This window comes from Halobacillus sp. AWM4_238 (assembly GCF_056158265.1).
Genome location: NZ_JBSWSY010000002.1, coordinates 525,057 through 582,727, shown reverse-complemented (window position 1 = coordinate 582,727; position 57,671 = coordinate 525,057). Strand labels below are relative to the sequence as shown.

Genomic DNA, 57,671 nt, shown 5'->3' with positions numbered 1-57,671 from the left:
TTTTGTTCTCTTTCAATAAAACCATCCTTCCCCAGTTACTTATAAAAAGCCTTGTTATCATCAAGACGCATTTAGGAAGGTATTAGTTTCTTAATATTGATAAAATATGTATTAGTGGCTGACACAAATTAAGAATATCCTTCAATAAAAGGTGCACCATTAGGTTCAGGATTTGCCCCCGTTAACGTAAGACTTGATATCAAGATATTCTTGAAACGTTATATAACTCTAATTACCCTATTTGCACTGATCGATATTACTTTTAAGTACAACTGGACCTAACTTTTTGGTTTTGGTATTTGAGAGTCTCACTTGTACCTCTACGTTTTTCATATCCGCTGTAATTAAATCAAATCTTCCTGCCCATGTTGGACTAATTTCTTCAGGAGTGGGAAATAGTCTAAACCTCCAACTTATTTCGTCGGGAATATAGGCAAATCCTTCGTAGCTATCAAAATCCCCATAATTTAAGGGTTCTGGAAGATACACAGCAAGAATGCTGATATTAGTGCGAGCAAAACTTGGCGGGAATAGCTGGACTTTATATAATAATGCCGTTCCCTTTGCATTTATTAAATTTTGATCAACAGGTTCTAAAACCATACTGCAGGGCATAGAAACTGCATTTACTTGACTTGGAGAAATAACAAGTAAAAAAATAATCATTGGAACCAAAATAAATCGTTTCATAAAACACCTCAACCAATTTGTTTTGGCTAGTATCCCCTATTTTAAAGTCATTAATTATTTTGTTTACCCACTTTAACTGTTTATTTCATAAATAAAGAAAGAGCGATCACTCATATTAAGTAATCGCCCCCGTTAGTTGAAATCTTGCAATTGAGATAATATCGTCTAAGTGATTCTATCTTTTGTGCATCATTGAGCAGACGGAGAACCGTCCGCTGTTATTGCGAATTAATAAAAGAAAGAAGTTTTGACAAAGGTATGAGAAGCTTCAGTAATTAATAGAGTTGTTTGAAGTCCCCGAACTCCAGCCCCTCTGCTTTTGGTAAAGGCGGAAATTCTTTTGGCTCCACTCCAGGAGGAATAGGTTCCACACTTCTAGTTTGTTTAAATAGTTTAGAGAAGTTTTCACGCGTCATTACCTTGATGTCTTCGTTAAAGAACAAATAAACTGTTCTTTCATCTCTTGATAAGTAAACTTCAATATTTTTAAATCCTCTGAACTTCATTGTACCAATTTTGTTGTGCTTTTTAGGATGAGTGTCCATATCTTGTGACGAGTTTATCCCTTTAACAATCTCTAACACCCTGTCTTGATTTGTAACTTTAATCGGCTGTTTAGAACCCTGAGTTGTTATGCGGATTTCGGTATCAAACTCTTCTATCCAAACTTTTTCTCCAACATATTCATCGGATTCTATTAAGTATTGGGCAGTGTCGATTGGAACAGCAGAACTTGACTGCGAGGTAAATACGAACAAAAAGAGAAAAAGAACCCCAACCTTCATTTTCACATTAATATCCTCCTCTTTTATATCCTCTTCTAGAGAATAATGATGTTCCCCTTATATTATGAGACGAAAATAATACAAAAAGGTTTCGGATTATCAAAGTACAGATAATAACGCTCGCACAGTGGAGTTATCTTGAAACTGAGTCTTCCAATAACCTGCCCAAAACATTAAGTAGGGGGCAATTCTTCTGTTAAAGAATTGCCCCCGTTTCTATAAGACTTGATTTCGAGATATATCTATTGAAATTCCTAACTGTCGTACCGATACTTTTCATTATTGAAATTAGTAATTTCCTGATATTGTACCGAAGTGTGTTTCGTTACCGTTTTTAAAAAGTTTGACCGTCTCATAATCTGTATCTAAATTTACTTCATAAAAAAGCTCGTGTTCCAATGATGAATTGGAAGAATCAAATGTATTTTCACTTTTATATAGTAAATTTAATGTTTCATCAACTCCTTCAACATCAAATCCAGTAAAGTATATAGCTTCTTCACCTTGAACAACATTGGACTCATTCAAATATACAAATATAGATGCATTCTGGTTATCAATGTATAGATGAACCCCATTTTCTTCTTTAACACTTTCGATGAAATGGTGAATATCTTTGTTAAGGTTTTTTTTACCAACTTCATTATAAGATATTCCTGGCTTTGTATTACATCCTGAAAAAAAAACTAATCCAATAATTAAGTAAAGCAATTTTTTAATTTTAGCCCCTCCTATTTATCCTCCAAAAGACCATCCAAACAAAAAGAACACTGTAAAACCAGCATAAACCATACTGATGATTGAAGTAGAAATCGAAATAACTTTTTTCTTGCCCCTTTCTTTATTAAGGCCCTTCACTCCAATGAATATCCCCAATAAAGCTGTAAGGCACCCACGTTCTTTACATGTAATCCTTCTTGTCCGGCTATCTTTAATAAAGTAGATCTAAAAAGGGGCTGTTATTCAATTATCGCCCCCGTTTCAGGAAGACTCGAAATCGAGACATTTTCTATATATATATCAATGTGTCATGACCTTTTTACATTTACAGGTAGGGAGAATCACTCATGTTTCTATAATACCCTTTAATCTTTGAATGTTTATATCCATGCCATTGACCCATTCTTTAAAATCCACCTCTATATTCTGACTGCTTTGTGCTATGGTAGTTAAAATCTTTGAGTTTCTATATGAATACGAAAATGAGTGAAGAGTCCCAAAAAGGTTGTCATAGTCAGTAAAAAATAATGGGGATTCTTTATTTTTAAAGTTATTGAAAGCCTCTAACTGAGTGAGATTATTACTTTTGAGATTATGTAAATAGTTATTTCTCTTCAAAGATCCCTCGATTGAATCTCGGTTTTTATTTTTTAGATAATCATCTTGAAAATGATTAACACAGGTTAAAGAACCCTCACGTCTTACAACAACTTTATCTGGGCTAGCTTCAACAACAGCCATATTTCCTCGACTATCTCCTAACGAGAAATTATAGCATGCAGAATGAGGAATCTCTTTTAACATAGATATAGCTTCATCAACTGTGGTGCACATATCTAACGCCATTCGAATAGCAGCCCATGGGGATATTCCTTTGGTGTAACCATCATTACTTACAAAGTGCAATCCCATTACCAAGCCTTTTTCGTTAACTCCATCATGCCTTCCTAAAATCTGTAGATTATACCCTGCTGAAGCTAGAGAGTTTTTAGGTTGTACCAAACTAAAAACTCCATCATATAAAGAGGGGGAGAAATCATAATTTCTAACATAATAATCTTTTGTAAGAAGAGCTGAGCACCCCATAGCTTCTGTTTTGGGCACATCATAACCACTAAACAAAGCTGCAGCTTTGTTAGAAGATAGATTCAAACTTTGTGCTAGACCATCCAACTCTTCAAGTAAATGTGGAGCAAATGAAGAGTATATGGACTTCATGTTGTCATAATCAATCTCAGGTTTAGTTATCGCTTCTAAAGTTTTTATTATTGGTTGGTTTTTAATTTCCATTCCTGTCTTAATACCAATATCAAAAGAACTATCTCTAATCTGAAGTACATTCACAAAAAAATCCGGCATAATAGACCTCCTCTGTATTAAGATCAATAATAATTATTCTTAGCATTAAAATCCTGTCATTTTATGCTTAATATTGACGGAGATAATTTGGAGTTGTGATTAATTAACAAGAAGTGATCATTGTATTAAACAATCGCCCCCTTTTCGTGAAGACTCGATTCCGAGATACTTTGGATTGTTTTAGAAAATAACCCGAATTAGGATTTAGAATCGAAGTAACTCTTTTTTATAATTTTTCTGAATGGTCTGTACCTATATTGAAAAATAATCCATAATATAGGAGGTGATTTCTATAACGATTGATCTGGATAATCTTGATATATGGAATGGCGGGAATTTACAATGATGGCTTATATTCATAAACGGAAGAATAATAGAAGACACAAAACATTCTATAACTATGTTGAATATCATAAAGATATGGTCTATCAGATTTGTTTTAGTATATTAGGGTGTCCTTTGGTTGCTGAAGAAATTTCTATTTCAGTTTTTAATCAAGCTTATATTGATCTATGCTATGAAGAATCTCCTAGTATTCAAAAAGATTGGCTACATAATGAGATTATATATCAGGTTTTTGATTATTTCGAACAAGAAAAAATGAGCAAAAAACATCCTGTTGATATTAATGAACGTAATAATACCACCTTATCAAACGAAAAGCTGTCAAAAAATGAAGAAACGTTACGCAACACTTTATTATCACTGCCACTTACTGATCGGATATTTATTGTGTTGCGAAACACTTGCAGCTTATCTGCTAAAGAAGTCAATAAAATTATGAACAAAGCGGCTTGCTAACATTTTTTAATGGCTCCAACAAGAAGTTGAGAAAAACTAATCAAGCAGTCAACATCTGCATAAGGTTAGGAAATGATTAGCTTTGCTTATACTTTCTAGAAAGCTATATAGAAAAATACTAATGCCCCTGATTCTATAAGACTTAACTTCGAGGTAATTGAAGTATATTTTCAACAAACGCTACTACCAAGGTAAATCGCTTTTGCTATTCTTTAAAAAAAACGTTCCACTAAACTGCATGCAACCCTCTTTAATACAAGTGGATAATTCACCAACCGGCTTTGGAGGCCTTGTTATTCTTCTTCGTTCGAGGAACAATATAGCTTCATCAGTTAGCGGTTGGTAGGGAAAGTTAAGTGAAAAATATAAATCATTTATCTACTATTCTTAGATATGTGGTTTTATTTGTTCAGATAACAGTATTCTGTTGGTGTACTTCATCAACTGAAGTGATTGAAATATCAACCTTATTCTCACCAAGAATTCTCGCTGAACTAATCATATCGCGGATTACCTTAGTAGCTTCTTCTAAATCTACATTGTTTTTTTGAAAACATAAAATATTCTTCCAATTATCCGATTGCTCAGGGTTTACTTTAGCTTTATTATGAGTTTGTTTTGGTAGTTGTTTCAACGTAGTATCTTCACTTTTCGTTTTGCTTTTCGTTTTGCTTTTCATCTTCCTAGCTTTATAAATGATTGTGGAATATGGACAGCCAGTAAGTCTTTGAATCTCAGTGTATTTTAGTGAGGTTTCTTTTAATAGCCTATTCACTTCTTCAGTTTCATAATTATAAGCTTTCCTTCGATCCATCATGTGTCACGCTCTCCTTTACCTTTTAAATATATCAAGTATTATTTCAATAATAGACTCAAGTAACTATAGACCCCTCTGTCGTTAATTTTCTCTGAAGATTTTATAATAAAAGAACACAGATAGTGCATTAAAGGGGCAGCCAAATAAATAAAAGTTATTCCAGATATAATTTCTTGAATAGTGTACAGATGAGAATAAAATAAAAAATATGACATCCAAGAAATCAAGGCTATAGACGTTATCAAATAAATGAAATACTTCGTCTCTTTTTCTATAATCCATTACATCTCTCAAAGTGGAGCGCCTTTTAAATATAGTTAAACCGATATAACTTATGTACGAGACAAAAAGATTTTAGTTTCAAAATTGGCTGCAATATCGAAGCTTAGTCTTCAACAACCCTAACTAAACATTCATAAGGGGGCAATTCCATTATTTTAGAATTGCCCCCTTTAGTACAATTATGTTATTTCTTATATTCTGTTAGTGTCATCTTCTAGTCCTTGCTGTTCTTTTAAATCTTTTCTTAGTTTCTCTACTTTCTTGAACTTCCTTAAAGTCAGCAATGAGAAAACACTAACAACAATATACTTCATCATTATTTCGTCTTTATTTTGCTCAATAATCTTTTCCAACAAAATCTTCCTTTCTTATTTCAAGATTATATTCTAAAGAAATACGCCACGTTTTATGGTAATTTAACACCTATCAGACTTTATGGTGTTCCACCAGTTATGTAATTAATAAAATACCCAGCAAACATTAAGATGAAAAAACTAAAAAGCATAGCAACATTAGATACTATGAGCCAAGCATTTTTAATCAAGCTCGCAAACACAATGCCAACTGGAGCTATAATAAAAGTTAGCATCCATAAAGGACTAGAGATTTGAAATACTAAATTAGGGATCCAAACAGATATACATACTACCACAGTTGATATAGCCAGAGTTCTAAAAAGTTTTTCCTTATTCATAAAGCCCCCACCTCCTTCGGTCCCAATATTAATATAAGTCTCCTCCCGAAACTAAAACGTGCTATTACAAATCCAACTATTAAAGATAGCCCCCGTTTCTTTAAGACTCGATATCGAGATGTTTATTAATTATCACTATCCTCAGTGAAACTATCGCCATTAGAAAAATTGTCATGATAAGTATCAAACGTATTATAGTACTTAGCGTCAGGGTTGCCTAATACTTCTCCTTTTCTTTTATCATATGTTCTTATTAAATGTAATACTGAGTAACCAATCCCTCCAGCTAAAGCTAAATAAATTAAATAGTCGGCCTCATAAAACAAGTATGTACAAACTGAAGCCATTGCAATTATAAGTAATAACACTTCAACTACTTTAATCTCTCTTCCTCCTCAATATTCCAAAACAAAAATCTTACAACTTAGCAGAACTCATCTATGTATTATAAAAAGAACAAATACCTTCTATGCGATAATTGACTAAAGATTAAAAGAGAAAGACATATACTTGATAGAAACGGTACAAAGCACCGACGAAAGTACCCCCACGCACCCTAGCAAAAGGTATCTAACTTTATATAGCCATTCGTATTTGTATTCCTGCGGATCCTCCAATTTTTGATGCTCTTTTTTCACAGTGAGTAATAAGAACAATACAAGTGGCACAACAATAAATACAATTATCACAAGAAAGAAAACCTGATTGTAATACATCATGTATGCTTCCGACAGAACTGTTTTTAATACTTCACCTAAGGCCACAAATAGCAAAATTACAAGCATTATATTAGATGTGAGGATCGAAGAAATTTCCCTGCCCATCTTAAGGTCTCTTAGGATCAAATATGGAATGAAAAATAGCAACCCAATCGCTGCTAAAGCGTAAAAATATGTAACACCATAAATAGAAACACCCCCTCTTCCTACCTCTACGTAATGACAGCATTATAAGTTCCAACTAAGAGTCCGACTTCTTAAGGTAATTATCCAGTACTTAGATAAAATTAAATTGTAGCAGTTTTGACAAGTAACTTTTAAAATATATTGATAGCTAACAACAGGAGATGTGGGCTAAGAATTAGAAGTACATGCATAGTAATTAATTTTCGATTTTCAGTACCTAATGCAATCGCTCCTCCAAACAAACCACAAAGAAAAGTAATAATCACAGTGACTATTTCTCCGTAATCCACAAATAAAAACCAATAATAAGACAGTAATCCAGCAACAAAAATAATCCCAGAAATTATGGAAGGCACACTTTGCTCCTCCTAACCTTATTCAACGTCACGCTTTGAGAATTCTGTAAGTATTTTAACTATATCATCATTAATCCAAATAATACCAGGGAAGAAGTGAGATACTCATTATATGTATTTATATTGATTTCGAATCTTCAACTAATATGCCCAAATCATTAAGAAGGAGGCAATTCTTCTGTTTCAGAATTGCCCCCTATAGCGTAAGACTCGAATTCAAGATAATTAACAGATTTCACTCCATCATTGGTGAACATCATATCCCTTACATTGTCTTTTTAATTCTAAATATGAAGGTAGAGTTTACTATCATAACAATGGAAAGGAGAATAAGTAATCCTTGTTGAAATGATGTTTTAGAAAGATTGATCAAAACGTCAATTATAAGAAGAATAGCACCTCCGAAAATAATTAGCCCCCATGTAATTTGACTAACTCTTCCCAATATAATTTGACCTCTTTCATCTTTCCCTTCAGTATTCATGAAAGTAGCCCAATGCAAAAAACTTAAAATTAGTGGGATAAACAGGATGTAAGTAATAATGGTTAACATGTTATTCCTCCTCATATGTAAATATATCTTCGACGTTCTTATCAAAAATACGTGCAATTTTAAACGCAAGAACCAAAGAGGGATTATACTTATTTGATTCTAAAGATGCTATTGTCTGACGGCTTACACCAATTAATTTAGCTAATTCACTTTGCGACAACCTCCTTTCTGCTCGCAATAAATAAACAGAATTTGATAAATTACCCGTTTTTTTCATTTTTTTCCTCCTCAAATTTAATGTAACATATTTTTGTCAAATTGAATATAATTTTTAACATATTGACAAGAATATTTTACAGAGCGATGGTTTGACTGTTTAATCTTAATACTTAGAGGAGAACTTCTATAATAGCTTTCACCATTATTAGGCATTATGAAAATTCAAGGTAGTAGCTCTTGAAAATCCCCTTATAAAAGAAGCCAAATCAATTTTTGTTTCTAAGAAAATTCCTTTTTATACTACTTGCAAAAAAAGAACCCCCATTAAAATGGAAGTTCTTTTTGTATTAGCTTATTCAACTAATGCCCCCTTTTCTGGAAGACTTGAAATCGAGATATAGATATAGCTTCTTTGATAGTAACCTAAGTTTGCTAAAATTACTTACTCGTTCACATCCGAAGTTTTACTATCAATCACTGGCATTTTAGTAATTACGATCGGTTTACTCAAATCAGCATTTGGAAATTGTTGGGGTTCACTTTTATCAAGCATTGATTGAACATTCTTAGCCTCTGGTGGTAATGGGTCATCAATAGATTCCATAATAATGATCTTCTGTTCATACGGTCTTTTCTTTAAAACTGAATTCTCTTTTTTATACCAAAAACCTGTCCCATCTTCTTGCGGAACAAACCCTTCTAAGTCTAATGAGTCCTCTACCATATTTTGTTCTTCTACTGTAATAACTGTTGTAAGATCTCTACCTTCAATACCTTTATTTTCACGCACTTCTTGTTCCTCTACGGTTACAACTTTATACTTATCTCCATCACTAACGTCAGTGTGTCCTTTTGCTAATACATCTGTAGAACCAATTGTTAGGGCAAAAACTCCTACAAAACCAAGAACCAAACCTGATTTCCTTTTCATAAAAACACTCCTCCGTTATTCAGCAAATTGTATCTTCTAGTAAATCTATTACCATATTTGGGAAATTAGAACTTTCTCAACATAACTGCACCATTAGAACAATAGTGATAGCCAATGTGCAGCTATCGCCCCCGTTTCTATAAGACTTGATTTCGAGATAAACCAAATGGGAAGAATTCTTATTAATTCCCTATCACGGAATTTGCAATAAAGAATTGAGCGGTACATTTTCCAAGTTGGTTAATCTTGATTTTCTATCTTATCTTTTACTTCCCTTTTAACGTCATTAGGTCAATAGTTCATAACACCTTACCCTTGTACCCATTTATTCAATAGTTTTGTTAGCATGAAAAAGCACCCCGTTATGGGATGCCATAATTTTAGTAAAGTTGTTTGCTTAAGGCTTCAATCTGCTCACATGTTTGTTGCATCTTTTCATTGACCCACGCAGGATACGTTTCTTCATCCCCGCTCTTAATTTTTGAAAGGGTTTCCAAGTAAACAATAAGATAATCAAGCTTTGATGATGGGTGCTGCATTCCATCACCTCCCTCCTATCGAACTAATTCGACAGAAAGCACATATTCCCTTCATAATAAAATACGCAAGGGTAAATTATCATATATGGATCCCCCTAAATCGAGTCAAACTTAGAGCAGTAAGGATGGAATGTTGGAAAAGAGTGTCCGAATGTGGCAACTTCAAGCATTTCAAAGGAATAGCCAACCTTCAGGTAATTCGGTAGATTCATCTAAGACTTGGTGAATTCTTTTTTGAATGTCATTTTAGACAGTTCTCTTATAATTAAAACTCGGTTTATTATGTTCTCACTAAGGGAATGCGCCTCCTATGTCCTAATTTTAGGAGAGCAAAAGATGTCATATGACGAAAAGCTACTTTTTCAAAGAGAAATAGCCATACTTGAGAGATTATACAGCGATTCACCTATTTCTGAATGTCAAAAAACAATGGTAAATAACCAAATTGAGTTATATAAAAGAGCATTAAAAGAGGTTAGTAAAACAAATTGATAGACAGAACTGTTTTAAAGTGAGGTTAACCTCACTTTTTTTGTTTTACAAATCGTTGAATAAACTCCCCCACTAATCTATTCTTAAACCACAACGAAGGATCTACCATTTTAACTTTGTAATGACCCAATTGAGGGATTTCCTGAATTATCATTTGTAAACATGTTGTTAGATATTGTACGTACAGTTTTCAATAAGGACCTGAAATTTTATGGAATTACAAGTGGAAACGACCAGCTACCCTTAGCGTTATTACATGAGCTTCAACAAAAAATCTCATTTCACCAAAAGTACATCAAATCATTGAAGATGATGGTGAAATTACAGTAACTGATCGAGACTAATAACGAATATCATAGGGTAAAGGGGGATTATACGATAGTCACCGTCCCTTATAACGTATTTCAATTTATTGTAATCTACCATTCTTTCTATAAATGGAAAGCCATTAGAGAACTTAATTATGCTTCATCGGTAAAAGTTGGATTAGAGTTAAAATTGAAGTTTCGGAAGCTGGTAACATTGGAAATATCATTACTGATCAACTACTCCGATATACGTATAGTCCTAATCACAACATTGGAGAGGCAGGTCCAGGGATCATGCTTGGAAGTTATAGTTGGGCACAAAACGCCAACTTTTGAAATAGTTTTCCTAATGATGAACGAATTCGAGAGGCTTTACAGGGTCTTTTTAGAATTTACGGTAATCAGGTCTATGAGTATTTTCTAAAGATACGTCTTATAGTTGGAGTCAAAACCAGTTCTCTGCGGAGTGTTTTACTCTGTTCGCACCAAACCAAGCATCTGACTTTTCAAATGCTCTTTATTCACCTAAAGGTAGAATACATTTTGCTGGGGAACACACATAACCTTTTCAAGGGTGGGTAGAATACGTGATTCAATAAGCAATTCGAACTACTTATGAGGTCAATAATAGAAATGGCTGAATCCTCTATTAATCATTTAGAAGAAAAATCCGTATCCGTCAAATTAATAATTTTCTTTTCTTCTATCAATAAAGTGCATCCAGTGTTATGGTTAGTTAGTGTCGAGGACTTAGTTGAGTGTCATCTGGAAAGTATTTTAACGTGGTCCCCTTTGTCCAGGAGGCTAAATGTGAATGATTCTTCCCATGAGCAACTTAATAACGAAATGTTAATAAGTTTTTATCATTTTTTACTGACTAATATATATTTGGGGAATTTATCTAAAGCCATGTTAAACGAAACTTCACTATTAGAAGTAACTGCGAAAAGACGCGGTATTTATCTAACTTATTTCAAGAAGGTTGTCCATCCCAAAAATCCTTTTCAAGTTTTAATTGTTATTCGACAAATCGATTAAAAATGATGACACTTCTCTTTTTTCTCTACTGAAAGACAGTTAATTATGTTCCTTCTTCGAAAGTGAATTTTGTTTATTTAGAGATCAAAGTAGAAAGTTAGATTAAAGATATATGATGTTTACAATCATTCCATCGAATACACCGAGCTCTTAATGGTTCACCATTTCGCACATATGGTTTTACTTGCAGTAAAGCCTCCGTTTTTGTAAGACCTGAACTCAAGATATTAGATGATCTTATACCCCAATAATTACATTAGTAATTCCGATTAAACCCACTCTCTTTTTTTCATAATGGTCTGATGTCCTTCGTTTATCATTCTTTGAAATGCCATGTCTTCTTCATCGGTCTTTCTCTTCATGTATATATAACCCCTCTAATGGCAACAATACCTTCTCTAAATAACCTTTATGTACACCTTCAATACCGTAAGAATCAAAAAACAATTTAAGTCTTGCTTGTATCCGTTCTGCATCATGTGAAGCATTATAATATTCAACCTCACCTGCTCTGCTCTGATAAAGTATACTTATGGGAACAATTATATAAAGGGTACAAGCTACGTCCCATAGTCTTGGACCAGGAGCTGCAACATCAAAGTGGAAGAGACATTATCTACTATAAGGAACATAAGAAAAAATCCACGCCCCCGCCCTCCCCGGTTGACGAAAATAGACTTTGTTGGTACAATTAAAATTAATTATTCTTGTTCGTGTTTACGAATGAAAGCCTAAGTAACTAGTAAGTAACTTTCGTCTGGAATGAATATGCAGAGCAATAATAGTAATACAATGTGGATCCGTTCCACGCAGGAGGTAACAAGTTATGTTACAAGGTAATGTTAAATGGTTTAATGAAAGTAAAGGTTTTGGTTTTATTGAAGTAGAAGGGCAAGACGATGTATTCGTTCATTTCTCTGCTATTCAAGGCGAAGGTTTTAAAACATTAGAAGAAAATGAGACAGTTTCCTTTGAAATCGTAGAAGGTAACCGTGGACCACAAGCTGCTAACGTTCAAAAATAATCGTTACTAGGTAAAAAGAGACTTCCGAATTCGGAAGTCTCTTTTTTGTATAAATGAGCTTAGGTTATGTGAAATATAGTTTTCAATCCGAACAGCAAAGGTTATTTCTTTTAGTAAAAACTTATAATCCCACCGAAAATTTTAACGAACAACTTCATACTGGATACAATTTAAAGCAGCTTCTTTTCCTTCTTCGTATGTTAGGTGCTCCCATACATATTCAGCTAATATTGCATCTAAGGAATTCACTTTAAACTTGCTTTCCCAATCCTCTCCCCATAATAGCTCTAGTTCTGATTCTTGAGTTTCAATCCAACTAGGATTATTTGAGTTCTCATCAGACCCAATTACAAATTTAATGGGATCTCCATTATTCATTAAATATATCTCCTTTTAGAATTCTGCGCATGTATTCACTTCTATATAACCGTAGGAAAAAGCTCTGTATTATTTCAATACCATAGGTGTTTTAAGCATAGATAGAGGGCAAATCCCTTACTCAGGATTTGCCCCCAATTCTTCAAGAATTAATTTCAAGATATATTTTGTAAGGCAAGGTGAAATAATTTCCTACTTGATATTATTGAAAAGACTCCGCTGCCTTAATTAAATCATTTTTTTCAACTTTAGTTTCTGACTGTTCAGCAAAATATTTTAAAACATAATGAATCTTCCCTTCTGCCCATCTCAAAGTCTTATTTCCTGAACTATCGATAAAATATTTGCCAGATTTATCACCTACTTGTACATCTTGATATTTTTCTTGAGAAGTAGAAGAAACTTCACCTCCGTTTATAGTTATTAAACTAAGGTGCTCCTTACTTTCTCCATAGATATCAAATGTTAAAGTTTTATATGGCTGCTGCACTTTAGGAGGATGACTAAATTCAGCTTGTTCTACTTCAAATGGAAGTTCTGTCGGAAGTTGAGGCTTAAATGCCAAATCTTCCGTTTTTTTGCTCAGCTCATCATTACTGAATTTGTGTAATCCACTTGTCGAACTACACCCCCCTAAAATCAATGCTAAAGTTATTATTAGTAATAATTTTTTCATACTATCTTCCCTTCTATGAACATGTTGTTGATTGCATAAAATAGAAAAATAAAACGATTTCTATACGTTAAAAGTGTAGTCTACAGCATATATATGCCTAAAATTAGAGGATTCCCTAGAAAAAGCAAGTTACCTACTATATACAATCAAAAGGCCTCTATTTCACATACGATTCAGATTTATTGAGGTTTCAAAAGTTATTATCGCGAATCTGAATCCTCAAGTATCCTACCCAAAACGATATAAGGATGCGATTCTCTCTTATAGAATAGCCCCCGTTTATGTAAGACTCGAAATCAAGATAATCTTACTAAAATACGCTCACTCTTTAAACGAGTTAATAAAGTTTACTTTCATTAATCTTTACTTACAAAGTGAGTGGCCTTTCATAAACTATTGCATACCTTTCAATTTGTTCACATAACATTATGGGACAACTTAGAATCTCCAATTGGAAGGGGTAATCACCTTGATCAGAGAGTTGAAATTATTAGTGAATCGCAGAATTCTCTTCACATTAGCAGCCTTTATCCTACTTTACTTAAGTGTCACATTCTTTAGAGCGACCAATTTTACATTATTTAAACCGGTTGACCTATTTACTCTCCACTTAGAAGGTCTTTTGCCAGCATTATTTCCGTTAATTATTTGTAGTGTGTACCTTATTCCATCTGTGAGGGAACGAATTTTTAGTAATAGCCTGTCTTTGTCAAAACGACTAATATTAAACTCTTATTTCTTCTTTTTCATTTCTTTTTCCTTCATCTTCGTCCCATTTCTTATTGCGTTTTACATTGACCCACTCTTAGGTTTTATAGATTATACTGCCATGAATAGCTACGATAACTCTCATACACACACATTTAGTCAGTTAATGAATTATGGAACTTTGACTTACGGAACCGTATATTCTAGTTGGATAGCCATTAATGCAGTGGTATATGCTTCTCTGTCGTTAATTTTATTATCAATGCAAGTTCATAAAGTGTTGGCTTTAACTATACCAGCTATTGTTTATTGGGGAGCACACATCATTACAGGGAACTTATCACTAGAAGTTTTCTCACCGATCTATAGTGTTTTTCCATTCAGCATTACACAGCAGCCTATATGGACAGCATTCATTCCTTTTGCTGGTTTGATCACTATCATTTTATGTCTCACCATATTTATCCCCTACACAAGAAAAAGCACTTTTGCTAAATTTCAATAATTATCTTGCAGACGTTTCCCCCTACTGGAGACGTCTTTCTTCATGTCCACTTGCAGAAGAATGTTCTTGGAAAGTTGCTTAATTAAGAAAAGCCCCCGTTACTGTAAGACTCAATTTCGAGATATATAGTGGGTAGTCTTTAACTTTCCCCTTAGTTAAACAACATATCTCAATAAGCCAGTTTCTTCGAAAGGTAATACTGTTGATTATTATTATTAGGATGTTCTTCTATTACACCTACTATTTCATAACCATATTTTTGATAGAAATTTGGGGCTTGGAAGCTAAATGTATCTAGTTGAATGAGGTTGCAGCTGTTCTCTCTTGCTACTTCCTCTATATTATCTAATAACTGTTTTCCGTAGCCTTTTCCTCTAAGAGATTCATCAACCCATAAGAATTCAATATGTAAGTTATACCAAAAAATCCTTCCAGTAATGCCACCTAAAATTTTCCCCTCTTCATTTCGAAGCATAAAGCTAATGTTCTTGACCGGGTGTTTTACTTCATCTGGTAATTTAGAAAGATTATGTTCAATTACCTTTTTACGAATATAATTACTGTCTTCTTGATTCCATTGTTGAGTTATTTTCATAATTTCCTCCATATAAGTTCTTGAATAAATATTTTAGCACAACGATATTGCCTGAGTTTATGTAAGAAAGGGGCAATGCTCTATTGAACAATTGCCCCCATTACTGGAAGACTCGAAATCAAGCCATTTTTCAATTGTTCCCCCATAAATTATTTGCAGTCAGTCCGACAATGATGGACCAAGGCTTTAAGAAAGATTGCTATGAAAATAAATGCGACCGCAATCGTTACAATAAAAATAGTACCCCATATCTTTCTATCCTCTTTAAAGTAATACCTGTATCCAACCGTAAATTGATTGATGAGGACTTAATTAATAACTGATGATGTTTGTGTAATTATTAGGTAAAATATGATTGCTTCAACAGGGACCATAATTAAAACATTCTTTAATGTATTATATTTGATCTGTATCATATAACCTATACCCCAAACTGCCGTTACAAGTATCGGAATAAAAATTACTGTAGCATTTTCTTCAGGAGCAAATGCTGCTATAGCCCAAGCTAAGAAAACACTAAAACCTACAACCAATACGCCTATAATTATATTTATCGTATGTATGTATTTATTGGCCATTATTGACCTCCTAACTTCCAAATTTAACAATTTAATGTTGCTACCAATTCTAACTTTTCATTCAGGTGTTTAAAATGAACAGTGTTGACCTTCTAATGTGATATCATTTTTCACCCTTTTTTGGGTATTACAGTAAAGCCCCAGTTTCTTTAAATCTAGATATCAAGAGAAATTTAATTTTTTCATTCGAAAAGCTATGTATGAAACTCCTCCAATAACAAAAAGGAAAAGTAAAATAAAGAAAACTAAACTTATTTGAGATCCAAACATTAAAGAATTCACAAGAATCTCCCTCCTATACTTATTCAATAATATGGACCATTACAAATACCAATTATTTCAAACTACCTTCCAGAACTCAATCCTTTTTCCACAAAAAGAAGCTTATCCATCCTAAGGATAAGCCCCCAATAGTTGAAGACTCGAATTTGAGATAATTATTTTATTTTCTACCGAGCTTTACAGATAAATTTACAGTCTCTCTAAACTCACCAAAGGAGGAAAGCTTCAATAATGACTGCTTGACATCCTTTTCAAACTCCTCAACTTTATTGCCTAGAAACCGTCTTGCCCCATATGAAGTTGAGTATAAGTTTCCTAGAATTGACTCAATAGTCCAAATGATTTCATATGTAGGTAAAGTGTGTATTTCGACTTCAAATTTTGAATTTGATAAGACTTCTTCGTGACTAATAACTGGGTGGTTATAGGTGGATTTTCCAGCTCTCCGTTCTTTCCCATACCATTTTTCTATGAGTTCATTCAGCTTTTGTTGCCAAGGTTTTAGCGATTTATTTGGATCATAATTATCGATGATAGCCACTCCACCGCCTTCATCAATCAAGTCGTACAACTCCTCTAAAACCCTATCTCTGTCCATCCAATGAAAAGCCTTTGCTATTGTCACAAGGGTGAATTGGTCATTATGTGATTCTTTATATTGTTCTAGCGTTCCATTAAACCACTGAATTTTCCCCACCCTCACCTGTTGGTGAAGACGTCTTGCCTCATTTATCATTTCTGGCTCTGTATCTATGCCTACTATTTTGTTAGTCCAATCCGAGAATCTTATTGTTAGTTGACCTGTACCACAACCTAAATCGAGCAGGTTTTGTTCACCATTAAGCGAAAACTCCTCCACTAAAAATCTTATTAGAGATGCTGGATACATTGGCCGGTATCTTGAATAATAACTTGCTGCACCCTTAAACAAGTCTGTTCCATAAACCCCCAAGCTAATTCTCCTTTCCTCATCAACCTTTTAATAATGCACTAGTTGTTTTCAATCCTTTTATTTAAGAGTAGCCCCCGTTTCATGAAGACTCGAATCCGAGATAATATGGCTTTGTTCTTCAACTAACACACCCAATATATTAATAATATTTATTTTCTTTTAGTTAATTTACAGTCTCTTTTTTCTCTTTCCAGTGAATGACAATAAGGCTTGCCGAGAAAATTAACAATACCAACATAAAAATTGGTGAGATTAGTAATATGACTCCTGCTTGTTCGCTAATCTTACTAATAAGTTCGAACAAAAAATAGGGCATTAACAGTATGCTTATTGCAAATATAAGAACTTCAACTTTCAACTTACATACCTCCAATTCAAATTTTGACTTTTAATTGTATTCTTGTACGGATAGGAAAGTATCAACAATTCTGCTCGCTAGCGAAAAAGATGAGTATTCCTATTAAGCAATTGCCCCCGTTACTATAAGACTCAGTATCAAGATATCTTCCTGTCATACATGTAAATAAATTTGGCACTATTTGGATTATTTCAAAAAATCGCTTATAATACAACTGTGTATTAAAGGGGGTTTACATATGCCAACAATTAAAATCCAACCATCAAATTAAATTATATGGGAGGATAAAATTATTAATCAGCTTAAGTACGAATCTAACTACTCTAAGGACACGAAACTCCGAGAGAACTTGTATCCATTATTTAATACTGTATTTGGCATTCCTGAGAATACATTTAAAGACTTTTATTTCCGTGGTTTCTGGGACCCTACTTATAAACCATATTCATTCTTTTCAGAAGGGTACGCAGTGGCTAATGTTTCCACTTTTGATTTTCCTATCTTTTTAAATGGTGTGCTCCATAAAGCCGCAGGCATCCAATCAGTTATGACCCACCCTGATTATAGGAAAAAAGGTCTTATGAATACTTTGATGAGGAAGGCTTTAGCCGAAATTGATGAAAGTTACAATCTATCCTTTTTGGTAACATCCGATCCAAACCTTTATAAGAAATACGGTTTCCGCATCCTTAATGAGTACTTTTATGTGAAAGATTACAACCACAAAGGATCCCACTGTGCGGATCTGAAGAGCATCGACGTATTTGATTCACATGATTTAAAAAAGATTCAAGACCTTTTCAAGAAGAATGTTCCTAGTTCTTCAGTATTTTATCCTGTTAACTATGAACACCCGTTCTATCTAAATATGTATAATCCGAATATGAAAAACCTGGTTTATTATTCAGCATCATTAGATTTAGTGATTATGTACGAAGTCGTGGACAATAAATTAGAATTATTTGATGTAATAGGTAGTTCATTGCCTGATCTTGATAAGATTTGCTCTCTAATACCTGAACCCTTTCATGAAATCCATTTATTTTTCAACCCTGATAAATTTAGTACAGGTTTTAATGTACTTGAGTATGATTCACCTGATAAATTAATGGTGAGGGGTAACCTAGAGATTAGCCAACCTAGTTTGAAGTTACCAATTTTCGCAGAATTTTAATTGAAAGAAGAGCCAAGCTAAGACTTGGCTCTTCTTTCATTTGTATAGAATTTAAGGACTTATCCCCTAATTCAATTACAAAGGACATTTTGTTCACTAAAGCGGAACGCTGGTGCAGACATTTTAAAATTAATATGAGCGACTGGTATTTATTAAACAATTGTTGAAGACTTGAATTCAAGATATTCACTAAAGCTTTTTACAATAGTCATTAAACATTTCGTTCATTGTTAAGCCAATTAAAAAGTGTGGGTATTGAACTTTCATATTGTCTAAGTTCCATTATTGTTTCAGTTACTTGAGCAGATCCTAGCTTTTGCTCATCTTCATCCGAACATTCCATTCTTAAGGAACGTTTTAAGTTGTATTCAAGCCACCCTAACTTACCTAAGTACCCAGTTTCTAATACCCGAATCCAATCTGCTTGGAGTTTCCCATAATTATTTTTATAACCTTTTAAGAATGACGAAAATAGATCTTTATTTATTTCTCCCCGTCCATCGTCAGACCAATAAACCGCCGTTTCTACCAAGTCTTGCATAGGGTTTATATAACCTGATGACTCCCAATCAATTATAGTTGGACTGTCTTGATTCCACATAACATTTTTCGGATCCAAATCCCTGTGACTAATAACTGTTTCTGAAGATATAGCTTCAGCTGCTTCCTTAGACTTAGCATCCCACTCATAAAGTTTATCGATATTTTCTTTAAATAACCCCGTCCATTCGGAGCTTGCTTGTTGACCTTTCTTCAAATAAAAGTCCCATTCTTTTAAATGACCATTATTTATTTCACCATATTTAATATTAAGGTCCTCAAAGTTAGTTTTATGTATAGCCGCAAGGATTGAACCTATTTTCTTACTATGTTCAGCCCTAACTTCTATGGGTTTTAGGCTCCTTCCCTCAATCCAATTAAACACTAAATAGAACTGGTCATTTATTTCATTAACAAAGTTACCGTTAATTATTTTAGCTGGAAGTGCCGGTATGTTTTTTGAAACAAAGTTTGAAATTTTTTCTGAGTTAATATAGTTCGTCATTGCATCCGGTCTTTTAATTATTTCGGGATTTAATAATTTAACCGCATATTTACCTTTTATAGTTTTTATTAGGTACATTTTATGTAATAGTCCCCCATAAATTGGTTCAGGGGGACCAACTGTTTCTCCCAAATCAGCATTAAAACATAGCTGTTGAAGTAGAAGATCACTATGACTATCACTCAATTTTTCAATCCACCTTTTGACTTTCTATAGGGTATATAATTATTAATACATATTACAAAAGAGACTTCCCCTATTTTTAGAAATCCACGTTTATGTAAAACTTGATTTCGAGATATTATAAGTGGCGGTTACAAATTAAGAATGGAGTGATTAAATTCAATCCTCATTCTAAAATGGTTCATGATTCTTATTTGTTCTTCCGTTAGATTTTCTTTATCCCAGTACATGTGCATCAAATTGTATTCAAATAACTCTTTTAATTTAATAAATAGAGGAAGTTTTTCTAACATTTCTGACGGTAGCAAATTTTCCTCTTGGTATCCTTCAATAATTGCTTTCGTAATACTTTTTCCATAATCAATGATGTTACCCCCGCCTACAAATGAATACTCCAGCGCACTATATATCGGGACAGCCAAGTCAAAGATATAATAATTTTTCTCACAATCTTGAAAATCAACCATTGTCAGATCCAAGCCTTTATCAACGAGTATGTTTTCTAACCACAAATCCCCGTGTAATAGCCCATAATTCGAATCATTTTTAGGTAATGTTTTTATAGATGATAGTACCTCTCTTGCCATTTGCCGAATTCCTGATTCCTCTTTAGGTATATATTTAAGAAAGTCATATTCCTCGTTGTCCTGCCAATCATTGATATATCGAATTGTTTGTTGCTCTTCAAACTTTTTTGATAAACGATGTAACTTACCAATTTGCCTGCCTAACTCTTTTAAAACATTTGCATTCCACTCATTCCTTGATAGGTGTTTACCAGGCGCAGATTTATAAAGAACAGTTAAGATTTCATTGTTTTTAAGAGTTATCCTTTCTACAACCTTACCATTAAAAGAAGGTATAGTTGGTGACACACCAAACCCTTCTTTATATAAGAAATCCGTATATTCTACCTCTTCTAATTGTTCATCTAAACTTTTATAGTTTGTAATCCTCGCAATGTAATTATCTTCTTTACCAGCGCATCTAAAAATTTCATCAGTCAATGATTCAACTTTAATAATATTTACTGGATATACTCTGTTAAGTATTTCGCGTATTTCGTGCACTAAATTCAATACCTCCATTTTTATGTCTCAAAAGTACAAAACATCTTGCTATATTGTTATACATTTGAAAATATGATTCTTATGGAATATTCCCAACCGTCTATTAAAAAGTTACATTCATGATAGCCACTATGTTATGTAGTAAGGGGCTAATATTTTTTAATTTGAAACCAAGACAAATTGGAAAATTAATTTGATCTAAAATCCCTTCCTTTAATTACGGAGTATAGTCTTCTGAAAACTTTTTCTGCTAAATTCATACTATTAATACGATTTATCTGTAAGTAATCAGAAATCACATTATTCAGAGGGAACATATAATAATAAATCAATCTATGAGTAAGCTCTTTTATATAATTACTATCCTTAGTTAATTGGTCAGCTACATAATCCAAAAAGTTTTCCTTATGTTCGCTATAATGAATCATATTTCTAAGTTTGCTGCACTCATCTTTAAGATCACTATCAAATCCATTCAATATTTCTGTAAGTTTATATTCACATTTTTTATCTACTTCATGGAAGGGTTCTTTTAAGAATTTACGCATATTTCTTAGATTATCCATGACTTCATCTGTTTTAATTGATAAAAGCCTTAACAAAATATAATTATCTATTTCTAAAATGTTTGAATCACTGGAAATTCCATTATAAAGCCAAATACAAGTGGATACTTCCTGCAAACTAAGAAGTAATCTCGTTAATACAACATTTTGATTTTGTGCTTCAGTATAGAATCTAGTATTCAATATGTCTTTATCTCTATAAGCTGTCTCGTCTTCAAAATCAAATGAAGGGACTTCAAGATTGGGTAGAGTATAATTTGACTTCTCGTTTAATTTTTCAATTACCACCCCTATCGTTTGTCCCATCATTTTGGCAAATGCAAATACATTTGCTTTTGTTTCTCTAGGGTATGTACTAAAAAATTGAGTATCTTTGTATATGTAAGTAGTATAGAGTGTACTCCCAATTAGCTTATTTCCTTCTAAATAAAAACCTAAATTATCAACATCACTGCCAAACTGATGATTATGTAGACTTACTATACGTTCATATACCTTGTAGTTATTCTTCTTTTCGAACAACTTTACCCTATGACGTATCTTTTTAATATTTGGATCCAGATCTATCGAGTCGCTTAAAATCTCTCTGTTAATTTGGTATATCATTAAACATAGATCTCGGAACAAAGGATAGACATGTACTGCTGTGAATTTTTTATTATTTTTCATATTTAATAAGCCTGCCATTGCTAGTAAATCATAATATGCAGTATAAACATTATTCATCTCTACCTGACCTCTCCTACCTTGAAGATATATCCAATAACATCTTTTCAAATTATTTCAAAAAAAGGTCAAAAATACAATCGGCAACATATTAAATAAGCAAAAACTTCATTTATTATCTCGAAACTGAGTCTTCAACTAACCTGCCCGTTTCTTGAAGACTCAGTTTCGAGATAAAACAAAAAACCAGTGATGATTCCTCTATTAGGAAGGAATCATCACTGGTTTAACTTTGTCAAAATTAGCTGGAAGAATCATGCGGTGTAATAGTGCTTAAAATGATAATAATTTTTCTAGAGAATTATGACCGAATACCTTGGACTTATGAAAAATCACACCGAACGAGTATGTCTTTTTACTGACTGATCTAAAACACTGCAAATCGTCGTTACCCTGACCCCCATGGCCAGGTATTGTTTTTTCACTTGCCCATCCCTTTCAAAAAGTGGAGGAGCATTGTTATACTTCGGTTGATTTCTGGGTCTTTCAAAGCTTTAGCAAGATCGAAGAACGATGTTTTGTCTGTGGTGCCTTCGCTTTCCATCTCCTCCAGTCCGTGATTCAAACGTGAGCTCAACTCCCGGATGCCGGAGACGTTGATTTCTCCGAGAAGGAAAACGAGTTCAGGCAGGTTGCGCAGCAAAGGTTCATATTGGTCTTTATCGATTTCTTTTACGACGTTTGCAACCGCTTCGTCTTTCGCTTTCACAAAAGCGGTCACAGAATCCAGGGTTCCCCCGTTGTCGAGCGCCTTCAGCAGCTCGATGCCCTTCAATATGGAGTCTTTATTGTCAGCAACGGCTTCTTTCACTACCCGGACGTCCTGCTCGATTTGCTCTTCACGGGATCTTTCATACCTTTTAATCTTTGATATCGCTTTGGCCATTATCGTTCCCCCTTGCCTGGGAATGTGTAATCTTCACGCTTCCATTTTTCCTGAACTTGGACACCTTTTTGCGGAACAGGGTTGCCGCGACGGTGGTTGTTATGTGGAATGGGCGATTTTCCTTTTTTCTTCAACACTTTCATTTTTACCGCCACTTCTTTGTAGGCCGGTGTATTTGTATCTTTATCGACACGGTTATCTGTTAGGAAGTTGATGGCTGACCTTCCGTTGTCGTTGAGTGGAAGGAAAATCTCCTTGCCACGGACGCGGTCGGTGACTGTTACGAAACCAGAGGCTTCTCCAGTTTTTGAGATCAGCTTCACTTCGGCCCCTTCCTCAATGCCGCGTTCTTTTGCAAGCTCTTTAGACACTTCAATGAAGGCATTCGGCGTCTTCCGTCTGATGCCTTCTGATTTGTACGTCATGTTTCCTTCATGAAAGTGCTCAAGCAACCGTCCGTTATTGACATGCAGGTCATACTCTTCACTTGTGTCATACTTAAGCTCATACGTCAGCGGGTACAGCTTAGCTTTTTTATCTTCAAAAGGAAATCCTTCCGTGAATAAGAGCGGCTGGTCTGTTCCATCTTCTGCGACCGGCCATTGCAGGGATTTATAGCCTTCGAGGCGGTCATAATGCACACCTGCAAATAACGGGGCAAGACTTGCCGCTTCGTGCATAATTTCAGATGGATGCTGGTAGTTCCAATTGCGGCCGAGTTCTTTTGCGATCAGTTGGATGATCTGCCAGTCCGGCTTCGTTCCTTCAAGCGGTTCGAAGCTCTGATACAGACGCTGGATGCGGCGTTCCGTATTCGTGAACGTGCCCTCTTTTTCAAGACTTGGAGACGCCGGCAGGACTACATCGGCATATTCAGCGGTTTTCGTTAAGAAAAGGTCCTGCACGATGAACAAGTCTAATTTTTCAAAAGCGTCGGTCACGTAGTTGATGTTCGCATCGACGATCCCCGTGTCCTCCCCCATGACGTACATCATGGAAAGCTCCCCATTATGGATCGCCTCAATCATTTGGTGGTTATCCATGCCCGGCTCTTTCGGGATTGTCGCATCCCATGCTTTTTCATAGCGGGCGCGCACTTCATCATCCGTTGTCTTTTCGTAGCCAGGGAAGAAATTCGGCATGCTTCCGAAGTCACTGCACCCTTGAACATTGTTATGGCCGCGGAGTGGGTAAGCACCCGTACCAGGTTTGCCGTAGTTGCCTGTAATGAGAAGCAGGTTACTGATCGCCGTACTCGTATCACTTCCGAGCATATGCTGGGTGACACCCATCGCCCAGCATACGGCTACGGATTCCGAATGGGCGATTTCTTTTGCGACATCCTTCAATTCCTGTTCAGGAATGCCCGTTAAATTGGACGCATTTTCCATTGTGAACGGCTCGAGGCTTTCCGAGTATTCATCAAAACCATTGACCCATTCCTCAAGAAAGTGCTTATCTTCCCAGCCTTGGTCAAGAATGTACTTGGCTACAGCGGAAAGCCAGACGAGGTCCGTTCCGGATTTCGGCTGATAAAAGCGGTCGGCGCGCTTCGCCATCTCGTGCTTTCTCAAATCGAAGACAAACAATTTCTGCCCAAACAGCTTCTGGGAACGCTTGATCCTGGAAGCGAGCACCGGGTGAGATTCGGCGGTATTCGACCCGATCGTCAAGACAAACTTACTTGCTGCGATATCATCGATGGATCCGGAATCGCCTCCATATCCGACCGTACGGAACAAGCCTTTCGTGGCTGGTGCCTGGCAGTATCGGGAGCAATTATCCACATTGTTCGTACCGATGACTTGGCGGGCTAATTTTTGCATCACATACGATTCTTCGTTCGTCGCTTTTGATGAAGAAATGAACGCCAGATGGTCGGCCCCTTTTTCTTCCTTGATCTGAGTCATGCGATCCGCCACATGAGCGATCGCTTCGTCCCATTCGACTTCTTCAAAATGGTCGCCGCGGCGGATAAGAGGCTTTTGCAGGCGCTCTTCACTATTGACGTAATCCCAGCCGAACTTCCCTTTCACACACGTAGAGATTCCGTTCGCCGGCGATTCGGCACTCGGTTCCACTTTGAGGATCTGTCTTCCTTTCGTCCAGACATCAAAGGAACAGCCGACACCACAGTAGGTGCACACCGTTTTTTCCTTTTGTATGACTTCTTCGCGCATCGCCGCTTCCGTATCGGATACGGCAAAAAGCGGGCCATAACCGGTTTCCACTTTTTTCGTCAAGTTGATCATCGATTTCAAAATCCCAGGCTCGGTATCAGTCAAAAACCCGGCCTCGCCTTCCATTCCTTTTTCCATCATGGCATTACAAGGGCAGACGGTGGAGCACTGCCCACAGTTGACACAGGATGATTCGTCAATCGGAACATCATTGTCCCAGATGACCCGAGGTTCTTTGCGATCCCAATCAATCGTCAGCGTCTCGTTCACCTGGACGTCCTGACAAACCTCAACACAACGACCGCATAGGATACACTGATCCGGGTCATAGCGGTAAAATGAGCCGGAATTGTCTTTTTCATAACTCGTCGGCTGGAACGGACGGGACTGATGCTCAAGTCCGAACGCTGCCATGGTGTTGTGGATCTCACAAGAGCCGTTATTGTAATCACAAACCGTACAGTATAATTCGTGTTTTTCTAAAATGCGGTCCAACGACTCCTTCTGGGCCTTATGTACATGAGGGAGTTTCGTTTGGACTTTCATTCCGGCTTTCACACTTGTCCCACATGCCCGCGATAGTTCTCCATCGACCTGGACGATGCACGTATCACACGTCTGGACCGGGCCTAACGATTCGTTGTAACAAATCTGGGGTACCTGTTCTTCCGCTTCGTTCATCAATTGAAGTAAGTTTTGACCGGTTTCAGCTAAAAATTCTTTCCCATTGATCGTCACTACTGTATGTTCATTCAATCGTTACTCCCCCTCCACTAGCTGCAGCTATACGCCTCGGATGCGTGTACACATTCATCCGCTCCCCCCGTAGAAAGCCTACAGCCGTTATGTTCAAGTCTTCCGCAAGCTGAAGGGCCAAGTCTGTCGGTGCTGACTTCGACAATAAGACACCAAACCCCATTTTCGATATTTTCAAAAGGACTTCGGATGAAATCCTACCTGTAAATAAAACGATCTTGCCACTTCTGCTTATGTTTTCTTTCAGTAAGTACCCAAACAATTTATCCAGCGCGTTATGGCGGCCAATGTCTGCATACGCTTTCATTATTCCATCTTCTGTAGCGATGGCAGCCTGATGGACTCCACCTGTCCGTTGGAACAGGCCTGCCTGAGACTGGAACTCTTCCATCAGCTGATAGCATAAATCAGGATCGAAGATGCTCTCATCCAATACTGTCCGAGCCGTCGCCGCATCGCTTTGAAAATAAAACGCTCGGCTTTTCCCGCAGCAGGATCCGAGCCATCTTTTTTGCCCCCTTTGCATCTCGGGAAGGTTCATCGTCGTTTCCACATAGGCAAATCCCCGCTCTTCATCGATCGTCATCTCCTTGATCTCTGTCACCTTTCGAATCAAACCTTCGGATGCGAGAAATCCGATGACCATTTCCTCTTTGTCCATCGGCGTACAGACCATCGTCGCGAATTCTTCCCCATTGACAGTCACCGTGAGCGGATACTCGATAGCGACTTCATCTGTTTCAGAGGTCCATTCTCTCTCTTGAAATCTATGAATCTGCCACGATCGCGTCCCCATGTTCTCTCCCCCTTACCATTGGTTCCCTACTTATTCCCCTTCGTTCGACAAAACAAACACCTGCCCTAGCTATAGATGGACAGGTGTCTGGATGATGGTTCTCTTTCATATTTTCGCTATTCTTCAGCCAATATCCTTCATTCATTCGCTTGTGTTTATATTTACAGAAAATAGGTAATAAACCTTTAAACATACCCATAAAAAAGGGGTGAGGCTTATGAATGTATTGGACACGTTGTTTCAAATCCTACGAAAAATCCGTGGCATCCTTTTATTGATTGTTCTCCTTGTATTCGCTCTATTTGCACTCGTTGCGGCTGGGGGCTATATCCTTTCCCTTTTCCAATGAAGGAGCTTTCCTATTTTTGAATAAAAAATACACCCCGTATGAATAAAACAAATAACGATAAGAGTGACTGTGAATCATTCCATCCACAACCAGTTAGATACACATCTAATTAGATTCTCAAAAAAAGAAGCCATGTCGTCACCTTTGGACGACGACCGGCCACATTTCCACAGGGTTCAATTCGTATTGGTTGTTTTCTCTGTACATGAACTGCTGCATGATCCATTCCCTTCTCACGGTCGCAAAATCATCGAAAAAGGTTTGGATATAGGCATTGACCTCTTTTTCGTCATACGTTTTTCCATGGTCAAACCATTGGACAAAATAAGACAGAATAACGTTTTTCTTTTTCCGTTGACTCGGCATCTGTTTCAGTTTCCCTTCAACGGTGATGAAGTTTTTAATGATTTTCGCCTGTTCTTTCTCCTCGACTTTCATTTCTTCAGCTACCACTCGTTCATCATCTCCAATCCTTAGAATAGCGGTCGTCATAAAATGAAGGTTCTGTTCATTCAAATAAAAATAGATCGTATTCTTATCTCTTCTCGAGTAAACCGCTCCCGTATCTTTCAGCTTCTTCAAGTGATGGGTAATCGTCGGCGGGCGTAGTCCGAGTTTCCCTGCAATCGCCTGTCCGTGCAGCGGTCCCTGCCTGAGCAGAGCGATGATCCGCAAGCGAGTCGGATCTCCCACCGCTTTATGAAACGCCACCATTTTTTCTAATTGCATATGTCCACCCCGCTAATTAAATGTGTATCTAATTAAACAATAGTCTAATTAGATGAATGTGTCAATGCGGTTTATATGAAGAAAAAGTAGCCCCCTTTAGGAAGATTCGTCTTCTTCCTAAAGAGGGCTACTTTTTAAAAACACAAAAAGCAATACAGGACGTCCTGCTATGTTATCCATGTATGAACTGAAACTTATGCATCTTCCACCACGATATAGGTCGCTTTCACCGGACCATGCACACCGACGATCAAATTCATTTCAATGTCCGCACTATTGCTCGGCCCTGTAATGAAGCTAACGCATGATGATACCGGGTGTCCCTTCTGCTCCTGTTCATGAATCACTCTCGCCGCCTGCGTCATTCTTGGTACAAGCGTACTTTTCGGAATGATGGCGATGAAGGTTTCCGGGAGAAGGCTGATGGACCGTCCATTCTGTTTGTCGTTGAAAAGGGTCACCGTTCCAGATTCTGAAAGCGTGATGTCACTGAAGACGATCCCGACACCGGCCTGTTCGGCAAAGGTGACGTCCCCCTCCTGTTCATTCCAGATGCGGAGGTCATAGCCTTCGTTCCCCAGCTCATCATAAATACCAGCCAAGCCATATTCATCCAACCGCGGTCCTCCTGCGCTGATGACTTTTTTTGAACCTTCAACGTTTGTGAGCACCTTTTGTAAACACTCACCAATAGATGCTAACGTTGTCCGCTCAAAGGAAGTATGAATGACGTCGCACTGGGCTTCCAACTTATCCATGAGTTTATCCTGAGTCGCGCCTTGGAAAACGCGGTCCTGCGGCTGGACGGAATACGAAGGGGGATCCACTTCTGTGCGCCGGTCCCGGCCGAGGTTTTCAGCCACGCGATCCAAAAATGATGTCCGGTTGTAAACGGTCATTCTTCTCCCCTCCTTTTTTCCCGTTGTTTGTACCATTCCCGGAAGTTCTTCTTCGCCGGGGCTGGAAAATCCCTGCTCTCGGTCCATCCTTTCAATGGTCCTGGCCCGTTTTCAATTTGTTCGTCTTTCGTCCACGGTTTCATCGCAGTCCGCGCCATTTTCGTACTCATTTTATAAGCAGCAGGCGTCGACGCCCACTTGGCGAATCCTTTCATCATCCATGCTTCAGACTTTTCTCCCATTTGTTCTCGCTCGACGATAATCTCACGGTGGCGGATCAAATGTTCATGAAGCGGAATTTTCACCGGACACGCTTCTGTGCAGGCGGCGCACAGGGTAGATGCGTAAGGCAGATCTTTATGGTCTTCGTACCCGTCAAGGAGAGGCGTCAAGACGGCCCCAATCGGACCCGGATAAATCGAGCCGTACGAGTGGCCGCCGACGTGTCGGTACACCGGACAGGCATTGATACAGGCCGCACAACGAATACAATGGAGCGCGGACTGAAATTCAGTCCCTAAAATTTTCGAACGCCCATTATCGACGATTACGAGGTGGAAATCATCCGGACCGTCTGTTTCGTCTTCCAGGCGCGTCCCTGTCAGTGCCGTGATGTAGCTCGTCAACTTTTGACCAACGGCTGCTCTCGTAAGTAAGCTGACTACGACTTCCAGCTCCTCCCACGTAGGGACGACACGCTCCATACCCATGACGGCAATGTGGGTATCAGGAAGAGCGGTCACCATGCGGGCGTTTCCTTCATTCGTCACAAGCGTAACCGCACCCGATTCAGCCACCGCGAAATTACATCCCGTCACACCAAGATCTGCATCCAGGAAATCTTTTCTCAGCTGTTCGCGGGCAAATGCGGCCAGTTCTTCAGGCTGATCGGTTTTTGTATAGCCCTTTTTATTCGCAAATGTTTCGCGGATTTGTTCTTTATTTTTATGGAGGGCGGGTGTGACGATATGGGACGGCGGATCTTCATCGAGCTGGAGGATCCATTCTCCCAAATCCGACTCCACGACTTCACATCCGCTTTGTTCCAGCGCTTCATTCAAACCGATTTCTTCGGTGACCATCGATTTTGATTTCACGACTTTTCGCGCCTGCTTCTTCTTGGCGACCTCTTGTATGTAAGCATTGGCTTCCTCAGCCGTTTCAGCAAAAAAGACCGTTCCGCCACGTTTTTCCACTTGTTCACTGAGCTGGTGCAAATAGTAGTCCAGGTTCTCCATCGTATGATGACGAATCTCTTCGCCAAGCGTCCGCCAATCTTCCCAATCTCCGAGTTCTTCAGCTGCCTTCAGACGGCCGGTTCGAAAGCGACCTTGAGCAGAAGAAACCGCCTTTCGCATAAAGCTGTTGTCGATCCCGGCCTGAATCCTTTCCGCATAAGGCTTATCCCCAATTCTAATCCCCATTTGACCTCTCCTTTTTTATTGACTGTTCAGCACTTGAGCGATATGCAGCACTTTGACGTCCTGGTTGTTCCGGCGCATGCAGCCCCCCATGTTCATGAGGCAGCCCATATCTCCACCAATCAGATACTCAGCGCCGGTTTCTTCGATATGCTGCGCTTTTTCCGCCACCATTTGACCAGACACCGCTGCGTTTTTTACAGCGAACGTTCCCCCGAATCCACAGCAATTTTCTTTCAACGGCAACTCAATCAAATTCAAGCCTTCTACGTTCTCAAGCAAAATTCTCGGCGCATCTTTCACTCCTAAGAGACGGGTCATATGACAGGACGGATGATAAGTAGCTGTTCCTTGGAACGTGGACTTCACATCCTTCACTTGCAAAACCTCGACCAAAAATTGCGTCAGTTCATACGTTTTATCCGCAACCGCTTGTGCCCGTTCGCTCCACTCCGGTTCATCCTTCAGGACATGGGGGTATTCCTTGATCATTTGCACACAAGAACCGGAGGGACCGACGATATATGGAGAATCTTCAAAAGCTTGGATCATCTGCTTCATCGCTTTCATCGACTCCCGTTTGTATCCACTATTGAATGCCGGTTGTCCGCAGCACGTCTGGGCCGCTGGAAAATCCACCTCACATCCGAACCGCTCAAGCAGTTGCACCGTGTCCTTCCCGACGTCTGGTGTGAACGTGTCGCAAAGACAGGTGATGAATAATGAAACTTTCATAAGGTTACGTCCTCCTTTTTACACATAAGGTCATCAGATGACTACTCATTTGAGAAAGGATACTGACAACAGAATCCTTCTTATAATAAATATTCAGCTAAATGTTCTTCCACGCTCTGCAAGTGACGGACCATAGCCTCTTTGGCTAAGGTTTCCTCCTGGTCTCTCACCGCATCCAGTATTTGTTTATGCTGCTCAAGCAGACGGTCTGTCCCTTCAGGAGTGTGCAAAAGTTTGCGGGTCTCCCTCATGGCCTGCATCATGATTTCTGAAACACTGTTCATCAGATTGATCAGAATCTGGTTTTGTGTCGCCTTGACAAGTGCGATATGGAATTCAAGGTCCGCCTTTTCGCCGAGTTCCCCGTTTCCTTTCGCTTTTTCCATATCCAGCAAAGCCTGTTCCATTGCTTTGAGATCACCGTCCTGCCTCGTACGGGTGGCTGTCCCAGCAGCTCCAACCTCCAAGATGTGCCTCACTTCCATCAAGTCCTTCATGTCGTCTTTTTTCATTAGAAAAGCGACCGAGACAGGTAAAGAAAAACGAGAAGGATCAAAGGCCTTCACATAGGTCCCCTCGCCTTGCCGCATTTCGAGGATGCCCATGGCTCTAAGCGCGCTTAACGCCTCACGAATCGCCGACCTTCCGACACTGAAACTGCCGGCCAGGCTCTCAACACTGTCCAGTTTGTCTCCCGGCTTCAATTCTCCTTTTTTCAATAAATCCAAAAGAGAGTCTGCCACTTGTTCGTATATTTTTTTCGTCCGGATCGGTTTATAATTCATGCTATTTCCTCCAAGATTTCGCTCATTTCTTCCTTTTATTCTAATCGATATCCATACCCTTTAAAAGTGAACGCCATGTCTAAGCAAAAAAGAGATAAACAAGAGCAGCGGTTCCGACAAGCAGGCCATACAACAAAGCCGGGCCAATCGTTTTTCTGATGATATCCCCTTCTTTCCCTGCGAGTCCTACGACTGCACCGGCAGCAACGACATTATGCACACAAATCATATTACCTGAGGATGAACCAAGGACCTGTAAAGACAGAACCGCATCTTTCGCCAGACCCGTTTCTTGAGCAATGCTGTACTGAACGGGTGAAAATGTCAGACTCGATACCGTTGCACTTCCTGTGATGAACGCTCCGAGTTGACCAAGGAAAGGAGCAACCATGACCCACATGGATCCGAAACCTGAGGCAAGCGTCTGGGCGATATACTGAGGCATACTCAATAAATCCTGCGCATTCATCCCTGAATTCGTGAACACCTGAACAAGAGCGAGAGTCGCCACTAACGCTAATGCCGCATCCTTCATGGATAAGACAGATTCTTTCGCCGCCTTCGTAAACCGGTCAAAAGACTTCCTCTGCACAACGACCGCCATCATGGCAGCAAAGACTAATACAGATCCAGGAGAATAGAGAACCTGCCAAGAGGAGGTAATCCCTTCGACACCTAAAATATCCGCCCATGAAAGATCAATCCAGGTCAAAGCGAAAGTTTTCACCGCTGGAACGATACGAGTCACAAGCAAAAGCAGGACAATGATGACATACGGTGACCACGCCGCCCACAAGCTCATAGAGACGGGTTCATCGGCACCTTTTGCCTCCTGAAGGGCTTCCTGCCAGGGTTCTTTAGGAAGCAGAAGGCCTTTTTTCGCCGTTACGGTTGCAATGAAGAGACCAGTCAAGGAAGCTAAAATCGCAACGAACTCATGACCGAAAAGACTAGCGTAAAGGAATGCGGACAATGTATAGGTGAAACCAATCATAAGTGTCCACGGAATCATTTGCGTGATATCTTTAAGCTTCCGCTCCTTCCCGAAGAAGACGGTTAAAATGACGACAAGAATGAGTGGAATAAAGCTTCCGGCAAACAGATCAAAGAAAGCGACTTGTACTCCGATTTCTTTATATAATGAGAGATCGGCACCTGGAACATTACTCAATCCGACCTGGATTGGTGTGCCGACAGCCCCGTAAGAAACGGCTGAACTGTCCGCGATAAGCGCAAGAGCTGCTGCCGCCAGTGGTGAGAATCCAAGAGCCACCATCAAAGGTCCTGTCACAGCAGCCGGAGTCCCGAACCCTGCCGCCCCTTCGATCAAGGCACCAAACAAGAAAGCCACGATGACAATCTGTACCCTCATATCTTTGGAGATGTTCCGGAACCCTTGATTGATCCGGTCCACCGCTCCCGTGTTTCTGAGCGTATTCAACAGCACAATGGCTCCGAATAAAATAAACAGGATGGTTAACGTCTTATGCGCTCCCTCCAGAATCGAGGCAGCAATCACCCTTTCCCCAACACCCCATACGAAGTAAGCAAGACCAATGACAATCAAAGCGCTATACAACATCCCTTTCTTCGCAGGCATCCGTAAAAGAACCAAAAAGATAAAAGGAGCAAGTATCGCACTTAAAGCTACAAACAAAATCATGTAAATCCTCTCCCGTCACACTATTTGTCAACGCTTTTAATCCATGTATACTAGTCAGGTCATCAGATGACCTGCTTTAATTATATTTTATACCTGGGATGAAGGATATACAATCGCTTTTTACAAACGTTCACAGAAAATACAAAACGGCCGGGACGGTGTTGGTTCGCTCCAATGATTTCATTGTAACCCCCTGTTTTAAGAGTTCAATCGAAGAGCCGCACCTCTTTTCCGTGCGGCTCTTCTCGTTCATTGATTTTTCATATATTCGAAGACTTTTACGTCGATCTTCCCTCGCTCCTGCTCGCGGCTTTCAAAGTTTTCCGTGTGTAAGTATGTCGTGAACGTATCGATCAATACATCCGGGGTTACGTTTTCTGAAGTGAGGTAACCGAGACGACGCAAATGACGCTCCACCTCTACCTTCACATCCCCATCCAAATCAACGACATCCTCCGGAAGCGTCTCGCCGAAGTAGAGCTTGTGAAGCTGATAGATGCGCCCAAGCTCTTCAATTGGTTCTGGATGATCATCGACACGGAGATCCACAGCGATGTCACTGAGTTCCCCGTACCCTGCTTTATCTTTCACGACGAGGATGGCTGCCGATTGTTTCCCCCGACTGTCGCCCCCGGCACGCTGAGCCGCCTGGATTGCTGTCATTAACCGATCGGCAAGAGGACCTTCCGCTCTTTCAAAAGCTTCTCCCATATCTGAAACGGTTTCTTCGTTCACCAGAATGTTCCCTTGGGCGGCATAGTGTTTGCCTACCTTCCCGCCTGCCCACTCATAGCAATCCTTCCCTGTAAACGTCGCTCCGTTTCCTTTCGCATCTACAACCCCTACTTGACGGTCTTCTTTTTGTGGGTCATCGGACGTTAAGCGCTCGATGACTTCCTCAGCTGACAGCCCTTGTTCTAAAAGACTCAGCCCGTCCGGTCCATACTTCGGATTAGCAAACGCCTGTGTAGCGATGGCTCCTACACCTGCTTTCGCCCAAGGCACAATAGATCCGACACCTAAGAACTTCGATTGCACAGCCACGCCCCATTCGCCTGTATCGGGGTCATGGGCACAAATAGAAAACGTAGCAATAACCTTTGATTTCATTTTCTTCCCTCCAATCTTGTATGTAATTCGAGATGTTTGGACAGATTCCTGCAAGAGGATGCTCCTTAAGAACGATTAGGAGTTCACTGAATCTATTCTAATTTTTAGTCGATAAATCTGCATATCAAGTGATCGATTCAGATTTCTATCGATACTTTCATATTTTGTTTGAAATCATTTTCGGCTTTTTGATAAACCTCAGCCCATCCACACGTTTTATGAACATCCACCCGGGTACACTCCATACCGTAGCAGCTATTAAAAGGGAGCGATCCAACTTGAAACCAACGATGGGAATTCCCCATACCATCTAAACAACAGGATATCAAAGGTAGGATCAGCAACCTCTGCACCAATCAGGGCGTTGATTGGCATACAGAACAGAAGAATACAAAGAAGATTTTGATGAAGGGAAAGTGCTCCTCGTAGGAATGAACCCTTCTGTATGTACACAAAAAGAGCGCACGGTATGTGCGCTCTTCTTTAATCAATAAGTGGTAAACCATGTCCATTTTTGCAAGTAATACGTGGCATAGCGAATGAAAGTCAGATTATCCTGATATTCTTTGTAATCCGCTGTGAAATGTCCGTTCTCATTGTTCCAAATGCGATTGAAATAGTCGTTGACGTCGGTAAACACTTGTTCTTCACCATTTCCTTTGATGACAACATCTGCTTCCAAGTTTAAATTGGCAAGGTTTCGCCGCGTGTAGTTGGCAGACCCCGCGATGATGACATCTTCCCCGGGATGGTCGATGTACAGCATTTTCGTGTGATACTGTTCGATATTGACGTCATACCAGCGCAGGTGAATATTCTCATTCCCAAGACGCTGCAACTCGGCCGCTACAGGTAAATTAGGGATGCCGGTCTTTTCATGACCAAACGCCTTCTTGTTCGGGTCCATCACGATGTTAACAGTCGCACCACGATTCGCCGCATCATCGAGCGAGCTCATGATTTTCTTATCAGCCAAATAGTACATCCCGAGCCAGACGGTGTCCCCTTCACCAGCAGCAGACAATTCATCAAGAATGGCTCGATAAATCTTCCCTTCCGTAACAAATTGAGCCGTCAGCGGGCCTTTCTGTTTCTCCCACGAACGATTTTCATATTCAGGAAAATCCGCTTCCCCAGAATAGTTCACGACCGCTTCTTCCGCCTCTAAAATATCCTTAATGATTGGTCCTGTCATCTTGAACGCTACATTTTCATGATACCCGCTGGCATCATGAGGGTTGGCTGTCGAGACGATCGCAGCGTTTTCGGTTACGAGAATTTTCCTATGGTTCGCCTTGATGTTCAACAGCTTCATGTAAGATCGGAGCGACACATCCGGAGCTTCTTTGGCTAGAGGATTCTTGATCCAACCGTTGTCTCCTGTGCCCATCCACGAAAATAACAGCCGCCAGACGCTCGAATATAACGGATTTGAATCCCTCAATTTATTCAAATTGGTCAATACGACATCAACCCCGCCGTCCTCCAGACGCTTGATTGTCTCGGACTCATAAGATCCGTAAACTGTATTGATCTGATCGGTTATAAAGACGACCTTCAGATCAGGGACTTCCTCTTTTCTTTTTAGTATGGCGTCCACTAAATTGCTGGAGATTTGAGGAAATTCGTTCTTTCCATTCGTGTAGCCATTGAATAAAAACATATCGGCAACAATGAAGTCCTCGGCTTCCGAAATCGTCTTGTTGATCTCTTCAAAAACCTGAAGATCATGAACCGTCTTTCCTGCCTCATTTTCGTATGTTAAATCACGATAGAATTCGATATTTTCCATCTCGTGCGTTTCGCCTTCGTAAGAAATCCCCTCAGGCAGTGATTTCCAAGACGTGTGGTAAGCAATCGTAACACTGAGAATAGCTATGATAATGACGATGATCCAAAACCACTTACTTTTCCAAATCCGTTTCAAACGACTCATCATGAAGCCTCCTTATATCGAGTGCTTATCTTATTTTCACTATAATGAACCGTTTCAAACCTGGATACGCGAAAAACATCAAATCATACGCATTTTTATCGACTATATGGAAGGATTTTGGAAGACTCAGATTCGAGATGTATTCGGGGTTCGTTGCTGAGTTGAGCGTCAGGGGTGGTTGGGAAGCTAATCGCTTTCCTTTGGTGATTAAGGCAAGCCAGCTAAAGCTCTGCGGGGTCTCGCCAGCCAATCCATTCCCGCGGGAGTCTCGCAGCTTCCCAACCACCCCATTTGATTATGGGAGAAACGAACCCCTATACCAGGATGGAACATCTTCTATCATAACAACCTATAGTAAGAAAGCGCTCGATAACTAGCGGTTACGATACGATGGAAGATTTGTGTTATAGCTCCCCATAAGCATAGAAAGCACCTAATTATGGAAGTGGTTTCGAGACACTTATCTGACAAAGGGGCGGAGGGGAATGGCGAGACTCCTGCGGGAAAAAAGTGCAGGGTGAGACCCCACAGGACGCAGTCCGAGGAGGCTCACCGCGCTCCCGCGGAAAGCGAGCTATTCCCCGCAGCCCCCATCCACTCAACAAAAGTCTCGAAACGGAGCCTTCAAGAATCGGGAGTGTTTATAGAATTTGAGGACAAAAGGATAATGAAAATCCCCCGCTCGATTTTGATATCGAGCGGGGGATGATTGTTAGTGGCTTAATAGTTTTGGTCGTTTGACAAAAAGGAGACTGACGACGATGCTGCTTAAGATAAACGCCGGGAGCATGTATCCGCCGTTATAGACGAGGGAATACAACCAGACCGGCTGTCCTTCTGGAGCGAACTCACCGTAGAACACGATGCCAGCAAAAAAGTGACCGAAAAAGCGCAGCACACTTCCAATCAGGCAGCCGACAATAATCCATCCGATCAACTGGCGGTACTTATTCGACTTGATCGCATTCCAAAGCGGTTTTGCTACTAGTCCGGCCGTTCCAATGACGGCAAAAGCAACAACATAATCCAGAAACGCCTGAAGAGGGGTCATAATATAGGCGCCTGTCATAATTTGATAGATTCCTAAAAGCAGGCCGGTCGTGATCCCGCCTTTCACTCCCCAGCGGAAGGCCATGATGAACACGGGGACCATGGCAAAGGATACCGATCCTCCCTGTGCCCATAGCTTAAATGAAAGAAACGGGATGATATCCAACAATAATGCGAGAGCTGAAAAAATCGCGATTTCTACTAGAAATAAAACGCCACGATTTCTCATAGTTACATTCCTCCTAAATTTAGACACAAAAAAAGCAACGCCAAATAGGGAAGCTTCCTGATGGAGGAATCCCGCTTTTGCATTGCACCATCAAAAAAGCCGCCATCCCTACGCCAGTATTAACTGACAGGTTCGAAGGGTCTGAATTAAACATTCACTCTCAGCCGGAAGGCTCCCCTTGAAGGCTTTATACCGTTTACTTTTCTTGATTTGTCTCTATTATAATAAACTTTTTACTCGATTACAAAACCTTTTCTATTTCCCGGGCAATCACTTCGTGTTCGTATACATTTGGAAGAATTCCAGGGTACGTTCGATGATCATATCTTTGTCATGGTCCAGTGTCGCCACGTGGTAACTGTTCTCCAGATGGATGATCTCTTTATGTTCAGAAAACACCGATTCAAAAATGACTTCTGAATTGTGGGGTGGCACGACATGGTCTTCATCGGATACGAATATCATGATCGGACAGTGAATTTCATCAAGCCGGTCTCTCACCTTTCCCATCAATGTGACGAGCTCGCCAATCGATTGTACCGGTGTGCGCTCATAGGCAAGTTCAACGGTCTCTGAATCTTTGATATCCGATCCGATCGCGTCTAAAAAGCGTTCGTCTGTTCCCTGGCTGTTTTCAAGTGCAGGAACATCGATCGCCGCATTGATCGGAATGACTCCATCAATATCCCTGTGTTCACTCGCCATATACAAAGCGAGCGTTCCTCCCATCGATAGACCGACGGCGAATATTTTTGAACATCTCTCACTTAACCAGTCATACGCTTGTTCCACGGACTGCACCCAGTCCAAATGAGAGGTTGACTCCATGTCTTCTGGAGTCGTTCCGTGTCCTTTCAAACGTGGACAATAGACAGTGTACCCGGCCCTTGCATACGCTTCTGCTAGAGGCTTCATGCTTTGTGTCGTTCCTGTAAAGCCGTGAGAGATGAGGATGCCGACTTCATTACCCTCGAAGCGCATCTCCTCGGCTCCACGCATCACGTTTTCCATTCAACCCCACTCCTTTCGATTTCTCTTTTCCAAGGATTGTTTGTAACACGGTTTTCTCCAGCCACTTCCATGGAAGCAGTCTTTTGAACCACACATTGGCACGTACGCCTGCACCGATCGGATAGCGGAGTTTCACAAGCGATTCTTTTTCCATCAATCCCACCATCAAATCAGACACATCCTGAGGATTTCCGTGGGTTTCTTTATTCAACGCACTCCACAACCCTTTTATGTAATCAGCGTAAGGAGAATCCGGATCTTCGAGCGCCTCCGGCATTTCAAGACCTGTGGACCAAATATTTGTCTGATAAGAGCCCGGTTCGATCAGGGCGACATCAATGCCGAACGGTTTCACTTCAAAACGGAGACTTTCCGACAACCCTTCCAAGGCGTGTTTGGAAGAAACATAGGCAGACAATCCCGGAAAACCGATCAATCCACTCACACTGCTCACATTCAGAATCTTCCCTCTCCCCTGGTTGCGCATGAACGGCAGCACCGCTTGGGTTACGGCGATTACACCGAAGACATTCGTCTCGAACTGTTTGCGATACGTTTCTAAGGGCACCTGTTCAAGGAATCCCCCGACAGCGTAACCGGCATTGTTGACGAGGATGTCCAATCGGTCCAACGTATTCACTTTTTCCGAAAAACGCTCAAGCGACTGGGCATCTGTCACATCCAAGGGCCATATTTCGATTCGCTTTTGTATCTCCTCCTCGAGCGCCTCATACACCGATGCCTTTTCTATATTTCTCATCGTTGCGATGACACGAAACCCTTTTTCTGCACATTTCACAGCTGTATGGAAACCAAAACCACTGGATGCTCCTGTAATAAGTACGGTTTGATTCATCTTCTGACTCCCCCTTGTGCTAATCGTTACCCCATAACCTTCGATGTCACACCCTTGATCTCCTCTTTCCATAAAAGCGTGGACGCATATTGTATGGTTTTCGTCATATTAATGGTAAAATGGGAGAGGTGATCGACCGAATAAAATTTATAGAAAGGAAGTTTCATATTTTATGAGTACGAACATGAAGCTTCAGACGCTTACCCCTTCTTATGACCCGTGGGAAGCGTATATGGATGTAGAAGAACACGGAAGCATGACCCTATCGAATATTGAATTTACGACGACGACCCTCTGCAACATGCGTTGTGAGCACTGTGCTGTCGGATATACGTTAGGAGCGAAGGACCCGGAGGCTCTGCCGATGGACCTGCTCAGAAAACGGCTGGATGAAATTCCTCATCTGAGGACGCTCAGCATCACGGGCGGGGAACCGATGATGTCGAAGAAGTCTGTGGAAAACTATGTGGTCCCTTTATTGAAATACGCCCATGAACGCGGCGTGAGGACACAAATCAACTCAAATTTGACGCTCCCTTATGAGCGTTACCTTCCGATTATTCCTTATTTGGACGTTTTACATATTTCCCACAACTGGGGAACGATCGAAGAATTCATCCATACCGGATTTGCCCGGATGGAACGGAAACCATCGGAAGAAAACCGAAAAAAATTCTTTGACCGGATGGTTGAAAATTCACAGCGTCTTTCAGAAGAAGGAGTCATGGTCTCCGCTGAAACGATGCTCAACAGACGCACGTTCCCTTACCTTGAATCGATTCATGATCATGTGAAAGAAATGAAATGTGCACGTCACGAAATTCACCCGATGTACCCGGTGGATTTTGCCAGCAGTTTGGAGACGTTAAGCCTTGACCAAATGCGTGAAGGGATCAACCGGCTTCTTGATCACCGGGATGATGACATGTGGATGTTGTTCGGCACACTGCCTTACTATCCATGCAGTTCCTCCAAGGACGACCTTGATATGCTGAAGCGCCTGTACAGCGAAAAGAATGTGACCGTAAGAAATGATCCCGACGGACGCTCCCGCTTGAACGTGAACATTTTCTCTGGCGACATTATCGTGACCGACTTCGGTGACGAGCCCGGGCTTGGCAACATCCAAGATACGAAACTACCCGATGCTTACGAGAACTGGCTCTCCACGAATACAGCGAAAAGCCTCAACTGCCATTGTCCAGCCGTGAAATGCCTCGGTCCGAATGTGCTTGTGAAAAACACGTACTATGAAGGCGTCGATTTCCAAAAAAGGAAAACGAACATTACGTTATAGAGCAGAAAGGAGGCCGCGATGCCAACCATAACGGTAAATGATCGAAAAATTGCCTATACAGTAGACAAACAAGAAGTCTCTTATATCAAAATATACCTCGACGATCTCAACGGAGTAAAAGTGACCGCTTCTCCTCAAAAAGACGAAGCCAAGGTCCATGCGTTTGTCGAGAAAAAAGCGGATTGGATTATTGAAAAATGGCAGCAGACGCACCAGGATTTGTACGCGGTCGATGCCCTAATCGCTTCTGAAAGTGAGAAAATCACATACCTTGGCCGCTCGTACCGGCTGAAGATTGAACATCAAGAAGAAGCCCACTTCGCTTTTCAAAAAGGGACCTTCCTTTTCGCTTATCCAGAAAACTGGACAAAGGAAGATGCGAACGAACAGCTCAGAATACGAATAAACCAATGGCTGTTCCGTAAAGCGGAGGAGAAATTCCCCACGCTCTCCGAGTGGGAAGTCAAAGCCCAGGAAGACGACCGGAGGCTTGGAGTCAAAGACCAGGAACGGATTCATCTCAACTGGCGGCTCGTTCAGCGGTCAAAACAAAAGATCCTGGAGTCCATCCAAGATCTTCATAATGAAAAAACATGTTAAACAAAAGACCCAACAGGCGATGAACCTGTTGGGTCTTTTTTATATGAATAAGAGTAGACTCAGCGCCATGACGGCCATTCCAGCAACAACACCGTAAATCGAAAGGTGCGCTTCTCCGTATCTTCGTGATGCAGGAAGCAATTCATCCAGTGAAATGAACACCATGATCCCTGCCACCCCTGCAAAGAGAATACCGAACACCATGTCGTTCAAGAACGGCATCAACAAGAGATAGGCGAGGACGGCACCGACGGGTTCAGACAATCCGCTCAGGAAAGAGAGTTTGAACGCTTTTTTCTTATCTCCGGTCGCATAGTACACCGGAACGGATACGGCAATCCCCTCAGGAATGTTATGAATCGCAATCGCTGCAGCAATAGCGATTCCAAGCGCCGGGTCATTCAAAGCAGCCGTGAACGTCGCAATTCCTTCAGGGAAGTTGTGGATCGCAATGGCGAGAGCTGTGAACGTTCCCATCTTGAGTAGATCAGGATCTTTCACGGCTGTCTCACGCTTAGACATGTCCTCTACTTTTTTCACTTCGTGAGGGTTTCCGGACTTCGGAATAAATTTATCAATGAGTGCAATGACGATCATCCCTCCGAAGAAGGCTCCGACTGTCATCCACTGGCCGGCTTCGTTCCCCATGGCATCGACAAGGGAATCCTGTGCTTTGAAAAAGATCTCCACCATCGATACGTAGATCATGACCCCTGCCGAAAATCCGAGCGCAAGGGAAAGGAATTTCGTGTTCGTGGTCTTCGCAAAAAAGGCGATCAAACTTCCTACGCCTGTGGCTAATCCGGCAAGTAAAGTCAGACCGAAAGCCAATAACAAGTTTTCCATTGTACCTCTCCTTCAGTTCGAACATTTTCTCTATGCACATTGTAACGAAGGACTTTCCTAGGAGCAACTTTTTTTATTTCAGTTATATTTTATGAGCCCATAAAATAACTGCTACACGTTTTCCCCATTTTTATATTCTTGTACAGGACCTCACTTGCATCCTTTAACCTTTTTATTCCAAACAAAAACCACCCTCCGAATGGAAGAGTGGTTCGTTATGGCAAATATTGAAAATGCGCCTCCACCCGTGCGACCGTTTCAAGCGTTCCGGGTTCAATCGGTGTAGCCGTTGCGCCAAGGACGTCAGCTTTTTGATAACTTTGCATCGGCACCGCAGACGTCGTACCTAACTCAATGATCTTGACAGGGGTTTGATCAAGGGTCAAGCCCATCGTATTAGCGATCGTCTGTGCATTCGCCAGTGCATTCCCGAGAGCGATCCTTAACGCCTCTTGGTACGCTTGATAAGGGTTGCTCACCGAGAAGGCAATATTCGAGATCCGGTTCGCTCCGCTCGCCACGGCTGTGTCGATGATCACTCCCGTTTGACTCACGTCGTCAATCGTCACTTTCAATGTATGCGTCACCTGGTATCCACGAAACTCCTGCTTGCCATCGACATAATCGTACTCAGGAAAAATGAAATAGTCCGCAGTCTGAATGTTTTCTTCAGGAACGCCGGCAGCGACCAACTGATCCCGCACATTTTCTGTGGTCTGAGCATTTTCCTGCTGCGCTTTTTCTAAATTCTCATCTTGTGTAACGACTCCGATGTTCACATGGGCGACATCAGGACTCACTTGAACTTTCCCGGTTCCATTGACTTTAAGCTGTCTGGTTTCCCCGTCTCTTCCTACCTGTCTCATACCAGTGTAATACAGAACGCACCGCCTCCTTTTGCTCTTATACTTATCATCATCAGTCATGAATTTTCTGCCGATTCTGCAAGCAAATTAGGAAAGAATCCAACTCTTATTAATAGATGAAGCATCGACCAGAAATATGTCTATTCGTGAGATAAGCCCATTTCCCCATACTTTTATTTCCATTTTTAGAATAGATAGTAAGTGTGGGGGTGGCGATGGTGCAGGGAATGAATGAAGAATACGGGCAAGAATATAAGTCCTATATTTTCGAAGGGTTGCCGAATTACGGAAGAAAAAAACGGGTTCTCATTTTGGGTGCGGGCATGGCGGGCCTTGTTGCGGGCTCCCTATTAAAGAAAGCCGGGCATGACGTCGTTATTTTAGAAGGAAACGATCGTGTTGGAGGAAGAGTCCATACGATCCGGGAGCCTTTTTCAAACGGAAATTACATAGACGCAGGCGCGATGAGAATTCCAAAAGATCACCTGTACACCCAAACCTACATTCAAAAGTTTGGCTTATCGACGAATCCATTTACGAACACCAACCCAAATGACCTGATGATGATGAATGGACAGAAAGTGTTCCGGTCTCAATATGAACAAGATCCTGAACTCCTGCAATTCCATCTCCTCCCCCACGAACGGGGAAAAACTGCCAAACAATTATTTCTTGATGCTGTCCAGCCATTTTTAGATCTTTATCAAAAAAGCTCGGACGAAGAGAAAAAGAAACTGGAGGATCAATTTTCTAACTTTTCCATGGGGGAATACTTAAGAAATAACCCATATGGCCCCTCGATGTCTAACAATGCTGTACGCATGATCAAAGTCGTCCTTGGAATCGAAGGTTTTCCCGAATTTTCTTTTCTGGATATCTTAACTGATATCACCTTCCCGATTTTCAAAGGCCAAACAGAGTTCATTGAAATTCAGGGTGGCAATGACCGGCTTCCTAATGCCTTTTTGCATGAATTAATCGACAATCTTTACTTTGAACAAAAGGTGACGAAGATCGTCCATAACCATAATCGTGTCTCGGTCTATACCGAGGATCAGCGTTTTTCGAAACCTTCATGCTGGAGTGGTGATTTTTTACTGACGACGATCCCTTTCAGCGCTTTTCAATTCATTGAAGTCTTCCCGCACGGCTGTTTATCCCAAAAGAAATGGCAAGCGATACGAGAGGTCATCAACGTACCCGCCGTCAAAATCGGCATCGAATTCAAGTCACGTTTTTGGGAACGGTATCCGGTCGGGCACATCGTCTCTGACTTACCGATCCGCTTTGCTTACCAGGTGAGTCATCACCAGGGCATGGCAGGACCAGGGATTTTGCTTGCGAGTTACACTTGGGGGCAAAACGCCCTTCTGTTCAACAGTCTCAGTAAAGAGGAAGCGACGAAACAGGTGCTGCAGGATCTCTCACGCGTGTACGGAAACGTTGTGTTTGAGGAATACATGCAGAGCGTCGTTTACAACTGGAGCCAAAACCCATTTTCAGCCGGATGCTTCACCTTGTTTACCCCGGGACAGAGCCGTGATCTCAAAGAAGTGATGCCGCTGCCAGAAGGTCGGATCCACTTTGCCGGAGAACAAACCTCATCTTACCACGGCTGGATCGAAGGAGCCGTGGAATCCGGCATCCGCGCTGCGAAAGAGATCAATGAACGTTGATGGCTGGGGCCAGGCACTTTCTTTCACCATAGGGAGGTTCCAGGTACGGTCATCATTTTTGGTGTACCTGGAACCGTAGTCGATCGTTCGGTACCTGGTACGACAATACAAAGGGCTGTACCTGGTACCAACAAAAGCAACAGCGGTGCCAGACTTGCCGTTAACACGTTCACAATTAGAAAGGTTCCAGGTACGTAGGTCATTTTTGTCGTACCTGGAACCGTAGTCGACCGTTCGGTACCTGGTACGACAATACAAAGGATTGTACCTGGTACCAACAAAAGCAACAGCGGTGCCAGACTTGCTGTTAACACGTTCACAATAACCAACAAAAAAATCCCTTTCCACGATTCAATGTGGAAAGGGATTTTTTCATTCTTCTGAGGCATCTTCCTGTTCAGCACTCAGCTCTTCGCCAGAACCGCTCCAGATCTTGACGGATTGGTTCTCTTTTTTCACTGGATAGACGACTTTATACTTTTTCATCTGCACTTCACCATCAACCGTTTCTTCGGCAGACAGGAAGGCGGTCACTTCCACATGTTCTCCCTGCGGGTCTGCGACGAGGTTATCCACTTTTACGCTGAGCGTATTGTTGTAACCGGATCGGAAATCTTCAAATGATATATCCTCCTGCCAGCTGCTGCTGAGCAGGGAATAAGCCGTAACAAAGTCTCCCTGGTTGATGCTGTCATAAAAATACTGCACCATATAGCTTGCCTGCTCCGCATCCGTACCTGTTACTGGTGAGTACACCTCTCCAGTCAGCTCAGGGAATTCCGGAAGCGAGCGCATCGGTGACTCACTCCACCGTTTCACCATTGGAAGGACATCGGACATCGGGATGCTGAAGCCAATGGTTTCGTCATTCATTTTAGCGGTATTGATGCCGATAACTTCACCGGTTTCCCGATCAAGAAGGGGGCCGCCGCTGTTTCCTGGTGAAATCGGTGCTGAGATCTGGTATAAGTTTTTGTAATGGAAAGGTTCGATGTCGAGTGTCCGCTCCAGTCCACTGATCTCTCCCCGTGTGACGGTGTTCTGCAAGCCAAGCGGACTTCCGAGCGCCAGGACTTCATCGAGAAGTTCTGCTGAATCCTCTTCACGTAACGGCAAGGGCTCTTTGCCTTTTAATCCAGGGACACGGACAACGGCGACATCAATGTCCCGGCTGACCCCGATGACGTCACCGGGCAATTTCTTGCCATCAGACGTAATAACATTCACATTTTCCGTATTCGCGACTACGTGCGCGTTCGTTATGATATCCCCTTGATCATTGTACAAAAAGCCTGAGCCGACAGAACCTTCTCCGACTTCCAATTGGACGACAAGCTTCTGTGATTCAAAAATGATCTCCTGGGTTTCTTTCGGTACTTCTCCCTCTTCCTCATCCTCAGCGGGTGGTTCGCTCAACACGGCCGACACCGTGAGATCCTTCTGCACGGCATCCATCACATAAAAAACGCCCGAAATCCCGCCACCAAGAATGATAAGAGTGGCGAGAAGGCTGATGATCCAAGAGCGTTTCATCTTCCATCCTCCTATTCTACTAGCCACTCCATCTCTGTCATTTCAACGGAGTATTCTCCTTCTTCTAATTCATAATGTACTTTATCAAACGATCCCTGATCCCCAGGGTTGAAATAGTTCGGAAATACTTTCACAGATTCCGAGCGGACGACATTTCCTTCTTGATCGAGGATGTCATACTTCACGGTCACTGTACTGATGATTTGGGTAGCCACACTTTTCAGGGTTCCCTTCACTTTATAATCACCGAACTCATCTTTTGTAATGGAAAGGTCCACCACTTCAAGTGCCTGCGTTTGGTTGCGCAATTCATCTTGGGCAGCTTGCTGCATCGCACTTTCCAGTCGTTGCTGTTCGGCTTGTTCGAAGGTTGTCTTCTCTTTTTGGATGCGTTCCTTCAACTGAATCAGTTTTTCATCGTTGGATACGTACTGCAAACCCTGATCTATGATCGCAATAGCTTCGGCATAGCGTTTTTCACCTGCAGCCGCTTCCGCTTTCTTCGTTGATTGGTTTACGATTTTTTCAAAAATTTTATCACGGACTTTGGAGGCTTCCTCCAAATTAAGATCGGATAATGTATTCAATTGAGCTGCTAGTTCATCTACATTGGTAATCTTTGAAAGTTCCTGATTGACTTCCTTCAATGTCAGTCTGGAATCCATTTCATTCATTTTAGGAACAAGGGTCACGAGCAAACGGCTGTCTTCCTGTCGCAAGGACTCTTGAATGGCCGTCAGCTTTTCATTGGCTTTTTTCAACGAACCTTCTTCAATCCATTGCCCGACCGTCTCCAACTCTTTGTCCCATGTCAAGGCTTCCTGCACAGATCCAAGTTCCTGCTGAAGAGCCTTAAGCTCCGGACGGCGGTCGATCGCTCCGACGAGCAGTTTTTCTGCTTCCCTGTACTCACCGGCAAGCGCTTCCTGCTCGGCCTCATTTTTCATTGCGACAACTTCGGCATTCACGTTTTTCTGGTAGTCATAGACAAAATAAAGGGCTACCCCCATTACGACCAGCATGACGAAAGGCGTAATGATTGGCAACCACGATCGTTTAGCCGTGCTATTCGGTTCAGGTGTCCGTACCAAACTCTTTCCACATTGGGAACAAAAACGGGCACCGTCATCCATCTTATGCTTGCAATGAGGACATTCAGTCATGGTCCCGTCCTCCTTTTCTATCACTTCATAATTCTGGAATCTCATAGAATCCCTATCTATTATAGCATGCCTCACACTGGATGAGTAAACGACATAGGTCCCTTTTTTTAAAAAAATTGCCGCATGTAGGATAAGCGCACGGCCCGTTCTCTTTTGTCCGCATAAAATGATATATCTGAAAAACGAGAGGAGGGTCCTCATGTCGAATCGCCCTAATGAAAACAAGCCTAGCAGAAAGCCCTCAAAACCGTGTTGTGGACGCAAACGCAAAGGGACATCCCGCTGAAAATAGCATGAGCCGCAAACGGAGAGCGGCTCTTTTTCAATAAGGTATCATTTGTCACAGGAATGTAATCTCATTGTAGGTATTTTGTCTTTGAATGGCTGATTGGTCGTTGTTACAATGGGCTCAGACACATACTGAAAGGGGACATCCATTATGAAAAAACGTCTTATTTCCCTTCTTCTTTTGCCTATGGTGATCTTCGGCCTATCGCTTCCGGCAGCTGCCGATGAAATGGACAAGCCGGCTCAAAATATTGAAACGAAATCTCTCTCTATAGATAAAAAAACGAAAGATCTTGAACGTTTTCCTGACGAAGAAAAGCAAGCGGTCCAAGCATCAGCTGAAAAAGACGATGTTAAACGTACCGTCGCTGTTGAAGCCACAGCCTATACAGCGTTTTGTGACGGTTGCAGCGGGATCACGTACACAGGCATCGACCTCCGTGCCAACCCGGACCAAAAAGTCATTGCTGTCGACCCAAACGTCATCCCGCTCGGTTCTAAAGTCCGCGTACCCGGCTATGGCGTAGCCGTCGCTGGTGACATTGGTGGAGATATTGAAGGACACCGCATCGACATCTTTATGGCTCAAGAAAAAGACGCCTTCGATTATGGTCGGCGTCAAGTAGAAGTAGAGGTCCTGAATTAAACTCTTTCCATTAGGGAAGAGTTTTTCTATTTCATTCAGGAGCGAAGAGCATTGATGTATGGGTCATGGTTGCCATAACCCTTTCCTTACACACAGCAAAAAAGCACAGCTTCCTCTTTACAGGAAGACTGTGCTCATTCGTTTAATCTCTACTGAACCTTGTTTTCTTCGCACATTTGTCTAAATAAAAACTCTCAACCCCGCTGGTATGAAGCGCAACGCCATCTTCTAAGAACCACCATGTTCCCTTATCTAGCTGTTTAGTGATAAATTCGGTTGCTTCTCGTTCATTCATCTCTTCACTCAACTCAAGGTCGTGCGTCACGACACGTTTACTGTCTAATAGAAAAATTACGTGCCACTCTTTTTTCGTTGGCATGCCAATCACTCCTTTCCCTTATGTAGGTTATTATTCCTTACCCCGCTGTTTTTTAGTTTAATCCTAAATTCAAAACTCATACATCAACTTTTTTTAATGATTGGTCACTGTAGACCGAATGTCCGGCGTGGTGGACTAGCGAGGTCTCACTTTTAACAGGTCATTGCTTCAGTAATTGAATTTCAGAGGAATTATTTTTGGAGACATTACCGGGTTATGAAGGGATCAGATCGATGATTCGCTATCGAATATCAACTTTCTCTCATTTGTTAGCAGCTTTTTACTAAGCGACTGCCATCAACAACAAAAAAGCCACGCCAGGAGCGTCGCTTTCGATCAGTCTTTATGTAGGGGGAGGTGCGCCAGATGTACGCCAAGAAGTTCTTCGATTTGTTTTAGCACAAACAAAGAAAAACCAGCGAGTAACATATGAGCGAGCGACAGGTATAAGACATCCCTCCAATAATTGTTTTAGGTCGTCCTGTCTTCATATTTATTTTACCACTTGTCCACGTTGAATCATGTTAATTCTACGTAAAGACTGAGAGCTTTGTTCTCTTTGTACAACCATTGTATGCAAGTTGATTTACAAATAGACGTGTCTCCGATACAATGTCAAAAGTCTAGTTAATACTAAGTAAACAAATCGGATTTAGGAGGAATGAATATGCAACAACAGACTGTCCAGCAGACGGTCCAGGAATACAACCGTTCGACTATGATCGCTCCATTAGATCCGGTACAAAAACCATTCGTATGGATCGGAGCTATCGCATCGCTTCTCTTATTTATAACGATCGTCTCTGTCACAACCGTTACCCAGGGCGTGCTGTTCATCATTGGACTTGCCTTTGGACTCGTCCTCCTACACGCGCGGTTCGGGTTCACGTCAGCATTTAGACGTCTCTTGTCTGTCGGGAATGTGCAAGGACTGCAGGCGCACATGCTCATGCTCGCTGTTGCCACCACCCTTTTCGCCATTATTCTGGGAACAGGGTTCAGTTTTACAGGCAGCACCCCACAAGGCTATGTGTTCCCTGTCGGCATCAGCGTCGTGTTCGGTTCCTTTATTTTCGGAATCGGCATGCAGCTTGGATCCGGCTGTGCTTCCGGCACACTTTATACGGTTGGCGGAGGAAAATCATCCATGCTACTCACGCTGCTCGGTTTCATCGGAGGCTCTGTACTCGGTGCCTACCACATCGGATTCTGGCGTGACACACCTACACTCCCTGCCATTTCCTTAGCAGAATCCACCGGCTTCGGCTATTTTGGGGGCTGGCTTTTACAACTGGCGATTTTCCTAGGTATCTACGGCATCACGGTGAAGGTCGCGAAGAAAAAGAACCCACCGAAAATGGAGCCGCTTAAGACAACGACCGGTTTGAAAAAACTGTGGCGCGGCGCGTGGCCGCTATTACTCGCTGCCGTCATTCTAGGCGTCCTAAACGCCATCACACTTGCCGTCCGCGGCAACCCTTGGGGCATCACCTCCGCCTTCGCGCTTTGGGGGTCCAAGTTCATCCAGATGTTCGGCGTAGACGTCGCAAGTTGGACGTATTGGTCCAGCAACCCTGAACCATTGAATCAAACCGTCCTTGCTGACTCTACGAGTGTCATGAACTTCGGCATCATCCTTGGGGCTTTCATTGCTGCAAGCTTTCAGGGCAACTTCAAGCCTGGAAAAATCAAACCAGGCATTGCGACAGCATCCATCATTGGCGGTGTCCTCATGGGATATGGGGCTCGCCTGGCGTTCGGATGTAACATCGGGGCTTACTTCGGCGGCATCGCATCCTTCAGTCTGCATGGCTGGGTATGGATGATCATGGCCCTCGGCGGAACCTATCTCGCCCTATTCCTACGTCCGATGTTCGGCATGAAAAATCCAAATCCGAAAGATTCGATTTGCTAAAATGAAAACCTTCAGTCTCGTACTGGAGGTTTTTTGCTTGGTTCCGTTGATCTTCCTATCGTTTGTTTGTAAGTTTCTCCACTCAATCGATGTCTGACCAGACCACAAACCTGTTTCTTTTTTAAAAAATGTGGTATGATAAGAGCAGATAAAGGATACACATAAGAAAAGGACCACAGCTGGCACTGCGGTCCTCCCGGATCAGCGCTTAAGCCAAAGGGCGCAGCCTGTAAAATAGACTCACCCGCATTCACGTCAGAATAGGGAGTCTATTTTTTTATGCGTAAAATCGCGACAACTAAGCCGAGAACGGATACGATGAACGAACTGAACGCGATCATCACCATCAACGATTCATACATACTCAGAGGCCTCACCCCCTTTGCTGTGGGGTTAGCCGACACCCTATTCAATTGGCGAGAAGCGTGATCCACTTTCCATTATACCATGTTCTTCCACTGAAACAGACAGGCTTTTTGAACTATCCCTTTCTTCCACTAATGCTTCTGATTGTGAAGACTCAGTTTCGAGATGTTTGTGGGAGATTTGGGGCTCCGGGAAAAGGTTCGTCTAGCTCCATCGTCCAGACACTCGCGTCATAAGCAAAACAGCTAAGGAATGAAAAATCGCATTCCGTTGCTGTTTTGCTTATGCCAGTCGTGTCTACCAGGACGATTCTGCATTTGAACACTTTCCATGGGGCGGGCGGTGAGCCTCCTCAGGCTACGCCTTCCGGGGCCTCACCTGTCCCACACGTCCCATAGGAGGCTCACCGCGCTCCCGCGGAAAGCGAGCTATTCCCCGCAGCCCCCATCCACAGTACAAAAGTCTCGAAATCAAAACTTCAACATTCCTGCTATAACCTAAAAAAAGGAAGGTACCTCGGTACCTTCCTTTTTCTTATAATAACTTCGCGACAAATTTACGGTTGCGCGGTCCGTCGAATTCACAGAAGTATAGACCCTGCCATGTGCCTAGAACAAGCTTCCCATCTTCCACGAGCAGCGTCTGGGCATGTCCGACTGTGCTCGTCTTCATGTGTGCGGCCGTATTGCCTTCGGCGTGGCGGTCTTCGGGATGGTCCCATGGATACACTTCACGGAAGCGGCGCAGCATGTCTGTTTTCACATCCGGATCTGCGTTTTCATTGACAGTGAGACCTGCCGTCGTGTGCATCGACTGCACGACGACAACCCCGTCCTTCACTCCTTCTTCGCGGATCCACTCCTGTACTTGATGAGTCACATCAATCATTTGATCATGATGATCCGTTTTAACATGGAACGTCTTCAACATAAACTCAACCTCCGATTTCTGAAGCGGCAAACGCTTCTAGTTTTTCATAGGTCGCATTTTCTTGATTGAACCATTGTTTCTCTCCTACTTCAAACGTGCGGGTTTCCAATTCGACAGCTACAGTGGCTTGATAGACATAGGTTCCATTCCCGCGCAGTTGGATGGAGAAACGTCCCTCGTCTTTTTCTACGACACAGTTGACGAGGCCGCCCTTATTAATGACGACAATTGGAGTATCCAGCTCATTCGGCCCTAGAATCGTTGACACTAGTGAGGATGCGCTCATCGCCGTACCGCAGGCATTCGTTAAACCGACTCCGCGCTCGAACGTACGGACGAAGATTTTATTTTTCTCAAGGATTTGAACGTAGCTGACGTTCACACCGTTCGGAAAAACTTCCGGAAGATTGTTCGCTTTTTCCCCAATCGCCAGCAGTTCCTCCTGATCGACAGAATCGACGATGCTCACGATATGAGGGTTCGGTACGCTCAAAGCTGTGAATGTACGTGTCTCCGATAACTCTGGAATCTTCATGTCGACGACTTCTTTTCCGTCAGACATCATCGGCAGTGAATCGACCTCAAAGCTGACAGGCTCAATCATGACGGAGAATGTATCGATCTCAGGGAAAATTTCCTCCACTTGAGACACGGGCAGAACCGCTTTTTCGGTTTCAATAGCGATGTTCTTTTTTCCAAGTTTCTCAATCATATGGCGCGCGACACAACGAAGGCCGTTGCCGCACATTTCCGCTTCCGTGCCGTCTGAGTTGAACATCCGCATCCGGCCTTCCGCTTTTTCACTCGGCATAACAAAAAGAATGCCATCCGATCCTATTCCTTTCTGCCGGTTACATAACAACAGGGAAAGCTCCCTGCGCTCGTTTTCCGAAAAACCAAAGTCGTTTTCGATCTCATCAATCATGATGAAATCGTTCCCCGATCCATGGCATTTGATGTATGGAATCTTCATAGTCCTAACCTCTCCCCTGGCGTTCATTTTTTCATTATCATAGCATACATACGCGTAAAAAAAGAAGCGTGTGACCGTTAAGCCGCACGCTTTTTCATCAACCATAAGAAGTAAGGCGCACCAATCAGGGCGACGAGAATCCCTGATGGAATTTCACTTGGCGCAAGCAACGTCCGGCTGAACAAATCAGCGACTACTAAGAGCGCGCCTCCGATCAACATCGTGACAGGCAGAAGTTTCTGATTGACGCTTCCGACGAGCAAACGGGCAAGGTGAGGCGCAATCAGACCGACAAAGCCGATCGAACCGACCGCCGCCACACTGCAGGCGGCAAGCAGGGTGGCAATCAAGGCCATTTGGAAACGGACGCTCACGACACGCAGCCCGAGTCCTTTGGCCGTATCGTCTCCGAGAGACAACACGTCGAGCGTTTTAATGTAGAATGCTAGCAGCGGAATGAACAACAAAACCGGCCAGATCAAGTATTGTAAAAGTTCACTCCAGCCTTTCGCATACGTCGTTCCCGAGAGCCACGTCAATGCAGACGCGACACCAATATCCGCCTGGACGACCATGATCTGAATCAAGGCGGAGCCGAACGCCGACATCCCGATGCCAAGTAAAGCAAGCACCGTCGGCTGAAACTCCGCTTTCGCACCTAAGGCCATGACCACGATGAAGAAAACCAATGCTCCAGCCATCGCACCGACAGGAATCCAGACGGCCGATACACTGAACCAGTACATCGTCATCAGCGCACCGACACCAGCCCCTGAGGTAATCCCGATCACAGAAGGATCAGCGAGCGGGTTCCGTAACACGCCTTGGAAAATGAGACCGCTGACTGCAAGAATCGCCCCACTGAATAAAGCAACAAGCGCACGTGGCAGACGTAAGTCTAAGATCAAGCCTTGAAGGAAGGCGTTCGCTTCCCCAAAGTACGCGTTGTATGTGACCAACGGCTCGAATCCATAGTTTCCTGAAGCAAGGCTGACGAATAGCGTAATCGTAATAAGAGCCAACAGAAGGGGCAACAGTTTTTTCATGGACAAAGCGGCGGAATTTTTCCCGGCCAATATAGCCCCGCTGTCCTGACTGCCTGTTCGTTTCATCCGCATCACAAGCCAGATGAGCCACGGTGATCCGACGAGTGCGGTAATCGCTCCGACGGGCAGTTCATTGAAGGATGGATCGATGATACGAGCAAGAACGTCCGCTAAGAGCAGCACGTTTCCTCCCCATAAAAACGACCCTAAAATGAGCGGCAGGTGTGCGCGGTAACCGATCAGCTTGATCAAGTGCGGCGCGACAAGTCCGACGAATCCGATCGGCCCGACAATACTGACGGTCACACTCGTTAAAAGGACAGCAGCGATAATTGTCACCACTTTTACGCTGCGTACATTTTGTCCGAGTGCCGTCGCGACATCGTCACCAAGCGTCAGGGTGTCGAGTTTGCTCGAATAGAACATCGTTACGACAACTCCAACAATGATTACCGGTAGCGAAAAGTTCACACCACCCCAGTCATTTTGGATCAGCGTTCCTGATCCCCATAAAAACAGACCCTGTGTTTCATTTTCAAAAAAGATCTGCAGGACCGAAGTGAGTGCAGAAAAAAGGAACGTGACAATCATTCCTGCCAGCACCATCCGGACAGGCGTCGCATCGGAACCACCGGATAAGACATAGACGAATAAAAACGTTAAAATACCGCCGAGAAAAGCAGTCAAAATGCCATTCCCGACCATCGCTGCAGGAAGGAAGATGGTTGTGACGACGACGGCAAAATACGTACCTGAATGGATGCCGAGCGTACTCGCAGATGACAACGGGTTTTTAGTGACCGTCTGCAAAATGACACCGGAAACAGCGAGCGCTCCACCGGCAATGATCCCCATCACCGCACGCGGCAACCGCAGCGTCCGGACGGTATGGTGCTGCAGGGTGTCCTGAGGATTCACAATCGATTCTATGACAATGGAAAGTGGAATCTCGACGTTCCCTTGATTGATATGTATAAATGTTAAAAGACACAATAACGCGGTCCCACCTCCGAAGGTGAGAACCGCAATCATTGTGTTCTTAAGCGTAGAATTCATAACATCCACTCACTTTATTTTTCTTCAAGTGCCGCGTTCACGACTTGTTCAGCTAGGACTTCTGCGGATAGTGGTCCACCGAATGTCCAAGCATCGCCTGGCATTTGATACGTACGATCTTCTTTTACAAATGCAAGGTTTTCCCAAACTGGATTGCCGGCCAGCTGGTTTTCAAAGATGTTATCTTCTTCCTGGACAATGTAGAAGAAGTTGGAGTCCTGATAGTTTTGCAGCGCTTCGACGGTTGTTTCTGTGTAGCCGTAAATTTCTAGCTGTTCAGACTCATAATCATTCTTCATGCCCATCTTGTTCATGATCTGTGCGACCATCGAGTTGTCTGTAAACAAACGAAGCGTCGGCGTATCCTGCATCGTGAACGCCTGTGTAATCACATAATTCATGCCTTCTTTGCCTGCTTCTTCTAAACGGGCCTGCTGCTCAGAGAATGTATTCTCCATATCAGAAAGGACTTGTTCAGCCTTGTCCTCTTTATCAACGATTTTAGCCATCGTGTTGAACTCATCTTTCATGTTCTTGAATTGATCCTGTGCCGCTTCTTCAGAGTATGGCGCGAACATGACCGTTGGAGCGATGCTTTCTAAATCTTCTTTGATTGCATTGTGACGGAAATCGACACCGATGATCAAATCAGGATTCAAACGGGAGATCGCTTCCAAGTTCGGCTCCTGACGAGTTCCTACATCTTCCACTTCTTCACTGAAAGGAATGCCGACATTGACCCAGTCACCATATTGTTCAAGACCAGCGACACCAACAGGCTCCATTCCAAGCGCCTGGAGGTTTTCCGCATACGTCCACTCTAAAACAACGACTTTCTGAGGTGTTCCTTCAATCGTCTGTTCTCCATTGGCATCTTCAATGGTCACCGAACGAGTTTCCTCTTCCGTAGACTCTTCTGTTGTTTCTTCTTCCTGATTTTCTGTTCCTTCGCTCTCTGAACCTTCTTCAGATCCGCCACTACAGGCAGCAAGAACGACAAGCCCAAGCATGAGGGCAAATAACCAAAACTTCTTCATAGTAGACATCCTTTCGCACGTTTCTATTATGTAGAATCCTCTATCAGTCGCTTCATCTTTATACCCTTACATAGAAAAAATCAACGAATGATAAAGATTCTCATTATCATCACAATTCCCATCCTACCTCAGACTCAAATTTCTGTCAATGAAAACTTTTCTCAATTAAAAGTTCTTAAACTTTAGGGGACTTTTTTCTGAGTTCATACGTGAGAAACTATCCTTAGGTCGCTACTCATTCCATACCGCGTCATCCGCTCTCTCACGAATGCACTTCACCGAGCCAGTCATAAAAGATCAACCCTTTCCCAGACGAAAATCCTTCCTTGCGCACCACCCGTTTGAACACTTCCATCAGACCGCCATAGAAATAGCGGAGCAACTCTGTACGGACCATTCCTTTTTTATAAGCAAAAACCGATTGTCTGAATGTCTGATTGATCTCATTCATATAATGCTCAATCGGTTGCTGGAGCTTCCACTGTCTGCATGCACTTTGTACCGTCCTCCACGCCGGGAGCACTTCTTCTACTCCAACAAATGGCTCTGCTGTTTCAATAAAAGAAGCCGGAATGAACGATGGCAAGTACGTGGCATCAAACGGTACAACTTTACTAATAGAAGCTTCTCTCTGCTTTTTCTCTGTTTCATGTGTGGAATTGGTGGCTTGAGGCTTGTCCTGAAGAGGGGTTTCCGTTTTTTGTGGGGTGTCAGGAAGGGTGTCACGAGGGGTGTCACGAGGGGTGTCATCAGAGGGTAAAAAAAGATCTTTTTGAGGCAGGAAGACGAGCAGGTTGCCTCCCTGCCGTCCATTCGGTTTCTTCGTCGTGACTTTTTCAATCAGCTTTTCTTCCACCAGGCACCGGAGCGCACGAACGACGGTGCTTTCACTTAACCCTGTCCCTTTCACGATCGTCGCTCTCTTTGGAAAAGCAACACCGGGGAATTTGACGGCGTGACGCCAGATGAACGTCAAAACTTTGAACGTTCCCTCTGACAAGGCTGCTTTTCTTCTATATAAGAAACAACGGACATGCAGATCGAGCTCCTTTTTATCTTTGAAGCGTTGATGATCCTTTAAGCTGTTCCAATCCATTTCTATCCACTCCTATTTTACAGTCTCAAACTATAATCGATAGAAGTGAGCGTTTGGTGTCTAAGAAAATGAACTTTTTCATAAAATTTAGAGCTAAGACACTTTGGATTGGCTTTAGGTCACTTTGCATAAGCGTTAGGTCACTTTCCCGCGACGTTAAGTCACTTTGACTCCCTACACGGGTACTTTCATACAGCGTAAGCCACCCGCAACTCCTAAAAAACCTGTTTAAACAAGCTTCCAATCGGCAATTCTAAAAATGTCAGCCTATTTATGAACATTTTGTGTCCAAAGTGCGAATTTTTTGTTACAATTAAA

At 41.9% G+C, this 57,671-nt stretch carries 60 protein-coding genes and 1 riboswitch (1 of these 61 only partly in view); of the genes, 13 read left to right on the top strand and 47 right to left on the bottom strand.

Annotated features, from left to right (window positions below; genetic code table 11):
• The 5 genes from ACXACN_RS03035 to ACXACN_RS03015 all read right to left on the bottom strand — a co-directional run.
• Positions 1 to 16: the 5' portion of a hypothetical protein gene (locus ACXACN_RS03035; RefSeq protein WP_474962217.1), read on the bottom strand. The gene continues 590 nt to the left of window position 1, outside the view; the window shows 16 of its 606 coding nt (coding positions 1-16); it begins with the start codon at positions 14 to 16; its stop codon lies off the left edge, out of view.
• A gap of 221 nt (positions 17 to 237) precedes the next feature.
• Positions 238 to 690, bottom strand: a complete 453-nt coding sequence (locus ACXACN_RS03030) for a YoqH family protein (protein WP_474962215.1) — start codon at positions 688 to 690, stop codon at positions 238 to 240.
• A 275-nt stretch (positions 691 to 965) separates the two neighbouring features.
• Complete coding sequence (locus tag ACXACN_RS03025; RefSeq protein ID WP_474962214.1) at positions 966 to 1,481, bottom strand: hypothetical protein; 516 nt, start codon at positions 1,479 to 1,481, stop codon at positions 966 to 968.
• A gap of 282 nt (positions 1,482 to 1,763) precedes the next feature.
• Positions 1,764 to 2,186, bottom strand: coding sequence for a hypothetical protein (locus tag ACXACN_RS03020; RefSeq protein ID WP_474962212.1), 423 nt, complete (start codon positions 2,184 to 2,186; stop codon positions 1,764 to 1,766).
• A 354-nt stretch (positions 2,187 to 2,540) separates the two neighbouring features.
• On the bottom strand, positions 2,541 to 3,554 hold the full coding sequence (locus ACXACN_RS03015) for a C45 family autoproteolytic acyltransferase/hydolase (protein WP_474962210.1): 1,014 nt from the start codon (positions 3,552 to 3,554) through the stop codon (positions 2,541 to 2,543).
• A 345-nt stretch (positions 3,555 to 3,899) separates the two neighbouring features.
• On the opposite strand from ACXACN_RS03015, the gene ACXACN_RS03010 reads away from it, so the two are divergent.
• Complete coding sequence (locus ACXACN_RS03010) at positions 3,900 to 4,355, top strand: hypothetical protein (protein WP_474962209.1); 456 nt, start codon at positions 3,900 to 3,902, stop codon at positions 4,353 to 4,355.
• 409 nt (positions 4,356 to 4,764) lie between these two features.
• On the opposite strand, the gene ACXACN_RS03005 is transcribed toward ACXACN_RS03010, so the two are convergent.
• From ACXACN_RS03005 to ACXACN_RS02970, 8 genes are all read right to left on the bottom strand, one after another.
• The gene (locus ACXACN_RS03005) at positions 4,765 to 5,172 is read right to left on the bottom strand and encodes a hypothetical protein (protein ID WP_474962208.1); all 408 of its coding nucleotides are present in this window, start codon (positions 5,170 to 5,172) and stop codon (positions 4,765 to 4,767) included.
• Between the two features lie 473 nt (positions 5,173 to 5,645).
• On the bottom strand, positions 5,646 to 5,807 hold the full coding sequence (locus tag ACXACN_RS03000) for a hypothetical protein (RefSeq protein WP_474962206.1): 162 nt from the start codon (positions 5,805 to 5,807) through the stop codon (positions 5,646 to 5,648).
• Positions 5,808 to 5,887: 80 nt separating this feature from the next.
• On the bottom strand, positions 5,888 to 6,148 hold the full coding sequence (locus tag ACXACN_RS02995; RefSeq protein WP_474962204.1) for a hypothetical protein: 261 nt from the start codon (positions 6,146 to 6,148) through the stop codon (positions 5,888 to 5,890).
• 1,036 nt (positions 6,149 to 7,184) lie between these two features.
• A complete protein-coding gene (locus tag ACXACN_RS02990; protein ID WP_474962202.1) occupies positions 7,185 to 7,409 on the bottom strand; it encodes a hypothetical protein in 225 nt (74 codons plus the stop codon).
• Positions 7,410 to 7,674: 265 nt separating this feature from the next.
• The gene (locus ACXACN_RS02985; RefSeq protein ID WP_474962201.1) at positions 7,675 to 7,962 is read right to left on the bottom strand and encodes a hypothetical protein; all 288 of its coding nucleotides are present in this window, start codon (positions 7,960 to 7,962) and stop codon (positions 7,675 to 7,677) included.
• 1 nt (position 7,963) lies between these two features.
• Entirely contained in the window at positions 7,964 to 8,179 is a 216-nt protein-coding gene (locus tag ACXACN_RS02980; RefSeq protein ID WP_474962200.1) for a helix-turn-helix transcriptional regulator, read from the bottom strand.
• A gap of 384 nt (positions 8,180 to 8,563) precedes the next feature.
• Positions 8,564 to 9,052: a hypothetical protein gene (locus tag ACXACN_RS02975; RefSeq protein WP_474962199.1), complete on the bottom strand. Its 489-nt coding sequence runs from the start codon at positions 9,050 to 9,052 to the stop codon at positions 8,564 to 8,566.
• A 380-nt stretch (positions 9,053 to 9,432) separates the two neighbouring features.
• The gene (locus tag ACXACN_RS02970) at positions 9,433 to 9,591 is read right to left on the bottom strand and encodes a hypothetical protein (RefSeq protein ID WP_157130870.1); all 159 of its coding nucleotides are present in this window, start codon (positions 9,589 to 9,591) and stop codon (positions 9,433 to 9,435) included.
• A gap of 336 nt (positions 9,592 to 9,927) precedes the next feature.
• Between ACXACN_RS02970 and ACXACN_RS02965 the strand changes: the two genes are divergently transcribed.
• The 4 genes from ACXACN_RS02965 to ACXACN_RS02950 all read left to right on the top strand — a co-directional run bounded on the left by ACXACN_RS02965 (position 9,928) and on the right by ACXACN_RS02950 (position 12,453).
• Entirely contained in the window at positions 9,928 to 10,083 is a 156-nt protein-coding gene (locus ACXACN_RS02965; protein ID WP_474962197.1) for a hypothetical protein, read from the top strand.
• Positions 10,084 to 10,413: 330 nt separating this feature from the next.
• Entirely contained in the window at positions 10,414 to 10,815 is a 402-nt protein-coding gene (locus ACXACN_RS02960) for an FAD-dependent oxidoreductase (RefSeq protein ID WP_474966782.1), read from the top strand.
• A 386-nt stretch (positions 10,816 to 11,201) separates the two neighbouring features.
• Entirely contained in the window at positions 11,202 to 11,429 is a 228-nt protein-coding gene (locus tag ACXACN_RS02955) for a hypothetical protein (RefSeq protein ID WP_474962195.1), read from the top strand.
• A gap of 826 nt (positions 11,430 to 12,255) precedes the next feature.
• Positions 12,256 to 12,453, top strand: a complete 198-nt coding sequence (locus tag ACXACN_RS02950) for a cold-shock protein (RefSeq protein WP_035543224.1) — start codon at positions 12,256 to 12,258, stop codon at positions 12,451 to 12,453.
• A gap of 141 nt (positions 12,454 to 12,594) precedes the next feature.
• Here ACXACN_RS02950 and ACXACN_RS02945 read toward each other — a convergent pair whose 3' ends face one another.
• The 5 genes from ACXACN_RS02945 to ACXACN_RS02925 form a co-directional block, all read right to left on the bottom strand.
• Positions 12,595 to 12,831 (bottom strand): class I SAM-dependent methyltransferase, encoded by a 237-nt coding sequence (locus tag ACXACN_RS02945; RefSeq protein ID WP_474962194.1) that lies wholly within the window; start codon positions 12,829 to 12,831, stop codon positions 12,595 to 12,597.
• A gap of 202 nt (positions 12,832 to 13,033) precedes the next feature.
• The gene (locus ACXACN_RS02940; RefSeq protein WP_474962192.1) at positions 13,034 to 13,507 is read right to left on the bottom strand and encodes a hypothetical protein; all 474 of its coding nucleotides are present in this window, start codon (positions 13,505 to 13,507) and stop codon (positions 13,034 to 13,036) included.
• A gap of 1,382 nt (positions 13,508 to 14,889) precedes the next feature.
• Positions 14,890 to 15,315, bottom strand: coding sequence for a GNAT family N-acetyltransferase (locus ACXACN_RS02935; RefSeq protein WP_474962191.1), 426 nt, complete (start codon positions 15,313 to 15,315; stop codon positions 14,890 to 14,892).
• 308 nt (positions 15,316 to 15,623) lie between these two features.
• The gene (locus ACXACN_RS02930) at positions 15,624 to 15,893 is read right to left on the bottom strand and encodes a hypothetical protein (protein ID WP_474962190.1); all 270 of its coding nucleotides are present in this window, start codon (positions 15,891 to 15,893) and stop codon (positions 15,624 to 15,626) included.
• 442 nt (positions 15,894 to 16,335) lie between these two features.
• Positions 16,336 to 17,127, bottom strand: coding sequence for a class I SAM-dependent methyltransferase (locus ACXACN_RS02925; protein WP_474962188.1), 792 nt, complete (start codon positions 17,125 to 17,127; stop codon positions 16,336 to 16,338).
• Between the two features lie 707 nt (positions 17,128 to 17,834).
• On the opposite strand from ACXACN_RS02925, the gene ACXACN_RS02920 reads away from it, so the two are divergent.
• Positions 17,835 to 18,659: a GNAT family N-acetyltransferase gene (locus tag ACXACN_RS02920; RefSeq protein WP_474962187.1), complete on the top strand. Its 825-nt coding sequence runs from the start codon at positions 17,835 to 17,837 to the stop codon at positions 18,657 to 18,659.
• Positions 18,660 to 18,870: 211 nt separating this feature from the next.
• Here ACXACN_RS02920 and ACXACN_RS02915 read toward each other — a convergent pair whose 3' ends face one another.
• The 6 genes from ACXACN_RS02915 to fdhD all read right to left on the bottom strand — a co-directional run bounded on the left by ACXACN_RS02915 (position 18,871) and on the right by fdhD (position 26,867).
• Positions 18,871 to 19,890, bottom strand: a complete 1,020-nt coding sequence (locus ACXACN_RS02915) for a phosphotransferase (RefSeq protein WP_474962185.1) — start codon at positions 19,888 to 19,890, stop codon at positions 18,871 to 18,873.
• Positions 19,891 to 20,018: 128 nt separating this feature from the next.
• A complete protein-coding gene (locus ACXACN_RS02910) occupies positions 20,019 to 20,975 on the bottom strand; it encodes a phosphotransferase enzyme family protein (protein ID WP_474962183.1) in 957 nt (318 codons plus the stop codon).
• A 170-nt stretch (positions 20,976 to 21,145) separates the two neighbouring features.
• A complete protein-coding gene (locus ACXACN_RS02905) occupies positions 21,146 to 22,249 on the bottom strand; it encodes a DNA polymerase III subunit gamma/tau (protein ID WP_474962182.1) in 1,104 nt (367 codons plus the stop codon).
• A gap of 421 nt (positions 22,250 to 22,670) precedes the next feature.
• A complete protein-coding gene (locus tag ACXACN_RS02900) occupies positions 22,671 to 23,135 on the bottom strand; it encodes a helical membrane plugin domain-containing protein (protein ID WP_474962180.1) in 465 nt (154 codons plus the stop codon).
• A complete protein-coding gene (fdhF, locus tag ACXACN_RS02895; RefSeq protein ID WP_474962179.1) occupies positions 23,135 to 26,071 on the bottom strand; it encodes a formate dehydrogenase subunit alpha in 2,937 nt (978 codons plus the stop codon). The genes ACXACN_RS02900 and fdhF overlap by 1 nt, the downstream gene beginning before the upstream one ends.
• The gene (gene fdhD / locus ACXACN_RS02890; protein WP_474962177.1) at positions 26,064 to 26,867 is read right to left on the bottom strand and encodes a formate dehydrogenase accessory sulfurtransferase FdhD; all 804 of its coding nucleotides are present in this window, start codon (positions 26,865 to 26,867) and stop codon (positions 26,064 to 26,066) included. The genes fdhF and fdhD overlap by 8 nt, the downstream gene beginning before the upstream one ends.
• A 217-nt stretch (positions 26,868 to 27,084) precedes the next feature.
• On the opposite strand from fdhD, the gene ACXACN_RS02885 reads away from it, so the two are divergent.
• Complete coding sequence (locus ACXACN_RS02885) at positions 27,085 to 27,216, top strand: hypothetical protein (protein ID WP_474962176.1); 132 nt, start codon at positions 27,085 to 27,087, stop codon at positions 27,214 to 27,216.
• 138 nt (positions 27,217 to 27,354) lie between these two features.
• Here the strand turns inward: ACXACN_RS02885 and ACXACN_RS02880 are convergent, their stop codons facing one another.
• The 7 genes from ACXACN_RS02880 to ACXACN_RS02850 form a co-directional block, all read right to left on the bottom strand.
• Entirely contained in the window at positions 27,355 to 27,945 is a 591-nt protein-coding gene (locus ACXACN_RS02880; RefSeq protein ID WP_474962174.1) for a DUF2087 domain-containing protein, read from the bottom strand.
• Positions 27,946 to 28,139: 194 nt separating this feature from the next.
• Complete coding sequence (locus ACXACN_RS02875) at positions 28,140 to 28,844, bottom strand: LutC/YkgG family protein (RefSeq protein WP_474962173.1); 705 nt, start codon at positions 28,842 to 28,844, stop codon at positions 28,140 to 28,142.
• A complete protein-coding gene (locus ACXACN_RS02870; RefSeq protein WP_474962171.1) occupies positions 28,841 to 30,268 on the bottom strand; it encodes a LutB/LldF family L-lactate oxidation iron-sulfur protein in 1,428 nt (475 codons plus the stop codon). Before ACXACN_RS02870 ends, ACXACN_RS02875 begins: the two co-directional genes overlap by 4 nt.
• A 15-nt stretch (positions 30,269 to 30,283) precedes the next feature.
• Positions 30,284 to 31,000, bottom strand: coding sequence for a (Fe-S)-binding protein (locus ACXACN_RS02865; protein WP_474962169.1), 717 nt, complete (start codon positions 30,998 to 31,000; stop codon positions 30,284 to 30,286).
• Between the two features lie 80 nt (positions 31,001 to 31,080).
• A complete protein-coding gene (locus ACXACN_RS02860) occupies positions 31,081 to 31,785 on the bottom strand; it encodes a FadR/GntR family transcriptional regulator (protein WP_474962167.1) in 705 nt (234 codons plus the stop codon).
• A 79-nt stretch (positions 31,786 to 31,864) separates the two neighbouring features.
• Entirely contained in the window at positions 31,865 to 33,448 is a 1,584-nt protein-coding gene (locus tag ACXACN_RS02855) for an L-lactate permease (RefSeq protein ID WP_474962165.1), read from the bottom strand.
• A 249-nt stretch (positions 33,449 to 33,697) separates the two neighbouring features.
• Positions 33,698 to 34,558, bottom strand: a complete 861-nt coding sequence (locus tag ACXACN_RS02850) for a DUF1028 domain-containing protein (protein ID WP_474962163.1) — start codon at positions 34,556 to 34,558, stop codon at positions 33,698 to 33,700.
• Positions 34,559 to 34,926: 368 nt separating this feature from the next.
• Here ACXACN_RS02850 and ACXACN_RS02845 point away from each other — a divergent pair, with 368 nt between their 5' ends.
• Positions 34,927 to 35,052, top strand: coding sequence for a hypothetical protein (locus tag ACXACN_RS02845; RefSeq protein WP_474962161.1), 126 nt, complete (start codon positions 34,927 to 34,929; stop codon positions 35,050 to 35,052).
• On the opposite strand, the gene ACXACN_RS02840 is transcribed toward ACXACN_RS02845, so the two are convergent.
• From ACXACN_RS02840 to ACXACN_RS02825, 4 genes are all read right to left on the bottom strand, one after another.
• A complete protein-coding gene (locus ACXACN_RS02840; RefSeq protein ID WP_474962160.1) occupies positions 35,046 to 36,494 on the bottom strand; it encodes a phospholipase D family protein in 1,449 nt (482 codons plus the stop codon). The two genes, ACXACN_RS02845 and ACXACN_RS02840, sit on opposite strands and share 7 nt — an antisense overlap.
• A gap of 712 nt (positions 36,495 to 37,206) precedes the next feature.
• The gene (gene thiT / locus ACXACN_RS02835) at positions 37,207 to 37,773 is read right to left on the bottom strand and encodes an energy-coupled thiamine transporter ThiT (protein ID WP_474962158.1); all 567 of its coding nucleotides are present in this window, start codon (positions 37,771 to 37,773) and stop codon (positions 37,207 to 37,209) included.
• Positions 37,774 to 37,861: 88 nt separating this feature from the next.
• Positions 37,862 to 37,962: riboswitch (TPP riboswitch) on the bottom strand.
• An 81-nt stretch (positions 37,963 to 38,043) separates the two neighbouring features.
• The gene (locus tag ACXACN_RS02830; protein ID WP_474962156.1) at positions 38,044 to 38,784 is read right to left on the bottom strand and encodes an alpha/beta hydrolase; all 741 of its coding nucleotides are present in this window, start codon (positions 38,782 to 38,784) and stop codon (positions 38,044 to 38,046) included.
• Entirely contained in the window at positions 38,738 to 39,640 is a 903-nt protein-coding gene (locus ACXACN_RS02825; RefSeq protein ID WP_474962154.1) for an SDR family oxidoreductase, read from the bottom strand. The genes ACXACN_RS02830 and ACXACN_RS02825 overlap by 47 nt, the downstream gene beginning before the upstream one ends.
• A gap of 172 nt (positions 39,641 to 39,812) precedes the next feature.
• Here ACXACN_RS02825 and yfkAB point away from each other — a divergent pair, with 172 nt between their 5' ends.
• A complete protein-coding gene (gene yfkAB / locus ACXACN_RS02820) occupies positions 39,813 to 40,937 on the top strand; it encodes a radical SAM/CxCxxxxC motif protein YfkAB (protein WP_474962152.1) in 1,125 nt (374 codons plus the stop codon).
• A gap of 18 nt (positions 40,938 to 40,955) precedes the next feature.
• Positions 40,956 to 41,537 carry a YgjP-like metallopeptidase domain-containing protein gene (locus ACXACN_RS02815; RefSeq protein ID WP_474962151.1) on the top strand — a complete coding sequence of 194 codons (582 nt, stop codon included), beginning with the start codon at positions 40,956 to 40,958 and terminating at the stop codon, positions 41,535 to 41,537.
• A 39-nt stretch (positions 41,538 to 41,576) separates the two neighbouring features.
• On the opposite strand, the gene zupT is transcribed toward ACXACN_RS02815, so the two are convergent.
• Positions 41,577 to 42,383: a zinc transporter ZupT gene (gene zupT / locus ACXACN_RS02810; protein WP_474962149.1), complete on the bottom strand. Its 807-nt coding sequence runs from the start codon at positions 42,381 to 42,383 to the stop codon at positions 41,577 to 41,579.
• Positions 42,384 to 42,598: 215 nt separating this feature from the next.
• The gene (locus ACXACN_RS02805) at positions 42,599 to 43,309 is read right to left on the bottom strand and encodes an SIMPL domain-containing protein (RefSeq protein WP_474962147.1); all 711 of its coding nucleotides are present in this window, start codon (positions 43,307 to 43,309) and stop codon (positions 42,599 to 42,601) included.
• A gap of 155 nt (positions 43,310 to 43,464) precedes the next feature.
• On the opposite strand from ACXACN_RS02805, the gene ACXACN_RS02800 reads away from it, so the two are divergent.
• The gene (locus ACXACN_RS02800) at positions 43,465 to 44,925 is read left to right on the top strand and encodes a flavin monoamine oxidase family protein (protein ID WP_474962145.1); all 1,461 of its coding nucleotides are present in this window, start codon (positions 43,465 to 43,467) and stop codon (positions 44,923 to 44,925) included.
• 23 nt (positions 44,926 to 44,948) lie between these two features.
• On the opposite strand, the gene ACXACN_RS02795 is transcribed toward ACXACN_RS02800, so the two are convergent.
• From ACXACN_RS02795 to ACXACN_RS02785, 3 genes are read right to left on the bottom strand one after another with little or no spacing between them, the layout of a single operon-like run.
• Entirely contained in the window at positions 44,949 to 45,254 is a 306-nt protein-coding gene (locus ACXACN_RS02795; protein ID WP_474962143.1) for a hypothetical protein, read from the bottom strand.
• A gap of 43 nt (positions 45,255 to 45,297) precedes the next feature.
• Positions 45,298 to 46,458: a S1C family serine protease gene (locus ACXACN_RS02790; protein ID WP_474962141.1), complete on the bottom strand. Its 1,161-nt coding sequence runs from the start codon at positions 46,456 to 46,458 to the stop codon at positions 45,298 to 45,300.
• Positions 46,459 to 46,469: 11 nt separating this feature from the next.
• Positions 46,470 to 47,621 (bottom strand): zinc ribbon domain-containing protein, encoded by a 1,152-nt coding sequence (locus tag ACXACN_RS02785; protein WP_474962139.1) that lies wholly within the window; start codon positions 47,619 to 47,621, stop codon positions 46,470 to 46,472.
• 439 nt (positions 47,622 to 48,060) lie between these two features.
• Between ACXACN_RS02785 and ACXACN_RS02780 the strand changes: the two genes are divergently transcribed.
• On the top strand, positions 48,061 to 48,555 hold the full coding sequence (locus tag ACXACN_RS02780; protein ID WP_474962137.1) for a 3D domain-containing protein: 495 nt from the start codon (positions 48,061 to 48,063) through the stop codon (positions 48,553 to 48,555).
• A gap of 142 nt (positions 48,556 to 48,697) precedes the next feature.
• Here the strand turns inward: ACXACN_RS02780 and ACXACN_RS02775 are convergent, their stop codons facing one another.
• Positions 48,698 to 48,934, bottom strand: coding sequence for a hypothetical protein (locus ACXACN_RS02775; RefSeq protein WP_474962136.1), 237 nt, complete (start codon positions 48,932 to 48,934; stop codon positions 48,698 to 48,700).
• 667 nt (positions 48,935 to 49,601) lie between these two features.
• Between ACXACN_RS02775 and ACXACN_RS02770 the strand changes: the two genes are divergently transcribed.
• On the top strand, positions 49,602 to 50,849 hold the full coding sequence (locus ACXACN_RS02770) for a YeeE/YedE family protein (RefSeq protein WP_474962134.1): 1,248 nt from the start codon (positions 49,602 to 49,604) through the stop codon (positions 50,847 to 50,849).
• Positions 50,850 to 51,118: 269 nt separating this feature from the next.
• Here the strand turns inward: ACXACN_RS02770 and ACXACN_RS02765 are convergent, their stop codons facing one another.
• The 6 genes from ACXACN_RS02765 to ACXACN_RS02740 form a co-directional block, all read right to left on the bottom strand.
• Positions 51,119 to 51,190 (bottom strand): putative holin-like toxin, encoded by a 72-nt coding sequence (locus tag ACXACN_RS02765; RefSeq protein WP_370551098.1) that lies wholly within the window; start codon positions 51,188 to 51,190, stop codon positions 51,119 to 51,121.
• Between the two features lie 559 nt (positions 51,191 to 51,749).
• Positions 51,750 to 52,145, bottom strand: a complete 396-nt coding sequence (locus ACXACN_RS02760; protein WP_474962132.1) for a secondary thiamine-phosphate synthase enzyme YjbQ — start codon at positions 52,143 to 52,145, stop codon at positions 51,750 to 51,752.
• Positions 52,146 to 52,149: 4 nt separating this feature from the next.
• Positions 52,150 to 53,118, bottom strand: coding sequence for a diaminopimelate epimerase (gene dapF, locus ACXACN_RS02755; RefSeq protein ID WP_474962131.1), 969 nt, complete (start codon positions 53,116 to 53,118; stop codon positions 52,150 to 52,152).
• A gap of 77 nt (positions 53,119 to 53,195) precedes the next feature.
• Positions 53,196 to 55,220 (bottom strand): iron ABC transporter permease, encoded by a 2,025-nt coding sequence (locus ACXACN_RS02750; protein WP_474962129.1) that lies wholly within the window; start codon positions 55,218 to 55,220, stop codon positions 53,196 to 53,198.
• A 14-nt stretch (positions 55,221 to 55,234) separates the two neighbouring features.
• Positions 55,235 to 56,257, bottom strand: coding sequence for an ABC transporter substrate-binding protein (locus tag ACXACN_RS02745; RefSeq protein WP_474962128.1), 1,023 nt, complete (start codon positions 56,255 to 56,257; stop codon positions 55,235 to 55,237).
• Between the two features lie 262 nt (positions 56,258 to 56,519).
• Positions 56,520 to 57,353, bottom strand: coding sequence for a helix-turn-helix domain-containing protein (locus tag ACXACN_RS02740; RefSeq protein ID WP_474962126.1), 834 nt, complete (start codon positions 57,351 to 57,353; stop codon positions 56,520 to 56,522).
• Between the last annotated feature and the right edge of the window lie 318 nt (positions 57,354 to 57,671).

Coding starts and splice junctions, on each gene's coding strand:
- ACXACN_RS03030 (WP_474962215.1), bottom strand. CDS start 690: ATGAAACGATTTATTTTGGTTCCAATGATTATTTTTTTACTTGTTATT.
- ACXACN_RS03015 (WP_474962210.1), bottom strand. CDS start 3,554: ATGCCGGATTTTTTTGTGAATGTACTTCAGATTAGAGATAGTTCTTTT.
- ACXACN_RS03010 (WP_474962209.1), top strand. CDS start 3,900: ATGGCTTATATTCATAAACGGAAGAATAATAGAAGACACAAAACATTC.
- ACXACN_RS03005 (WP_474962208.1), bottom strand. CDS start 5,172: ATGATGGATCGAAGGAAAGCTTATAATTATGAAACTGAAGAAGTGAAT.
- ACXACN_RS02995 (WP_474962204.1), bottom strand. CDS start 6,148: ATGAATAAGGAAAAACTTTTTAGAACTCTGGCTATATCAACTGTGGTA.
- ACXACN_RS02985 (WP_474962201.1), bottom strand. CDS start 7,962: ATGTTAACCATTATTACTTACATCCTGTTTATCCCACTAATTTTAAGT.
- ACXACN_RS02980 (WP_474962200.1), bottom strand. CDS start 8,179: ATGAAAAAAACGGGTAATTTATCAAATTCTGTTTATTTATTGCGAGCA.
- ACXACN_RS02975 (WP_474962199.1), bottom strand. CDS start 9,052: ATGAAAAGGAAATCAGGTTTGGTTCTTGGTTTTGTAGGAGTTTTTGCC.
- ACXACN_RS02970 (WP_157130870.1), bottom strand. CDS start 9,591: ATGCAGCACCCATCATCAAAGCTTGATTATCTTATTGTTTACTTGGAA.
- ACXACN_RS02965 (WP_474962197.1), top strand. CDS start 9,928: ATGTCATATGACGAAAAGCTACTTTTTCAAAGAGAAATAGCCATACTT.
- ACXACN_RS02950 (WP_035543224.1), top strand. CDS start 12,256: ATGTTACAAGGTAATGTTAAATGGTTTAATGAAAGTAAAGGTTTTGGT.
- ACXACN_RS02945 (WP_474962194.1), bottom strand. CDS start 12,831: ATGAATAATGGAGATCCCATTAAATTTGTAATTGGGTCTGATGAGAAC.
- ACXACN_RS02940 (WP_474962192.1), bottom strand. CDS start 13,507: ATGAAAAAATTATTACTAATAATAACTTTAGCATTGATTTTAGGGGGG.
- ACXACN_RS02935 (WP_474962191.1), bottom strand. CDS start 15,315: ATGAAAATAACTCAACAATGGAATCAAGAAGACAGTAATTATATTCGT.
- ACXACN_RS02930 (WP_474962190.1), bottom strand. CDS start 15,893: ATGGCCAATAAATACATACATACGATAAATATAATTATAGGCGTATTG.
- ACXACN_RS02910 (WP_474962183.1), bottom strand. CDS start 20,975: ATGGAGGTATTGAATTTAGTGCACGAAATACGCGAAATACTTAACAGA.
- ACXACN_RS02905 (WP_474962182.1), bottom strand. CDS start 22,249: ATGAATAATGTTTATACTGCATATTATGATTTACTAGCAATGGCAGGC.
- ACXACN_RS02900 (WP_474962180.1), bottom strand. CDS start 23,135: ATGGCCAAAGCGATATCAAAGATTAAAAGGTATGAAAGATCCCGTGAA.
- fdhD (WP_474962177.1), bottom strand. CDS start 26,867: ATGGGGACGCGATCGTGGCAGATTCATAGATTTCAAGAGAGAGAATGG.
- ACXACN_RS02885 (WP_474962176.1), top strand. CDS start 27,085: ATGAATGTATTGGACACGTTGTTTCAAATCCTACGAAAAATCCGTGGC.
- ACXACN_RS02880 (WP_474962174.1), bottom strand. CDS start 27,945: ATGCAATTAGAAAAAATGGTGGCGTTTCATAAAGCGGTGGGAGATCCG.
- ACXACN_RS02875 (WP_474962173.1), bottom strand. CDS start 28,844: ATGACCGTTTACAACCGGACATCATTTTTGGATCGCGTGGCTGAAAAC.
- ACXACN_RS02870 (WP_474962171.1), bottom strand. CDS start 30,268: ATGGGGATTAGAATTGGGGATAAGCCTTATGCGGAAAGGATTCAGGCC.
- ACXACN_RS02865 (WP_474962169.1), bottom strand. CDS start 31,000: ATGAAAGTTTCATTATTCATCACCTGTCTTTGCGACACGTTCACACCA.
- ACXACN_RS02860 (WP_474962167.1), bottom strand. CDS start 31,785: ATGAATTATAAACCGATCCGGACGAAAAAAATATACGAACAAGTGGCA.
- ACXACN_RS02855 (WP_474962165.1), bottom strand. CDS start 33,448: ATGATTTTGTTTGTAGCTTTAAGTGCGATACTTGCTCCTTTTATCTTT.
- ACXACN_RS02850 (WP_474962163.1), bottom strand. CDS start 34,558: ATGAAATCAAAGGTTATTGCTACGTTTTCTATTTGTGCCCATGACCCC.
- ACXACN_RS02840 (WP_474962160.1), bottom strand. CDS start 36,494: ATGAGTCGTTTGAAACGGATTTGGAAAAGTAAGTGGTTTTGGATCATC.
- thiT (WP_474962158.1), bottom strand. CDS start 37,773: ATGAGAAATCGTGGCGTTTTATTTCTAGTAGAAATCGCGATTTTTTCA.
- ACXACN_RS02830 (WP_474962156.1), bottom strand. CDS start 38,784: ATGGAAAACGTGATGCGTGGAGCCGAGGAGATGCGCTTCGAGGGTAAT.
- ACXACN_RS02825 (WP_474962154.1), bottom strand. CDS start 39,640: ATGAATCAAACCGTACTTATTACAGGAGCATCCAGTGGTTTTGGTTTC.
- yfkAB (WP_474962152.1), top strand. CDS start 39,813: ATGAGTACGAACATGAAGCTTCAGACGCTTACCCCTTCTTATGACCCG.
- ACXACN_RS02815 (WP_474962151.1), top strand. CDS start 40,956: ATGCCAACCATAACGGTAAATGATCGAAAAATTGCCTATACAGTAGAC.
- zupT (WP_474962149.1), bottom strand. CDS start 42,383: ATGGAAAACTTGTTATTGGCTTTCGGTCTGACTTTACTTGCCGGATTA.
- ACXACN_RS02805 (WP_474962147.1), bottom strand. CDS start 43,309: ATGACTGATGATGATAAGTATAAGAGCAAAAGGAGGCGGTGCGTTCTG.
- ACXACN_RS02800 (WP_474962145.1), top strand. CDS start 43,465: ATGGTGCAGGGAATGAATGAAGAATACGGGCAAGAATATAAGTCCTAT.
- ACXACN_RS02790 (WP_474962141.1), bottom strand. CDS start 46,458: ATGAAACGCTCTTGGATCATCAGCCTTCTCGCCACTCTTATCATTCTT.
- ACXACN_RS02785 (WP_474962139.1), bottom strand. CDS start 47,621: ATGACTGAATGTCCTCATTGCAAGCATAAGATGGATGACGGTGCCCGT.
- ACXACN_RS02780 (WP_474962137.1), top strand. CDS start 48,061: ATGAAAAAACGTCTTATTTCCCTTCTTCTTTTGCCTATGGTGATCTTC.
- ACXACN_RS02775 (WP_474962136.1), bottom strand. CDS start 48,934: ATGCCAACGAAAAAAGAGTGGCACGTAATTTTTCTATTAGACAGTAAA.
- ACXACN_RS02770 (WP_474962134.1), top strand. CDS start 49,602: ATGCAACAACAGACTGTCCAGCAGACGGTCCAGGAATACAACCGTTCG.
- ACXACN_RS02760 (WP_474962132.1), bottom strand. CDS start 52,145: ATGTTGAAGACGTTCCATGTTAAAACGGATCATCATGATCAAATGATT.
- dapF (WP_474962131.1), bottom strand. CDS start 53,118: ATGAAGATTCCATACATCAAATGCCATGGATCGGGGAACGATTTCATC.
- ACXACN_RS02750 (WP_474962129.1), bottom strand. CDS start 55,220: ATGAATTCTACGCTTAAGAACACAATGATTGCGGTTCTCACCTTCGGA.
- ACXACN_RS02745 (WP_474962128.1), bottom strand. CDS start 56,257: ATGAAGAAGTTTTGGTTATTTGCCCTCATGCTTGGGCTTGTCGTTCTT.
- ACXACN_RS02740 (WP_474962126.1), bottom strand. CDS start 57,353: ATGGATTGGAACAGCTTAAAGGATCATCAACGCTTCAAAGATAAAAAG.